The sequence below is a fragment of the Streptomyces violaceus genome (genome assembly GCF_036014075.1).
GTDB classification, from domain to species: domain Bacteria; phylum Actinomycetota; class Actinomycetes; order Streptomycetales; family Streptomycetaceae; genus Streptomyces; species Streptomyces violaceus.
The window spans coordinates 6,842,630-6,900,300 of the sequence record NZ_CP107911.1; the positions used below are offsets into that span (position 1 = coordinate 6,842,630).

Below are 57,671 nucleotides of genomic sequence, written 5' to 3' on the forward strand. Positions count from 1 at the left end.
CACCCTTCGTTGCTCAGGACCTTGAGCGTCCGGCGCTCTATGCCCGGATACAGCTCCGGGTTCTTGATCTCCAGGAGAAGCTTCTGGTGGTGCCGCTCGACGCGGTCCACGAACTGTTCCAGCGTCGGCACGCGCGCGCCCGCGAAGGCGGGGCCGAACCAACTGCCCGCGTCGAGGCGGGCGATCTCGGCGGCGGTGAAGTCCTTCACCTTCCAGGGGGCCCTCCCGGGGAAGACCTCCTCGGCATCGGTGGTGCGCCGCAGGTTGTCGTCGTGGACGACGACGAGCTCTCCGTCCCTGGTCTGCTGGACGTCGTTCTCCACCCAGGGGATGCCCAGCTCGGCCGCCTTGTCCACGGCGGCCAGCGTGTTCTCGGGCGCGTACGCGGAAGCGCCCCGGTGGGCGATGACCAGCGGCACCACCTCGGCGTCGGCGGCCCCGGCGGGGGAGACGGGGACGAGGAGAACGGCGGTCCCCAGGAGTGCGGTGGTGGAGGCGGCAACAGCGCGCGCGTGCATGCGTACTCCTCGCGTGAGCGTTCGGTGGCATCACAGACAGATCAACTGTGACAGCAGAGGGTCAACGCGAGAGGGGTGCAGGATGGCCACAGGTTGAACGCAGATGACCCCACTCCGCTCACTGGTGCCGCACAACTGGGGCAAGGCCGTGTTTCTTTGCCGGAAAGTCGTTCGACCATTCCGGTGGGAGTCATACTCTCTGCGTCAACCCTGACCGCTCGTGCGGTCCTGGGAGGGGGCGCACATCAGGAATTCCGGGACGCACAGGGCGGGAAGGGCAGCCGCGCATGCAGGGCACGGTCGACGGATTCAGCTACGGCCTGGTCACACCCCTGGTGGCCTACCTCATGGCCTGCCTCGGCGGCGCCCTGGGGCTGCGGTGCACCACCAGATCCATGCTCGTCGCCCAGTCGTGGCGCCCCGGCTGGCTCGCCCTCGGCTCGGCCGCCATCGGCTCCGGCATATGGACCATGCACTTCGTCGCGATGATGGGGTTCACGGTCCGCGGGACCCCGATCCACTACGACAAGGCGATGACCTTCGCGAGCCTGGCCGTGGCGATCGTCATGGTGGGCATCGGGGTCTTCATCGTGGGCTACAAGGGCGCCCGGGGAACGGCCCTGTTCACCGGAGGCACCATCACCGGTCTCGGCATCGCGTCGATGCACTACCTCGGCATGGCCAGCATGCGCCTGGACGGCAAGCTGGAGTACAACACCGTCACCGTCGGCATCTCCGTCGCGATCGCCATGTGTGCCGCCACCGCCGCGCTGTGGGCGGCCGGCCAGGTCAGGGGCTTCCTGTGGAGTGTGGGTGCCAGCCTCGTCATGGGGCTCGCCGTCAGCGGCATGCACTACACCGGCATGGCCGCCCTCGACGTCCACCTCCACGGCACCGCCGCCCCCACCTCGGGAGAATCGCCCGCGGCCCTGCTCGCGCCCATGCTGATCGGCCCGCTCGCTTTCCTCCTGCTCGCGGGTGTCGTGGTGATGTTCGACCCGCTGATGGTCATGGGGAAGCCCGCCACCGCCCCCCTCGAGCAGAAGCCCGGCATCCCCGCCCATACCCGCAGCGGCGTCCACCACTCCGCGCACCGACTGCGGTTCCGCCCCCGCCGCCCCGTGGAGCACAGCCGCTCCCGAACCCCGCAGAAGCGCTGATCGGAGCCCGTTGTCAGTGCGGGGTCGTACGGTGGATTCCATGCGGCCCGTTTCCCAGATCGAACGCACGGTGGCGCCCTTCGAGGTCGTCAGCCCCTACCAGCCGAACGGCGACCAGCCGACGGCCATCGCCGATCTCGCCCGGCGCGTCCAGGCAGGCGAGAAGGACGTCGTCCTGCTCGGCGCGACCGGCACCGGCAAGTCCGCCACCACCGCGTGGATGATCGAGAAGCTTCAGCGCCCCACACTGGTGATGGCGCCGAACAAGACGCTGGCCGCCCAGCTGGCGAACGAGTTCCGCGAGCTGCTCCCGAACAACGCCGTCGAGTACTTCGTCTCGTACTACGACTACTACCAGCCCGAGGCGTACGTCCCGCAGTCGGACACCTACATCGAGAAGGACTCCTCGATCAACGAGGAGGTCGAGCGCCTGCGCCACTCCGCGACCAACTCGCTGCTCACCCGCCGCGACGTCGTGGTGGTGGCCTCGGTCTCCTGCATCTACGGCCTCGGTACGCCGCAGGAGTACGTGGACCGCATGGTCCCCCTCAAGGTCGGCGACGAGTTCGACCGGGACGAGCTGCTGCGCCGCTTCGTGGACATCCAGTACACGCGCAACGACATGGCCTTCACCCGCGGCACCTTCCGCGTCCGCGGCGACACCATCGAGATCTTCCCGGTCTACGAGGAGCTGGCCGTCCGCATCGAGATGTTCGGCGACGAGATCGAGGCGCTGTCCACCCTCCATCCGCTCACCGGCGAGATCATCAGCGACGACCAGCAGCTGTACGTCTTCCCGGCGTCCCACTACGTCGCAGGGCCAGAGCGCCTGGAGCGGGCGGTCAACGACATCGAGAAGGAGCTGGGCGAGCGCCTCTCGGAACTGGAGAAGCAGGGCAAGCTCCTGGAGGCCCAGCGCCTCAGGATGCGCACAACGTACGACATCGAGATGCTCCGCCAGATCGGCTCCTGCTCCGGCGTCGAGAACTACTCGATGCACTTCGACGGCCGCCTGCCCGGCTCCCCGCCCAACACCCTGCTGGACTACTTCCCGGACGACTTCCTCCTCGTCATCGACGAGTCGCACGTCACGGTGCCCCAGATCGGCGCCATGTACGAGGGCGACGCCTCCCGCAAGCGCACCCTCGTCGACCACGGCTTCCGGCTGCCCTCCGCCCTGGACAACCGCCCCCTGAAGTGGGAGGAGTTCCAGGAGCGCATCGACCAGACGGTCTACCTGTCGGCGACCCCCGGAAAGTACGAGCTCTCCCGCGGGGACGGCGTCGTCGAGCAGATCATCCGCCCCACCGGCCTGGTCGACCCGGAGGTCGTCGTCAAGCCCACCGAGGGCCAGATCGACGACCTGGTGCACGAGATCCGGACGCGCACCGACAAGGACGAGCGCGTCCTGGTCACCACGCTCACCAAGAAGATGGCCGAGGACCTCACGGACTACTTCCTGGAGCTGGGCATCCAGGTGCGCTATCTGCACAGCGACGTCGACACCCTGCGCCGCGTCGAGCTGCTGCGTGAGCTGCGCGCCGGCGAGTACGACGTGCTCGTCGGCATCAACCTCCTGAGGGAGGGCCTCGACCTGCCCGAGGTGTCCCTGGTGGCGATCCTGGACGCCGACAAGGAGGGCTTCCTGCGCTCCGGCACCTCCCTGATCCAGACCATCGGCCGCGCCGCGCGCAACGTCTCGGGCCAGGTCCACATGTACGCCGACAAGATCACCCCGGCGATGGAGAAGGCCATCGACGAGACCAACCGACGCCGGGAGAAGCAGATCGCGTACAACACGGAACAGGGCATCGACCCCCAGCCCCTCCGCAAGAAGATCAACGACATCGTCGCCCAGATCGCCCGCGAGGACGTCGACACCGAGCAGCTGCTCGGCTCGGGCTACCGCAAGGGGCGCAAGGACGGCGGGGGCGCCAAGGCGCCCGTGCCCTCCCTGGGCGGCAAGGCCGCCGAGGGGGCCAAGCCCGCCAGGGGCAAGGGCAAGGCCAAGGAGACGGTACCGACCGACCGCCCCGCCGCCGAGCTCACCGAGCAGATCGAGGAGCTCACCACGCGCATGCGGACCGCCGCCGCGAACCTCCAGTTCGAGATCGCGGCCCGGCTGCGCGACGAGGTCTCCGAGATGAAGAAGGAACTGCGTCAGATGAAGGAGGCGGGCCTGGCCTGACAGCGGACCGCGTACGCGCTGTGTTGCAAGACCGACACAAAGTGCGGACCGGGCTACGTCGCTGTCAGTGGCCCTGCGTAGGGTTCTGGTCAACCGCGAATATGCGGCAACAGGGGATGTTCGAGAGGGGAATCAGCGCGTGTCCATCAACATGACCAAGGGTCAGGCCATCAGTCTGCAGAAGAACGACGGCGGCAGCCTGACAGCGGTGCGGATGGGTCTCGGCTGGCAGGCGGCTCCCCGGCGCGGCCTGTTCGGCTCGCGCACGCGAGAGATCGACCTCGACGCCTCTGCCGTCCTGTTCGCGGACAAGCAGCCGGTCGACGTCGTCTTCTTCCGCCACCTGGTGAGCGACGACGGCTCGGTGCGCCACACCGGTGACAACCTCGTCGGCGGTGTCGGCCAGGGCGGCGACGACGAGGCCATCCTCGTCGACCTCTCCCGCGTCCCGGTCCACATCGACCAGATCGTCTTCACCGTGAACTCCTTCACGGGCCAGACGTTCCAGGAGGTGCAGAACGCGTTCTGCCGCCTGGTCGACGAGACCAACGGCCAGGAGCTCGCCCGCTACACGCTGGCCGGCGGCGGCCAGTACACGGCCCAGATCATGGCGAAGGTGCACCGAGCGGGCCCGGGCTGGTCGATGACGGCCCTGGGCAACCCGGCCAACGGCCGTACCTTCCAGGACCTCATGCCGACGATTCTGCCCGCCCTCTAAGGCCACAGGGGTAACCGCTCGGGGCGGGCCGGCGAGCGGCACACGACACCACACAACGACACAGGGGGACGAAGGCGATGACGGCCGAGCTGGTGCGGGGGCAGAACCACCCGCTCTCCCAGGCCTGTCTCGAGATCCGGGTCTCGGCCGGCACGCCGATCGTGGCCGCGGCCGCGCTCAGCGACGAGACCGGCAGGATCCACGGCGTGGAATGGGTGGCCCATCCGGGCGATCCCACCCAGCCCGGTCTCGAGGTCTCGCGACAGGCCGCCGCCGACCACCGCCTCGCGGTGGACCTGGACGCCCTGCCGGAGGCCGTCCACCGTGTCGGCGTCCTGCTCGCCCTGCCCGTCGGCGGGGCGGGCCCGGTCCGCTTCGGCGCCGTCGCCGCCCCGTTCGTCGCCGTCACCGGCCTCGACGGCGGCGAGATAGCCAGTTACACCCTCACCGGCCTGGACGCCGAGTCGGCCGTGGTCGCCCTGGAGCTCTATCGCCGGCAGGGCGCCTGGAAGGTGCGCGCCGTCGGCCAGGGTTATGCGGGCGGCCTCGCCGAACTCCTCAGCGATCAGGGCCTGCCCCAGGCCCGGCAGCTCGCGGGCAGCATCGACGAGGCGGTGGCCCAAGGGCTGGCCCGCTCGGTCCAGGCGCCCCCGCCGCGCACCGCGGACGGCGACCGTTCCCGCCAGACAGCGACCCCGGCCCTCGGCCCGGACCAGGGCGGCACCGCTCCCCAGGGCGCTCCCGGCCCGCCCGCGGCCCCGTACGGCGGGCAGCCGCCCGGCGTGCCGGGGCAGCCCACACCGCAAGCGACGTACCCCGGAACGGCACCGGACCCTTCCGCCGTCACGCAGCCGTCCGTGCCCACCGCGGGCAGTCCGATCGACTACAGCCATCCGCACCGCCAGAACACCGCTCCGCCCCCGCCTCCGCCCACCGCACCCCCCGCCGCGCCCGGGCAGCCCGCCCAGCCCGTGGCGGGCGACGCGACCGGCTGGTCCATGGAGGAGCGGCTCTACAACCAGGTGTGGGGCATGTTCGAGGATCTGGCCCGCACCACCGCCGCCTACCGCAGCGCCGTCGACTTCGCCGAGTCCCGCATGGACAAGGAGCTCGAGCAGGTCCTGTCCGACCCGCGCAGCCGGATCGGCGGGCAGGGGGACGCCGCCCGTGAGGCGGCCCGCGCCCGGCACGCACAGCTCGTCGCCCAGGCCAGGGAGGCCCTCGACCGGGACATCGCCCAGCTCACCGCAGAGGCCGACGTCGTCGAACCGGCTCTGCCACCGGCCTACGCCCGCTGGGACAACCCCGTGTGGCATGCCTACCGGCCGCCGATGGAGATCCCCATGGCGCTGCGCCTGGGCGACCTCCATCTCCCCGAAGCCGACCGGATCCGCATCCCGATGCTGGTCCGGCTGCCGCTGGAGCGTGGTCTGTGGATCGACAGCGGCCACACCGGATCGTCCGACGGTTCGTTCACCGACTCGCACGCCATGGGGCGTCTCGCCATGGAGACGGCGGTCGCGCACGCGGCCCGGCTGCTCGCCGTCTATCCGGCGGGCGAGTTCACGGTCCATGTCATCGACCCGGCCGGTTCGGGGGCGCAGCCGCTGGTACCTCTCGCGCGGAGCGGTGTGCTCGCGGCTCCGCCCGCGCTCGGCGCCGCAGGGGTGGCGGACGTGCTGGGGCGGCTCATCCAGCGGGTCGACCTGGTGCAGATGGCGGTGCGGGGAGGCGCCGCCGACTCCCTGCCGCCCGGCTTCGACACCTCGCAGCAGCTGCTGATCGTCAACGACTTTCCGCACGGCTTCGACGACCGTGCCGTGAACCAGCTCCGCTACCTGGCCGACGAGGGCCCCGCCTTCGGCGTCCACCTGATGATGGTGGCCGACCGTGAGGAGTCCTCCGGATACGGGCCTTTGCTCGATCCGCTGTGGCGTTCGCTGCTGCGACTGACACCGGTGTCCGACGACCACCTCGCCGACCCGTGGGTCGGTCATGCCTGGACGTACGAGCCGTCGCTCGTGCCGCCCGGCAGCCAGGTCCTCCAGCAGGTGCTCGCCCGGGTCGCGGCTGCCCGTACCAAGTACTAGTAAAGCCACCCTGAGCAGGGGTTTTGGCCCTTCTTTTGCCAGACGCTTTACCTGTTCTTGGTGATTGGGGTATTGTTGACGGCACGGAGGGGAGTACTCCCTGTCTGCTGCGGCGTACCCGTCAATACGGATCAGGCCAGATCCCGGGGCGTCGGCCCATCCTTGGGTGGAAGAGACCTCCGGCAGCGACGACGCTGACATTTGCCGTTAACGACTGCCGGAGGCGCAGTGGATGTTTCCGTGACCCTATGGGTCCTGACGATCGTGGGCCTCGCCGCCCTGATCGCGGTCGATTTCTTCATCGGCCGCAAACCGCACGACGTGTCGATCAAGGAAGCCGGGATCTGGACGGTCGTCTGGATCGTGCTGGCCGCGCTCTTCGGGCTCGGTCTGCTGGTGTTCGGCGGCGGCCAGCCCGCCGGTGAGTTCTTCGCGGGCTTCATCACCGAGAAGTCGCTGAGCGTCGACAACCTCTTCGTCTTCGTCCTGATCATGGCGAAGTTCGCGGTGCCCTCGCAGTATCAGCAGCGTGTTCTCCTGATCGGTGTCCTCATAGCCCTGGTCCTGCGGGCCATCTTCATCGCCGCCGGCGCGGCGATCCTCGCCAGCTTCGCCTGGGTCTTCTACATCTTCGGCGCCTTCCTCATCTACACCGCCTGGAAGCTCATTCAGGAGGCCCGGGCCGACGAGGAGGACGAGGAGTTCGAGGAGAACAAGCTGCTCAAGGCCGCCGAGCGCCGCTTCGGCGTGTCGGACCGGTACCACGGCACCAAGCTGTGGATCGAGGAGAACGGCAAGCGGGTCATGACCCCGATGCTGGTCGTGATGCTCGCGATCGGCACCACCGACGTGCTGTTCGCCCTCGACTCCATCCCCGCGATCTTCGGTCTGACCCAGGACCCGTACATCGTCTTCACGGCCAACGCGTTCGCCCTGATGGGTCTGCGCCAGCTGTACTTCCTCATCGGCGGCCTGCTGAGGAAGCTGGTCCACCTCAGCTACGGCCTGTCGATCATCCTCGGCTTCATCGGCGTGAAGCTGGTGCTGCACGCGCTGCACGAGTCGGGCGTTCACGTCCCCGAGATCAGCATTCCGGTATCGCTCGGCGTGATCTGTGCCGTCCTGATCGTCACCACGATCACCAGCCTGCGGGCTTCCAAGAAGCAGGCGGCCGCCGAGGCGGCGCAGGGCCAGAGCGGAAGCGCTCCGAAGGACAGCATCGACGTCTGACCGCGTCGGACGTAGGAACAACCATCACCGGGACCGGTGGTCGGCGAATTGCCGACTGCCGGTCCCGGTGCTTGCTTGTTTCCTGAGCGTCTTTCCCGGCCCGGGGGCGCCGTGGTCGGCTGGAGGTGCCATGAAGTTCGTGCAGATCATCGACTTCGAGACCGAGCGCTTGGACGAGATGGAGCAGATTTTCGAGGACGCGGAGCGGCGCTTCGCCGACCGGACGGGCGGCCCCACTCACCGCATCCTCCTGAAGGACCGCGACAACCCCCGCCGCTATCTGGCGCTGATCGAGTTCGATTCGTTCGAGGAAGCCATGCGCAACAGTGAGGACCCCGAGACCGGCAGGATGGCGGAGCGTCTGGGTGCGCTGTGCGTCGGCGAGCGGGTTTACACCAACTGCGACCTCCTGGACGCGAGCGAGCTCAAGTAGCCCCCGCCTCGGGCCCCGCGCGACCGGAGTGCGGGGCCCCTGCAGCTCTGCGACGATCACTGCATGATCGCTCGGCGCAGGCCGCTCACGGCACAGTGGACGACCTTGGTGCCCTTGCTCGCGGCCGTGCTGCTGGCCCTCACCTGGGGGCGCGATCTGCCGGCCGCGGTCGTCGCGCTGGTGACCCTGGTCCTCGCGGGAGCTGTTCTGTCCGCCGTCCACCACGCCGAGGTGGTAGCGCACCGGGTCGGAGAACCGTTCGGCTCCCTCGTCCTCGCCGTCGCCGTCACGATCATCGAGGTCGCCCTCATCGTCACCCTGATGGTCGACGGCGGGGACAAGAGCTCGACACTGGCCCGCGACACGGTCTTCGCGGCCGTGATGATCACCTGCAACGGCATCGTCGGCCTGTGCCTCCTGGTCGCCTCACTGCGGCACGGCACGGCCGTCTTCAACCCCGAGGGAACCGGCGCCGCACTCGCGACCGTCGCGACCCTGACCACGCTCAGCCTGGTCCTGCCGACGTTCACCACGAGCAAGCCGGGCCCGGAGTTCTCCACCGTCCAGCTGACCTTCGCGGCGCTCTCCTCACTGATCCTGTACGGCCTGTTCGTCGCGACGCAGACCGTGCGGCACCGGGACTACTTTCTGCCGATCACCCGGCAGGGCGACGTGATCACCGCCGAGGAGCACGCCGCGGCGCCGACCGCCCGTACCGCCCGGATCAGCCTGGGACTGCTGGGCCTGGCGCTCATCGGCGTGGTCGGCCTGGCCAAGGGCGTGTCGCCCACCATCGAGTCCGGGGTGGAGGCCGCAGGGCTGCCCCAGGCCGTCGTCGGCGTGATCATCGCGCTGCTGGTCCTGCTCCCGGAGACCATCGCCGCACTGCGCTCCGCACGCCGCGACCGCGTGCAGACCAGCCTGAACCTCGCCCTCGGCTCGGCCATGGCCAGCATCGGCCTGACCATCCCCGCCGTCGCGCTCGCGTCCGTGTGGCTGTCCGGCCCGCTGGTACTCGGCCTCGGCGCCACGCACATGGTGCTGCTCGCCCTGACCGTGGTGGTGGCTTCCCTGACGGTGGTCCCGGGCCGCGCCACACCGCTCCAGGGCGGGGTCCATCTGGTGCTGTTCGCGGCGTATCTGGAGCTGGCGATCAACCCGTAGGCGCCTCCGCCTCTGCCTTCGCCCCCGCCCCCGCCTCCACCGGCACCGGACGCGTCTCCGGCAGCAGCGCGAAGCACCCCAGGCTGCACAGCGCGATCGCCGTCAGATACGCGGCCACGCCCCAGGGCACCCGCCCGCCCTGCTCGGCGAGCGCGGTCGCCACGATCGGCGTGAGCGCGCCCCCGAGGACGCCGCCGAGGTTGTAGCCGACGGCGGCGCCGGTGCAGCGCACCCGCGGCTCGTACAGCTCCGGCAGATACGCGGCGACCACGGCGAACATCGTGATGAACGAGAGCATCGCTCCGAGGAAGCCGAGGAACATCGGCAGCGGCGCGCCGGTGGCGAGGAGCGCGACCATCGGGAACATCCACAGGGCGGCTGCCGCGCACCCGGCCAGGCACATGGGGCGTCGGCCGTAGCGGTCCCCGAGCATCGCCACCAGCGGTGTGAGCGCGCCCTTCACGACCACCGCGCCCATGATGCAGGTCAGCATGACGCTGCGGCTCACCCCGAGCCGTTCCGTGCCGTAGGCGAGGGACCAGGTCGTCACGGCGTAGAAGATCGCGTAGCCGATCGCGAGTGCTCCGCCGGTCAGCAGGAGGAGACGCCAGTGGTCGCGCATGACCTCGGCGATCGGCACGCGCGCGTGGTCGTCGAGCTCGAGGAAACTGGGGCTCTCGGCGAGCGACGAACGCAGCCACAGCCCCACGATGGCCAGCACCCCCGCCGCCCAGAACGGCACCCGCCACCCCCACGCGGCGAACTGCGCCTCGGACAGCATCGTCGACAGCCCCAGCACCACACCGTTGGCGAGCAGGAACCCCAGGGCGGGCCCGACCTGCGGGAAGCTCGACCACAGCCCGCGTCGCTCGGCGGGCGCGTGCTCCACCGTCAGCAGCACCGCCCCGCCCCACTCCCCGCCGAGCCCCAGGCCCTGCAGGAAGCGCAGCACCAGGAGCAGCAGGGGAGCGGCCACGCCGATCGTGTCGTAGGTCGGCACGCAGCCGACCGCGACCGTGGAGGCGCCGGTGAGCAGCAGGGAGGCGACGAGGACCGGCCGTCGTCCGCGCCGGTCGCCGATGTGCCCGAACAGCACCGACCCGAGCGGCCGCGCCACGAAGCCCACGCCGAAGGTGGCGAAGGCGGCCAGCGTCCCGGCCACCGGCGAGAAGGTCGGGAAGAACAGCGGCCCGAGGATGAGGGCCGCCGCGGTCCCGTAGACGAAGAAGTCGTAGAACTCGATGGCCGTGCCGGCGAGCGAGGCGGCCGCGAGGCGCGGCATGGAGGGTGCCCTTACGGTGCGTACGTCCTGCATGCCGCGTCAACTACCCACAGTGACGGCCGGTTACGGGGGCGCGTGGAAGTTCGGGGGCCCTCAGTAGGTGACCGTGATGCGCCGGTCCGGCCCGTCCACGCGCACAGCGCCCCCGTAGGGGATCACCAGTTGCGGATCGGTGTGCCCGAAGTCCACGTCGAAGACGATCGTGGTGTCCGGAGCGTAGGCCCGCATGGCGCGCAGGACCGCCTCACGCTGGTCGGACGCGTAACGAGCGGCCTCCTCAGGGCTGTTGGGGTGCTCGAAGGACCAGCTTTTCGGGCGGCCCATCAGAAGGGCCGAGAAGCGCCGGAGAAGTCCGCGCTCGCCCATGTTCCGCAGGGTGCTGAACACCTCCAAGGCGCTCGGCATGTCCTCCGAGGTCTCCAGCAACAGCACACCGCCGTCGTACTCGGACAGATCGTGCGCGATCTCGCGGTCGGCCATCAGCAGCCAGCCGATGATCTCCAGGCAGCCGCCCCAGCTGCGGCCCTCCACCACCCGGTCAGCGTTGACCCAGGTCCAGCCGGTCCCGGGCCGGGTCTCCGGCTCCGCGTCGAAAGTCGCCGGATCAGCCCAGTCCCGGTCGATGTCACGCCACCGCTCGGCGGGCCGCAGCTCGTACGGGCCGGAGGTGAACAGGGCCGCCCGCAGGGAGTCGGCGGTCTGCAGGTGCATGGCACCAGGACGGCCCAGCTCGCACATGACGCTCCCGCCGTGGTAGCCGACGATGCCGCTGTTGCGCAGGAAGGCGAGCAGGTTCGTGTTGTCGCTCATCCCGAAGAACGGCTTCGGGTTCGCCCGGATCAACTCCCGGTCCAGCAGTGGCAGCACGGTGATCTGGTCGTCCCCGCCGATCGACGCGATGACCGCCTTGATGTCCGGGTCGGCGAAGGCGGCGTGGATGTCGTCGGCCCGTTCCCGGGGCGAGGAGCCCATCTTGCGCGTCGCCGGATACTCGACCGGCTCCAGCCCGTACTCCTTGCGCAGCCGCTCCAGCCCCAGCTCGTAGGGGAGCGGGAAGAGCCCCGGCAGGCCGGAGGAGGGGGAGATCACGGCGATACGGTCACCGGGGGACGGCTTGGGCGGGTAGGAGAGGCTCGTCATGCCGGGAGGCTACGGCCCGGCGGGCTGTCGGCGCACCGTGATAAACCGGGTCCGAGCAGCGGTCCGTCACGGGCCGCCCGACCTTGAACGGACCGGAGGAACCGTGCCCCGCACCCTGGCCCACGCCCCGATCATGATCCTCAACGGCCCCAACCTGAACCTGCTCGGCCAGCGTCAGCCGGAGATCTACGGCTCCGACACGCTCGCCGACGTGGAGGCCCTGTGCGCCAAGGCGGCGGCCGCCCACGGTGGCACGGTCGACTTCCGCCAGTCCAACCACGAAGGCGAGCTGGTGGACTGGATCCACGAGGCGCGGCTGAACCACTGCGGCATCGTGATCAACCCGGGCGCATACTCGCACACCTCCGTCGCCATCCTGGACGCCCTCAACACCTGTGACGGCATGCCGGTGTTGGAGGTCCACATCTCCAACATCCACCAGCGCGAGTCGTTCCGGCATCACTCCTACGTCTCGCTGCGCGCCGACGGGGTCATCGCGGGCTGCGGAGTCCAGGGCTACGTGTTCGGGGTGGAGCGCGTCGCGGCGCTGGCGGGGGCGGGACAGGCGGACGCCTAGACCCTGCCCGCGATGTAAGCCCCGACGACCAGGGCGGGCGCCCCTTACACCCGCGTCGCCCCCGACTACAGCCGGCCCGCCTCCACGATCCGCCGCAGGAAGCGCCGTGTGCGCTCCTGCCGTGGTTCCCCGAAGACCTGCTCGGCGGTGCCGTGTTCCAGCACCACGCCGCCCTCCAGGAAGCACAGCTGGTCGGCGACCTCCCGTGCGAAGCCCATCTCGTGCGTGGCCAGCACCATGGTCATGCCCTCGTCCTTCAGGTCGCGGACGACGGTGAGGACCTCGCCCACCAGCTCGGGATCGAGGGCGGCGGTGATCTCGTCCAGCAGAAGCAGCCGGGGGCGTACGGCCAGGGCGCGCACGATCGCCACCCGCTGCTGCTGGCCGCCGCTCAGCCGGTCCGGGTACTCGCCCGCCTTTCCGCCCAGTCCCAGCCGCTCCAGCAGCTCACGCGCGCGTGCCTCGGCCTCGGCGCGGGCCAGGCCGTGCACCCGGCGCGGAGCGAGCGTGATGTTCTCCAGGACCGTCATGTGCGGGAAGAGGTTGTACGACTGGAAGACCACGCCGATCCGGCGGCGCACGGCGTCCTGGTCGACGCGCGGGTCGGTGATCTCGTCGTCGTCCAGCCAGATCGCCCCGTCGTCGATCTCCTCCAGCAGGTTCGCGCACCGCAGCAGCGTGGACTTGCCGGAGCCGGAGGCGCCGATCAGCGCGGTGACCGTGTGCGGGGCCACCTCCAGGTCGACGTCCCGAAGGACGACCGAGCCGCCGAAGGTCTTGCGGACGGACTCCATGCGCAGCACGGGCGTCTCGCTCATGTGGTTCCTCCCTGGGCCCGCCGGCGGTCCATGCGTGCCGTCACCCAGTCCGTGAAGCGGGTCATGGGGATGGTCAGCGCGACGAAGACCAGACCCGCGACGATGTACGGCGTGTAGTTGAGGCTGCGGCCGACGATGATGTCGGCGGCCCGTACGGCGTCCACCGCACCGCCGATCGAGACCAGCCCGGTGTCCTTCTGCAGCGACACCAGGTCGTTCAGCAGCGGCGGGACCTGGCGGCGTACCGCCTGGGGCAGCACCACGTGGCGCAACGCCTGCCGGTTGCTGAGCCCGAGTGAGCGGGCCGCGGCGCGCTGCGAGGGATGCACGGACTCGATGCCGGCGCGGAACACCTCGGCGACGTACGCCGAGTACGTCAGGGTGAGCGCGGTGCCGCCGAGCAGCACCGGGTCCACGGTCACCCCTTGGAGCCGCAGCGCCGGGACGCCGAGGACCACGATCATCAGGTTGATGATGAGCGGCAGGCCCCGGAAGAAGTCCGTGTAGGCGGCGGCCAGGGCGCGCAGCGGGAAGAACACCGGGCCGCGCAGCGTACGCGCGACGGCGATCAGCATGCCGAGGACGAGCACCGCGGCACCGCAGATCAGCAGCAGCCGGACGTTCAGCCACAGCCCTTCGAGAACCTTCGGGAACGCCTCGCGCGCGTACCCCCAGTCGAAGAAGGTCTCCTTGGTGCGCGGCCAGCCCGGGGCGTTGACGATCACCAGGTAGAGGACCGCTCCGGTGACGAGGGTCGAGAGCGCGCCGACCGCGGTGGCACGCCGGGCGCGGGCGCGCTTGTAGCGCTCACGGTCCAGGCGCCGCTGCGACGGGACGTAGCCGTCCGGCGCGTCGTGCTCGCCGGAGCCCTCCGCCGGCTCCGCCTTGTTCAGCGTCACTTGAGCACCGGGGCGTCGGCGGCGTCCGACAGCCACTGCTGCTCGAGCTTCGCGAGCGTGCCGTTCTCGCGCAGCGCGTCGACGGCCCGCGAGACGCAGGGGGTGAGTGCGCTGCCCTTGTCGAGCACGAGGCCGAACTGCTCCGGCGTACCGCCCTGGTTCTCGAACTGGCCGACGATCGTCGCGTCCGTGATCTCGGCCCCGGTGATGTAGAAGGCCGTCGGCAGGTCCACGACGATGGCGCCGACCTGGCCGTTCTTCAGCGCGGACTTGGCCTGGTCGTTCTTGCCGTAGACGGCCGCCGCCTGCTTCGGCTTCACCACGTCGTCGATGTAGTCGAGGCTGGTGGTGCCGACCTGGGCGCCCAGCTTCACGTCCTTCAGGTCGGCGATGCTCTTCGCCTTGGCGGCCTCGGAGCCCTTCAGCGCGACGACGGCCTGGCGTACGTCGTAATAGCCGGACGAGAAGTCCACGGCCCTCTTGCGTTCGGCGCTGACGGACACCTGGTTGATGTCGAAGTCGAAGGTCTTCTCGCCGGGCGCGAAGGCCTTGTTGAACGGGACGGTCTGCCAGGCGACCTTGTCCTTGCCGTACCCGAGCCGCTCGGCGACGGCGTACGCGACCGCCGACTCGAAGCCCTTGCCGCCGGCGGGGTCGCCGTCCTTGAACCACGGTTCGTAGGCGGGTTCGTCGGTGGCGATCGTCAGCTTGCCCGAGGTGCGGGTGGCCAACTCACCCTTCGCGCAGGTGCTTCCGGCCGATGCCGATGGACCGTCCGACGCCTCCGGCTGCGGAGCGCAGCTCACGGCGGCGGCGAGAAGGACGACGGCGGCGGCAGCGCGGCGCAGGGCGCGCGGGGCAGGATGCATGGCGCGAGATTGGCAGCCGACGGGCCCGTTTGTCGAGGTCACGACGGTAAGTGCTCGCATCGTGGGAGCGGGTGTTGCGTTCTTGTGAACACTTCACGCCGCGCGCCGTTTCGGGCGGGTGCCGGGGCCGCCGGCCGAGGGCGGGGATCGACAGGCCGGCGGCCCATCCGCGCAGGAGCCGTCATCCTGCGCGGGGCTCCTACCAGTTGACCGCGCAACTACCTGTGCCGGGAGCGCGCGCACGACACCGGCGTGTGTGAAGCGTTCACACGGGGCGCGTGCGCGCCTCGCGACTCAGCGCGCCTGCGCCCCGGCGCGGCTTCTCGCCACCCCTGGGCCTCACCACCCGCGCGCGTGCCACTCCGGAAGCTGCGGGCGCTCCGTGCCCAGCGTCGTGTCGTTGCCGTGCCCCGGGTAGACCCACGTCTCGTCCGGGAGGACGTCGAAGATCCTGGTCTCGACATCGTGGAGGAGGCTGGCGAACGCCTTGGGATCCTTGTGGGTGTTGCCCACACCGCCGGGGAACAGGCAGTCCCCGGTGAACACATGGGGATGCCCGTGCGGGTCGTCGTAGACGAGGGCGATCGAGCCGGGCGTGTGCCCGACCAGGTGGCGCGCGGTGAGTTCCACGCGCCCGACCCGGATGGTGTCTCCGTCGTCGACCAGCACATCGGTCCGTACGGGGATGCCGTCGGCGTCGTCCCTGCCCGCGTACGTGCGGGCTCCGGTGGCCGCCACGACCTCGGCGAGCGCCTGCCAGTGGTCGCCGTGCTGGTGGGTGGTGACGACGGACGCGATGCCGTCGCCACCGATCATGCCGAGCAGCGTGTGCGCCTCGTTCGCGGCGTCGATCAGCAACTGCTCGTCCGTGGCCCGGCAGCGCAGCAGATAGGCGTTGTTGTTCATCGGACCGACCGCGATCTTGGTGATCATCAGGTCCTTGAGTTCGTGCACGTCGGCGGGCCCGCCGACCGTCACCTCTCCGCTGTACGTCATGTCCGCCAGCCTATAGCGGGGGAGTGGTCCGGGTCCTAGAGCGGGGGCAGCGCCGGAAGCCGGCCGTCGGCAACCTCCAGTGCGGATCCGGCACGGCGGCCGGCGAGCCAGCCCAGCAGATCGGCCGGGGAACCGGTGACGGTCACCTCGGGTCCGTCGCCGGGCTCCCGTCCGGTGCTCCACGCGCGCGTGCCGTCCGTGAGGCGCGTGGGCGGTACGCCGGGATGCCCGGCGAACCGGTCGGCCAGGAAGACGATCTCCCGCTCGGTGAACTCCGCCGGCAGATCCTCCAGCTCGTACCCGATCCCCAGGTCCACGTGATGCAGCTCCACCTCCACCCAGCGCCGGAACGGCACCCGGGACGCGGAGTCCGTGACCCCGTTGCGCAGCTCCACCGTGCGCGACCAGTCCGCCGGGGCGGCCCCGGTCTCCTGGAAGCGGGCCGCGGTCTCGCGCAGATCGGCGAGCTGGACGTCGAGGGCGCGCGGGGCGTCCCGCTCGATGTCGGTGTCCCGGGCCTCGCCGGAGACGTACATGGGACGCCCTTCGAGGACGTTCACGAGGGCGTCCGCGTTGCGGGAGAGGTGGGCGAGGACATGGCCGCGGGTCCAGCCGGGAAGCCGTGACGGCTGCGTCACAGACGCGTTGTCCAGTTTGCCGACTGCGATGAGCAGCCGATCCGTAGCGTCGCGTACAGACGCCAGGTCATGACCGTGATCAATCATGGTGCTGACCCTAGTCCCGCCACACCTTTGGGTGAAGGTGGTGAACGGGTGCCGTAAATCGAATGCACGTGCTATAGGGTCGGACGTGACGTCGGGCATGCTGGAGAGCCGGGGTTTGTTGTCAACCCGTGAACCCGACCGGCGTTGTCAGTGGCTCCCCCTAGTCTGAGAAAGACGGGGGCCCCGCCCCTGTCACTTCTCTCAAGAAAGGTGCGGACCGGCGTGGCCGACCGTCTCATCGTTCGTGGAGCGCGCGAGCACAACCTCAAGAACGTTTCGCTCGACCTCCCGCGCGACTCGCTCATCGTCTTCACGGGCCTGTCGGGGTCGGGCAAGTCCTCGCTGGCCTTCGACACCATCTTCGCCGAGGGGCAGCGGCGCTACGTGGAGTCGCTCTCCTCCTACGCCCGGCAGTTCCTCGGTCAGATGGACAAGCCGGACGTCGACTTCATCGAGGGCCTCTCCCCGGCGGTCTCCATCGACCAGAAGTCGACCTCGCGCAACCCGCGCTCCACGGTCGGCACCATCACCGAGGTCTACGACTACCTGCGTCTGCTCTTCGCGCGCATCGGCAAGCCGCACTGCCCCGAGTGCAGCCGCCCGATCTCCCGCCAGTCGCCGCAGGCCATCGTCGACAAGGTCCTGGAGCTGCCGGAGGGCAGCCGCTTCCAGGTGCTGTCGCCGCTGGTGCGCGAGCGCAAGGGCGAGTTCGTCGATCTCTTCGCCGAGCTCCAGACCAAGGGCTACTCCCGCGCGCGGGTGGACGGCGAGACGATCCAGCTGTCGAACCCGCCCACGCTGAAGAAGCAGGAGAAGCACACCATCGAGGTGGTCGTCGACCGCCTCACGGTCAAGGACGGCGCCAAGCGCCGCCTCACCGACTCCGTGGAGACCGCGCTCGGTCTGTCCGGCGGCATGGTCGTGCTCGACTTCGTCGACCTCCCCGAGGACGACCCCGAGCGCGAGCGCATGTACTCGGAGCACCTGTACTGCCCGTACGACGACCTGTCCTTCGAGGAGCTGGAGCCCCGCTCCTTCTCCTTCAACTCGCCCTTCGGCGCCTGCCCGGACTGCTCCGGCATCGGCACGCGCATGGAGGTCGACGCGGAGCTGATCGTCCCGGACGAGGACAAGAGCCTCGACGAAGGCGCCATCCACCCCTGGTCGCACGGCCACACCAAGGACTACTTCGGCCGCCTCATCGGCGCGCTCGCCGACGCGCTGGGCTTCCGCACGGACATCCCCTTCGCGGGCCTGCCGCAGCGCGCCAGGAAGGCCCTGCTCCACGGCCACAAGACCCAGGTGGAAGTCCGCTACCGCAACCGCTACGGGCGCGAGCGCCGGTACACCACCGCGTTCGAGGGTGCCGTCCCCTTCGTCAAGCGCCGGCACAGCGAGGCCGAGAGCGACTCCAGCCGTGAGCGCTTCGAGGGCTACATGCGCGAGGTGCCCTGCCCCACCTGTGAGGGCACGCGTCTGAAGCCGATCGTCCTCGCGGTCACGATCATGGACAAGTCCATCGCCGAGGTCTCCGCGATGTCGATCAGCGACTGTGCGGACTTCCTGGGCGAGCTGAAGCTCACGGCCCGCGACAAGAAGATCGCCGAGCGCGTGCTGAAGGAGGTCAACGAACGGCTGCGGTTCCTGGTCGACGTCGGCCTGGACTACCTCTCACTGAACCGCGCGGCCGGCACTCTCTCCGGCGGCGAGGCCCAGCGCATCCGCCTGGCCACCCAGATCGGCTCCGGCCTGGTCGGCGTCCTGTACGTCCTCGACGAGCCCTCCATCGGCCTGCACCAGCGCGACAACCACCGGCTGATCGAGACCCTGGTCCGGCTGCGCGACATGGGCAACACGCTCATCGTCGTCGAGCACGACGAGGACACCATCAAGACCGCCGACTGGATCGTCGACATCGGCCCCGGCGCCGGTGAGCACGGCGGCAAGGTCGTGCACAGCGGCTCCCTGAAGGAACTGCTCGCCAACGCCGAGTCGCAGACCGGTCAGTACCTGTCCGGCAAGAAGGCCATCCCGCTGCCCGAGATCCGGCGCCCGCTGGACCCGTCCCGGCAGCTCACGGTGCACGGCGCCAGGGAGAACAACCTCCAGGACATCGACGTGTCCTTCCCGCTCGGCGTGTTCACAGCCGTCACCGGCGTGTCCGGCTCCGGCAAGTCGACCCTGGTCAACGACATCCTGTACACGCACCTGGCCCGCGAACTGAACGGCGCGAGGAACGTGCCCGGGCGGCACACGCGCGTGGACGGCGACGACCTCGTCGACAAGGTCGTGCACGTCGACCAGTCGCCCATCGGCCGCACCCCGCGCTCCAACCCCGCCACGTACACCGGCGTCTTCGACCACGTCCGCAAGCTGTTCGCCGAGACCACCGAGGCGAAGGTCCGCGGCTACATGCCCGGCCGCTTCTCCTTCAACGTCAAGGGCGGCCGCTGCGAGAACTGCTCGGGCGACGGCACCATCAAGATCGAGATGAACTTCCTCCCGGACGTGTACGTCCCGTGCGAGGTCTGCCACGGCGCCCGGTACAACCGGGAGACCCTGGAGGTCCACTACAAGGGCAAGTCCATCGCCGACGTCCTGAACATGCCGATCGAGGAGGCCACGGAGTTCTTCGAGGCGGTCCCCGCGATCTCCCGCCATATGAAGACCCTGAAGGACGTCGGCCTCGGCTACGTCCGGCTCGGCCAGTCCGCGACCACCCTGTCCGGCGGTGAGGCCCAGCGCGTCAAGCTCGCCAGCGAGCTCCAGCGCCGCTCCACCGGCCGCACGGTCTACGTCCTGGACGAGCCGACCACCGGTCTGCACTTCGAGGACATCAGCAAGCTGCTGACGGTCCTGTCCGGACTGGTCGACAAGGGCAACACGGTCATCGTCATCGAGCACAACCTCGACGTGATCAAGACCGCCGACTGGGTCGTCGACATGGGCCCCGAGGGCGGTGCCGGCGGCGGTCTGGTCGTCGCCGAGGGCACCCCGGAGCAGGTCGCCGCGGTCCCGACCAGCCACACTGGCAAGTTCCTCCAGGAGGTCCTCGGCGCCGACCGCATCAGCGATGCGTCATCGGTGCCGGCACAGCGCAGGACGGCGGCGAAGAAGACGGTCGCGGCGCAGACCCCGGCGAAGAAGACCGCCACCAAGAGGGTCAACAGCACCGCCACCAAGAAGGCGGCGACCAAGGCCACCAAGACCACGAAGGCCACCGCGAAGAAGACGACGCGGACGACCAAGGGCTGAGGGCTGTGCCGACGCGCCGTGCTCCACGGGAACACCCCGTGGAGCACGGCGCGTCGGCGTGTTGAACAGTCGTTCTTCGGCTCCACGAACTGCATGTCGAGCTGGATCTTCACCACTTCACCGAGCAGACCGGGAGCGAAGTCGAGCCCGAACTCGCTGCGCCGGATCTCGCCGGTCGCCTCGAACCCGGCATGCCGGCTGCCGTCCATCGGCACCTCGACCAGCCCGCCGAACTCCACGGCGAGCGTCACCGGGCGGGTCACCTCGCCGATGGTCAGCTCGCCCTCCATCGTCCAGTCCTCACCCTCACCCGACACGCGCGTCGAGCGGTACGTCATCGTCGGACGCTTCTCGACGTCGAGCAGGTCGGAGGCGGGGACGTGCGCGTCGCGGTCGGCGTTGCCGGTGTCGATCGAGGCGAGGTCGACGGTCGCGGAGACCCGCGCGTCCTCGGCCCGTTCCCCGACGAAGAGTTCGGCCTCCAACCGCTCGAAACGCCCCCGCACCTTGGCGATGCCCAGGTGACGGATGGTGAAGTTCACGGAGGAGTGGAACGGGTCCAGGGCCCAGTTCCCCGGAGCCAGCGGCAGGGCGGTGGCGGAAGCGGCGGCAGCGATGTCATTCGTCATGTGCTCCACCCTGAGGGCCGAGCGGCCCACGAGGGAGACCGTCCGGAGCCTGGTAGTGGCAGGGCCACGATCCGCGCTCGCGCGCGTTGTACGTTCGGCGGGTGAGCGACAACGAGTTGGGCACGTTCCTGCGTACCTGGCGTGAAGCCGTCAGCCCCGCCGAGGTGGGTCTGCCCACGGGGTCGCGGCGCCGCACCCCTGGCCTGCGGCGCGCCGAGCTGGCCACGCTCGCCGGCATGAGCGTCGAGTACCTCACCCGGCTGGAACAGGGACGCGACCGCAACCCCTCCGCCCAGGTGCTCGGTGCCCTCGCCGACGCCCTGCACCTTTCGCTCAACGACCGGATGCTGCTGCGCCGCCTGACCAAGGAGGCGGACGGCGGCGACCCGCTGGTCTGTGGGGCTGCCCTGTCGCTCGGCCGCACGGCGCGCCCCACCGTCCGGTCCGTGCTGGACCGCCTCGAGCCGGCCCCCGCGCTGGTGATCAACTGGATCGGCGACATCCTCGCCCACACCGCGGGCTACGAGCGGCTGGCCGGTCCCCTCGGCCTGTTCGACGACGAGCGGCCCAACCTGCTCCGGTACCTGTTCACCGACGAGCGGGCCCGCGGCGCCTACCGCGACTGGGACCGGGTGGCCGACGACCTCGCCGCCCGGCTCCGGCACGGGGCCCCTCTCCGGGACCCGTACGTCGCCGAGCTGGCCGACGAGCTGACAGTGACGGCCGGGGCGGACTTCGCCGACCGGTTCGCCGACCTTGCCGTGGTCCCACGCCGGACGGGCTCCCAGCACATCGAGCACCCGGAGGCCGGATCGCTGCGACTGCTGCACGAGACCCTCGTGCTGCCCGACGAGGGCCAGCGCGTGATCATCCACCTGCCCGCCGACGATGCCAGGGCCGCCGCTCTGGACCGCCTGAACGGTCGTCGCCCCGGCGCGCTGCGGGCCGTCGGGGACGTCGGCTGAGCGGCTTCAGCCGTCCAGCTCGTGCGCGTACGGCGGTTCCGCCCCCGCCCGCGAGCAGGTGACCGCCGCCGCGCGGGCCGCGAAGCCCAGCAGTTCCGTCCAGCCGTCGGCTCCCAGTGCCGCCAGTGCCCGCTCGCTGAGGGCGTCGCGTACCGCGAGCCCGTGCAGCAGTGCCGCGTTGACCGTGTCACCCGCGCCGATCGTGTCCACGACCTCCACTCGCTCGCCCGGCACCGCGTACTCGCCGCCGTCGGCGGTGAAGACGGTCAGCCCGTCGCCGCCCCGGGTGATCACGACCGCTGCCGGGCCGGCCGCCAGCCACTCCTGGGGCGTGCCGCCGAGCCACTGGGCGTCCTCGGCGGACAGCTTCAGCAGCGACACCGACGGCAGCCAGCTCTTGAAACGGGCCCGGTAGGCGTCCGCGTCCGGGATCAGCCCGGCCCTGATGTTCGGGTCCAGAGCGGTGAACAGGCCCTGCGCGGCCGCCGAACGCATCAGCTCCTCGTACGCGCTCGCCCCCGGCTCCAGCACCAGCGAGCAGGTGCCGAAGGAGACCGCACGGGTACCCGACGGCAGCGCCGAGGGCGCCGCGAACAGCCGGTCCGCCGTCCCGTCCACGTAGAAGGAGTACGCCGCCGAGCCGTCCACGCCGACCGTGGCGACGGCAAGGGTCGTCGGCTCGGCGCCGCGCTGCACCGACGACACGTCGACCCCGGTCTCGCGCAGCCGGTCCAGCAGCGCCTCCCCGAAGGCGTCGTACGACACCCGGGAGCAGAAGGCGGCGGGGGAGCCGAGGCGGCCCAGCGCCACGGCCGTGTTGTACGGGCCGCCGCCGAGCGCCGGCTGCAGGGCCGCCAGGGCACCCGCGCCCCGCGGTACCAGGTCGATCAGTGCCTCACCGGCGACGACGATCATGCGACGGTTCCTCTCTCGGACTGCGCGGCCCGCGCGGACTGCGCGGATTGCACGGACTGCTGTGGCTGTTGGGCCTGCTGGGACTGTTCGGGATGTTCGGATCGCGTCGGCTCCTCCGGGCAACCGCACGAGGTGCGATGGACGAAGGCGGAGGGGAGCCGCACGGTCCGCGCCGGCCGGCCCGGCTCGGCGAGACGCTCCAGGAGCACGCGTACGGCCTGGGCGCCGATGTCCTTGCTGGGCTGCGCGATCACGGTGAGCCGGGGCGAGAACAGATCCGCCCAGGCGAAGTCGTCGAAGCAGCACAGCGCGATGTCGCCGGGTACGGACAGGCCGCGGGCGCGCAGAGCACGCAGCGCCCCGATGGTCATGGCGTTGTTGCCGGTGACCAGCGCGGTGGGCGGCACTCCGAGGGACAGCAGGGCCGCGGTGGCCTGTTCGCCACCGGCCGACTCCGAGTCGCCATGCACCAGGAGCCGTTCGTCGTACGGCAGTCCGGCGAAGGCGAGACCGCTGCGGTAGCCGGTGATCCGCTCGCTCGTGGTGCTGAGCCCCGGTCGCCCCGCCACCAGCCCGATCCGCCGGTGGCCGAGGCCGGCGAGATGCGTGACCAGCCGGGACGTCGGTTCGGCGTTGTCGGCGCACACCTGGTCGAAACGCGGACCGCCGTCCGCCGCCGGGGCGTCCACCAGCCGGTCGAGGAACACCGCCGGCACGTCGTGCCGCCCCAGGTAGGCGAGCAGCCAGCGCGGATCCGCCGAGGGCGCGACGATCATGCCGTCCACCCGGCGCTCGTGCAGGAGCTGGACGACCTTGCGCTCGTGCTCCGGGTCGTCGTGCGGATCGGCGATCAACAGGCTGTAACCGTGTTCCAGGGCACTGGCCTCGACGCCCTGGAGGATCTCCGTGAAGTACGGGTTGCTGATCGCCGACACCGCCAGCCCGATGGAACGGGTGCGGGACGTCACCAGGGAGCGGGCCAGCGTGTTCGTGGTGTAGCCGAGCTCCTCCACGGCGTCCAGGACCGCCTGGCGGGTGTGCGGCAGCACCGGCCGGGTGCCGTTCAGCACGTGCGAGACGGTCGCCACGGAGACACCGGCGCTCCGTGCGACGTCGGCCATGGTCGCCATGCCGTTCCCTCCTCCGCTTCCGGCGGTCCGTCCGGCGGTCCGGCGGTCCGGCGGGGAACGTATCGCATCCGACGCCGGACGTAAACGCTTGCGTAAGCGTTTACGTCTGCACGAGACCGTCACTACGACCGCAGACCGGACACGGCCCCGCCGTCGTGACGCCTACTCCCAGTCCCAGCCGATCCCCAGAAACCCGGCCCGCACCCGCGGCTCGACCACGTGCACCGACCGGTGCCGACCGCTCAGTGCCAGGTCCTGGCAGCCGCTGCGCGGCGCCGCCGCCGAGTGCTGCGCGAACCGGTGGCAGCGCGCCGGGAGGGCCGCCGCGTCGAAGCGCACCTGGAGCGCGTACTGGCCGCCGGGGGCGTCGAAACCGCGGACGTACTCGCGCGACTCATCCGCCGTCCCGTCCTCGACGCCGTAGCGGAACAGGAACGTGTCCCCGGCCCGCAGCCGGGCGTCGAAGAGCAGCTCGGCGGCGAGCACTCCGGTGTCGCGGTGCCAACGGACGCGTCCCGTACGGCAGTTCTCCAGGGCGTGCACCCTCATGCGCTCGGGCACGGCTCCCCGGTCGCCGTGGTGGACGGCGACGAAGCGGTCGATGCCGTCCCGGTGGGCCCGCACGATGTGGTGCGACTCGCGCTCGGCCAGCTCGCGCCGCGCCCCGATCCGCAGCCGCTCGTGGTGTCCGAGGGTGTGCAGGCCCCCGTCCGGCGGGCAGTCCAGCTCGGCCAGCAACTGATCCAGGACCCCGGAGGCCTCGACGAGGGAGCGATAGGACCGGGCCGCGGACCGCTGCCCGGCCGGTCCGGCGTCGGGCTCGGCGAGCAGCCGGATCAGCGACTCCTCGGGAAGCTCCAGGATCTCTTCCAGCGCGCGGACGGCTCGCAGCGATTCGGGGCGCTGCGGACGCCTGGCCCCCTGCTGCCAGTAACTGAGGCTCGTGACACCGACCTTCACGCCGTGGCGGGACAGATGGTGCTGCACGCGTTGCAGCGGCAGTCCACGGGCTGCGATCGCCGCACGCAGGGCGACGTGGAAGGGGCCGCCTCGCAGGGCCGAGTCCAGGTCCGCGGTGGCGATGTCCGCGTGCTGTGTGGCGTGCGGCATGCAGGGGCCTCTCTATGAGTCGGCAACGGCTGGTCAGACCGTTCGCACGGGCCGCCCGGGGCCGTCCCGCCGGCGCACGGCAGGTCTTCACATGCGTACGTCGTCGTTCAGGGCCCCGAGTTCCACCGCATTGAAGCGCGTTGACCTGGTCCCGACAACACCTGATGCCGGACAGTGATGTACGCCCGCCCGGGACTCGTCCGGACATGCCGAACGCCCGGGGCGTACACCCCGGGCGCTCGTGGCGGACGGTGAGTTTCTAGGAGCGGTCGCTTCCGCCCTGTTCCTCGAGGGCGAGACGCTTGGCCCGCACTATGTCGGGGTCGCGCGGGTCCAGGGCGTCGCGCAGCGCGAACGCCTCGTCCGCGTACCGGCGGGCACGGACCGTCCGCCGGGTTTTCTCGATCCGCATCTGCTTCATCTGCGCAGCCCTCCGACCCGTGGCCCGCCCGCTCCGCAAAGGAAGCGGCCGGTCCGCACTGACAACCTGTGCCTGCACCGACACGGCCTCCGTCCGCCGGACGTCGCCGTGTCCCCGTGGGAAGCCTGCATTCCCGCTACCGGCCCGCCGTAATCCCCGCGGCGGGACATGCCGTTGGAAACTGCCACCCGCCAAGCCCGTGATCGGGCCCCGTGCTCCCGTCGGACTGTCGGTGCTCGCCAGTAGGGTGTGAGACATGGCCGACCCCTCCAGCTACCGCCCCAAACCGGGTGAGATCCCCGACACGCCGGGGGTCTACAGGTTCCGTGACGAGCATCGCCGGGTGATCTACGTCGGAAAGGCGAAGAGCCTGCGCCAGCGCCTGGCGAACTACTTCCAGGACCTGGCGGGAATGCACCCGCGCACCCGGACCATGGTCACCACGGCCGCGTCCGTGGAGTGGACGGTGGTGTCCACGGAGGTCGAGGCGCTCCAGCTGGAGTACTCCTGGATCAAGGAGTACGACCCCCGGTTCAACGTCAAGTACCGCGACGACAAGAGCTACCCGTACCTCGCGGTGACGATGAACGAGGAGTACCCGCGCGTGCAGGTGATGCGCGGTCACAAGAAGAAGGGCGTCCGCTACTTCGGGCCGTACGGGCACGCGTGGGCGATCCGCGACACCGTCGACCTGCTGCTGCGTGTCTTCCCCGTGCGCACGTGCTCGGCCGGCGTCTTCAAGAACGCCGCCCGCACCGGCCGCCCCTGCCTCCTCGGCTACATCGGCAAGTGCTCGGCCCCCTGCGTGGACCGGGTCTCCGCCGAGGAGCACCGCGAACTGGCCGACGAGTTCTGCGACTTCATGGCCGGCCGGACGAACACCTACATCCGGCCGCTGGAGAAGCAGATGGCGGAAGCGGCCGAGGAGATGGAGTACGAGCGGGCGGCCCGGCTGCGCGACGACATCGAGGCCCTGAAGAAGGCCATGGAGAAGAACGCGGTCGTGCTCGCCGACGCCACCGACGCCGACCTGATCGCGGTCGCCGAGGACGAGCTGGAAGCGGCTGTCCAGATCTTCCACGTACGCGGCGGACGCGTGCGCGGCCAGCGCGGCTGGGTCACCGACAAGGTGGAGGAGATCACCACCGGAGCCCTCGTGGAGCACGCCCTGCAGCAGCTCTACGGCGAGGAGACCGGCGACGCCGTCCCCAAGGAGGTCCTGGTCCCGGCCCTGCCCGACCCCGTGGAGCCCGTCCAGGAGTGGCTCACCGGGCGGCGCGGCTCGATCGTCTCCCTGCGCGTCCCGCAGCGCGGCGACAAGAAGGCCCTCATGGAGACGGTGCAGCGCAACGCGCAGCAGGCGCTCGTCCTGCACAAGACCAAGCGCGCCTCCGACCTGACCACGCGCTCGCGTGCCCTGGAGGAGATCGCCGACGCCCTCGACCTGGACAGCGCCCCGCTCAGGATCGAGTGCTACGACATCTCCCACCTCCAGGGCGACGACGTCGTGGCCTCCATGGTCGTCTTCGAGGACGGGCTCGCCCGCAAGAGCGAGTACCGCCGCTTCCAGATCAAGGGCTTCGCGGGGCAGGACGACGTCCGTTCCATGCACGAGGTGATCACCCGCCGCTTCCGGCGCTACCTCGCCGAGAAGGAGAAGACGGGGGAGTGGACCGACGGCGAGAACGCCGAAACCCCTGAGATCGACAGCAACGGCGAGATCGTCGGGACCGGCCTCACCGAGGACGACGGCCGTCCCAGGAAGTTCGCCTACCCGCCCCAGCTCGTGGTCGTCGACGGCGGCGCCCCCCAGGTCGCTGCCGCCCGGCGGGCCCTGGACGAGCTCGGTATCGACGACATCGCCGTGTGCGGCCTCGCCAAGCGCCTGGAGGAGGTCTGGCTGCCCGGCGACGACGACCCGGTGGTCCTGCCCCGCACCAGCGAGGGCCTGTACCTGCTCCAGCGGGTCCGCGACGAGGCCCACCGGTTCGCGATCACCTACCAGCGCTCGAAGCGGGCCAAGCGCTTCCGCTCCAGCCCCCTGGACGACGTGCCGGGACTCGGGGACACGCGGAAGCAGGCACTCCTGAAACACTTCGGTTCGTTGAAGAGATTGCGATCTGCCACCATCGACCAGATCTGCGAGGTTCCCGGCATAGGCCGCAAGACCGCGGAGACCATCGCGGCGGCCCTCGCCCAGGCGGCCCCGGCCGCACCCGCCGTCAACACGGCGACTGGAGAGATCATGGAAGAGGAACCCGGCACGGAACCTGGCACGGAACCCGGCACCATGGGTTCCAGTGGGGAGCCCGTGACGATGGGCGCCCCGGACGAACGACGGGGGCAGGAGACATGAATGTGAACGAGCACGACGGGCAAGAACAGCAAGCCGGAGACGGAGCACAGGTGAGTACGGGCACGCCCAACGACAAGGCCCCGGTCCCGGACGCGGCCATCCCCGAGCTGGTGATCATCTCCGGCATGTCCGGGGCCGGCCGCTCGACGGCCGCGAAGTGCCTGGAGGACCTCGGCTGGTTCGTGGTCGACAACCTGCCGCCCGCGCTGATCCCCACGATGGTGGAGCTCGGCGCCCGCTCCCAGGGCAACGTGGCCCGGATCGCCGTGGTCGTCGACGTCCGCGGTCGCCGCTTCTTCGACAATCTCCGCGAGTCCCTCGCCGACCTGGAGGCGAAGAACGTCACCCGGAGGATCGTCTTCCTGGAGTCCTCCGACGAGGCCCTGGTGCGCCGCTTCGAGTCGGTGCGCCGCCCGCACCCCCTCCAGGGCGACGGCCGGATCGTCGACGGTATCGCCGCCGAGCGCGAACTGCTGCGCGAGCTGCGCGGCGACGCCGACCTGGTGATCGACACCTCCAGCCTGAACGTGCACGAGCTGCGCGCCAAGATGGACGCCCAGTTCGCCGGCGAGGAGGAGCCGGAGCTGCGGGCCACGGTGATGTCCTTCGGCTACAAGTACGGTCTGCCGGTCGACGCCGACCTCGTCGTCGACTGCCGCTTCCTGCCGAACCCGCACTGGGTACCGGAGCTGCGTCCGTACACCGGCCTCAACGACGAGGTCTCCGGGTACGTCTTCAACCAGCCCGGAGCCAAGGAGTTCCTCGACCGGTACACGGAGCTCCTCCAGCTCATCGCCACCGGCTACCGCCGTGAGGGCAAGCGCTACGTGACCATCGCCGTGGGCTGCACGGGCGGCAAGCACCGCTCGGTCGCCATGTCGGAGAAGCTCGCCGCCCGCCTCGCGTCCGAAGGCGTGGAGACGGTGGTCGTACACCGGGACATGGGACGCGAATGACACGACGTACTCCGCGGCTGAGCCGGCTGCGCCGGGTGGTGCCCGACGGCAGCACCGACGCACGGGCCGGCCGGCCCGCCGAGGCCCGGGGCGGCAGACCGCGCCGCCGGGGCACCCAGCCCAAGGTCGTCGCCCTCGGCGGCGGCATGGGTCTGTCCGCCTCGCTGGCCGCACTGCGCCGGATCACCGGCGACCTCACCGCCGTCGTCACCGTGGCCGACGACGGCGGCTCCAGCGGCCGGCTCCGCGACGAGCTGGGCGTGCTGCCGCCCGGCGACCTGCGCAAGGCGCTGGCCGCGCTGTGCGGTGACGACGACTGGGGCCAGACCTGGGCCCGGGTCATCCAGCACCGCTTCCAGTCCCAGGGCGACCTGCACGAGCACGCGGTCGGCAATCTGCTGATCGTCGCACTCTGGGAGCAGCTCGGCGACCACGTGCAGGCCCTCGACCTGGTCGGACGGCTGCTGGGCGCCCAGGGGCGTGTGCTGCCCATGTCCGCCGTCCCGCTGGAGCTCCAGGCCCTGGTCAAGGGCCACGACCCGGAGCGCCCGGAGGAGGTCGACACGGTCCGCGGCCAGGCCACCGTCGCCCTCACCCCCGGCGAGGTGCAGTCCGTGCACGTCGTGCCGCACGACCCGCCCGCCGTGCCCGAGGCGGTCGAGGCCGTCCTGGACGCGGACTGGGTGGTGCTCGGCCCCGGCTCCTGGTTCTCCTCGGTCATCCCGCACCTGCTCGTGCCCGAGCTGCTGGACGCGCTCACGCAGACCAAGGCACGCCGGGTACTCTCCCTGAACCTCGCCCCGCAGCCCGGAGAAACCGAGGGCTTCTCCCCGCAGCGTCATTTGGAGGTTTTGGGACGACACGCCCCTAAACTCGCCCTGGACGTGGTGCTGGCCGACGAGGCCGCCGTGCCCGACCGTGACTCCCTGACCGACGCCGCCAAGCGCTTCGGGGCCGCGGTCGAGCTGGCGCCGGTTGCCAGGCCCGACGGGACCCCGAGGCACGACCCGGAGCTGTTGGCCGCCGCGTACGACCGTATTTTTCGGATGCATGGAAGGATCGGCCCATGGCGATGACGGCAGCGGTGAAGGACGAGATCTCCCGGCTCCCCGTCACCCGGACCTGCTGCAGAAAGGCGGAGGTCTCCGCCATGCTGCGGTTCGCCGGCGGCCTCCACCTGGTGAGCGGTCGGATTGTGATCGAGGCGGAGCTGGACACCGCGATGGCGGCCCGCCGTCTGAAGCGGGACATCCTGGAGATCTTCGGCCACAGCTCCGAACTGATCGTGATGGCACCCGGCGGACTGCGCCGCGGCTCGCGCTACGTCGTGCGCGTCATCGCGGGCGGGGACCAGCTGGCCCGCCAGACCGGCCTGGTCGACGGGCGCGGCCGCCCGATCCGTGGCCTGCCCCCGCAGGTGGTCTCGGGGGCCACCTGCGACGCCGAGGCCGCCTGGCGTGGCGCGTTCCTGGCGCACGGCTCGCTCACCGAGCCCGGCCGCTCCTCCTCCCTCGAGGTGACCTGCCCGGGCCCCGAGGCCGCGCTCGCGCTGGTCGGCGCCGCCCGCCGCCTGTCGATCGGGGCCAAGGCCCGTGAGGTGCGCGGCGTGGACCGGGTCGTCGTCCGTGACGGTGACGCCATCGGTGCCCTGCTGACCCGGCTCGGTGCCCATGAGTCGGTGCTGGCCTGGGAGGAGCGCCGGATGCGCCGCGAGGTGCGCGCCACGGCGAACCGGCTCGCCAACTTCGACGACGCCAACCTCCGTCGCTCGGCCCGCGCGGCCGTCGCCGCCGGTGCCCGTGTGCAGCGCGCCCTGGAGATCCTCGCGGACGACGTCCCCGAGCACCTCGCCGCCGCCGGCCGGCTGCGCATGGAGCACAAGCAGGCCTCCCTGGAGGAGCTGGGCGCGCTCGCCGACCCGCCGCTGACCAAGGACGCCGTCGCCGGCCGGATCCGCCGCCTGCTGGCCATGGCCGACAAGCGCGCCTCCGACCTCGGCATCCCGGGCACGGAGTCCACCCTCGCCGACGAACTCGCCGACAACCTCGTCGGCTGACCTCACAGGCCGTCAATCAGCCGGTGTCTGACGCCCACTTGGGTGGTCGGCACCGGCTTTTGCGTGTCGTTGAGGCGCTCTTGACTCGATCATGGACTGTCATGAGCCTGGCATCTGTTCGCTGCTGTGGCGAACCCACGCTAGGGGGGTTCATGAGACGTAGAGCGAGATCGATCCTCGCTGTCGGCGCGCTCCTGATCGGCGGAGCGAGCATCGCACCCATCGCCCAGGCACAACCGGGAAGTTCAGCCCCGTCCGACTCGGACGAAGTCAAGGTCTTCCGGGCCGATGTCACCCAGAAGCAGGTACCCCTGCTGCTGGCGGCCGGCCAGGACGGCCACGAACTCGGCGAGCAGGTGCCCGAAAAGGGCACGGGCCCCGTCGAGGTCTATCTCACCGACCAGCAGGCGAAGAAGCTTCAAAAGCAGGGCGTCGACCTCGCCGAGCACAAAGTCTCCGCAGGTGCCGAGAAGCGCGTCAAGAACGCCGCCGAGGGCGTGTTCCGCCCGTACAGCGGAGAGGGCGGGCTGAAGGCGGAGATCCTCCGGGCCGCGCAGCAGCACCCCGGCCTCACCAAGGTCGTCTCCATCGGCAAGACGGTGGGCGGCCAGGACATCCTCGCCCTGAAGCTCACCAAGAACGCGAAGAAGACGAAGGACGGCTCCAAGCCCTCCGTCCTCTACATGTCCAACCAGCATGCGCGCGAGTGGATCACGCCAGAGATGACCCGGCGCCTGATGCACCATTACCTGGGCAAGTACAAGACGGACAAGCGCGTCAAGAAGATCGTCGACTCCACCGAGCTGTGGTTCCTCCTGTCGGCCAACCCCGACGGATACGACCACACCTTCAAGAGCGACGACAACCGCATGTGGCGCAAGAACCTGCGGGACGTCAACGGCGACGGCATCATCGGCACCGGAGACGGCGTCGACCTCAACCGCAACTTCACCTACAAGTGGGGCTACGACGACGAGGGCTCGTCCCCCAACCCCACCAGCGAGACCTACCGCGGCGCGAGCCCGGGTTCCGAGCCGGAGACCAAGGCCCTGGACGCCTTCCAGAAGCGGATCGGCTTCACGTACGGCATCAACTACCACTCCGCCGCCGAACTCATCCTCTATGGAGTCGGCTGGCAGGTGGCCACCCCGACCCCGGACGACGTCCTGTACGAGGCGCTCGCCGGCACGCCCGAGAACCCGGCGGTTCCCGGCTACCACCCGCAGGTCTCCTCCGAGCTGTACACGACGAACGGCGAGGCCGACGGCCACGCGGCGAACGTCAACGGCCTGGCGATGTTCACCCCTGAGATGTCGACCTGTGCGACCGCATCGAACGTCGACCCGAACGACGAGTGGAAGGCGCCCGACTGCCGGTCGGTCTTCACCTTCCCGGACGACGAGAAGCTGATCCAGCAGGAGTTCGCGAAGAACGTCCCGTTCGCGCTCTCCGTCGCCGAGTCGGCCGCCCACCCCGACCGGCCGTCCTCCTCGGTCGGCATGAGCGCCGCCGACTTCACCCCGGCCGCCTTCTCCACGTCGTACTCGCGCGGCGCCGACCAGGAGATCTCCGTCGTCGCACGCAAGTCCGTGCGCGACAAGGAGCTCAGGTACCGCGTCAACGGCGGCCGCACCGAGGACATGGCACTCAGGCCCTGGAAGGGCGGCGAGACGTACGGCGGTGAGGACAACCTCTACTTCGACGAGTACCGGGCGAAGGTCAAGGACGGCGACCCGGGCGACAAGGTCGAGGTGTGGTTCACCGGGGAGACGAAGAACGGGAAGCCGGTCTCCAGCAAGCGCTTCACCTACACCGTGGCCGAGCTCCCCAGGGCGAACACCCTGGTGGTCGCCGAGGAAGGCGCCACCGCCACGCAGGCGCGGAGCTATGTCGACGCGCTCCGGGCCAACGGCCGCAAGGCCGTCGTCTGGGACGTCGCCAAGCAGGGCGCGCCCGACGCGCTCGGCGTGCTGAGCCACTTCGACACCGTCGTCCACTACACGGGCGCGGGCGCCCCGGGCGTCGCCACCCAGCTCCAGCTGCGGGCCTTCCTCAACGAGGGCGGCCGTCTGATCGAAGCGGGCGAGCAGGCCGGCGGCAGCGTCGACCTGGGCGGCGGCACCCTGTCGAACGACTTCGGCCAGTACTACCTGGGTGCCTACAGCCGCACCTCGACTCCCGGGGCGACCGGCTTCACCGGCTCCGGCGGGCTCGGCGGCTTCACGGGCACGCTCGCCGGAGCCCCCGGCAACCCGCTGGACAAGGCGGGCACCTACTCGGTCACCTCCGGCGAACTGCCCGCCGACAAGTACCCGCAGTTCGCGAGTGAGGGCGCGGGACAGTTCGCCGGCACGGTGAACCCGTACGGCCCGTACGCGGGCTCCTCCATGGCGGCGGCCGTCCACACCAACGACGGCTACAAGCGCCTCACCAGCACCGTGGACCTCACCGGCACCACGGCGGCCGACAAGACCACGCTGCGCACCCAGCTGCTGTGGGACACCGAACCCGGCTACGACCACGTCCTGGTAGAGGCCCACACCACCGGCGCCGACGACTGGACGACCCTGCCCGAGGCGGGCGGCGCCACCAAGGCCACCGTGCCGGAGGAATGCGCGGCCGGCTACTACGTCAATGAGCACCCCTGGCTGAAGCGCTACCTCACCCCGACGGACGACGGCTGCACCGCGACCGGCAGCACCGGCCAGTGGCACAGCCTCACCGGCGCCTCCAGCGGCTGGCAGCAGGTGAACTTCGACCTGAGCGCCTATGCCGGCAAGACCGTCGAGGTGTCGATCAGCTACGTCACCGACCCGGGCACGGGCGGGCACGGCGTCCTCGCCGACGACGCCTCGCTCGTCTCCGGCGGCACGGCGAAGGAGACCGAGGGCTTCGAGACCTCCCTCGGCGCCTGGAAGGTGGCCGGCCCGCCCCTGGGCAGCCCGGCCGTCCTCAAGGACTGGACGCGCACCGGAGCGCTGTTCCAGACCTACGGCGCGGTCACCACGGACGACACCGTGCTGCTCGGCTTCGGCCTGGAACACGTCGCCGCGGCGGCCGACCGGACGGCACTGATGAGGAAGGCGCTCGCTTCCCTGGACGGGTGACACCCCTTCCCCGAAAGGGTGACGTCCCTGGTCAACAGGGATGCTCTCGGTGTAGCGAAATCGAGTGACCTTGCTCTCAGCGGTGGGCGGTCCGTACCCCTACTGGCGGGTAAGGACCGCCCTGCCGTGTATGGGGCATCTGGATGTCACCACCGGAGCCTCAGGGAGGTAGGGTCGTAGGCGGTCGGGGACATCCCAAACAGAGCTCGCCGGCACTTCATGGCCGGCGCACCAACGAGGAGATCGGTTCGTGACGATCCGCGTAGGCATCAACGGCTTCGGCCGCATCGGACGTAACTACTTCCGCGCGCTGCTGGAGCAGGGTGCTGACATCGAGATCGTGGCTGTCAACGACCTGGGTGACACCGCGACCACCGCTCATCTGCTCAAGTACGACACCATCCTGGGCCGACTCAAGGCCGAGGTGTCGCACACCGCCGACACGATCACCGTGGACGGGCACACCATCAAGGTGCTCTCCGAGCGCAACCCCGCCGACATCCCGTGGGGTGAGCTGGGCGTCGACATCGTCGTCGAGTCCACCGGCATCTTCACGAAGAAGGCCGACGCCGCGAAGCACCTCGCCGGCGGTGCCAAGAAGGTCCTCATCTCGGCTCCGGCCAAGGACGAGGACATCACCATCGTGATGGGTGTCAACCAGGACAAGTACGATTCGGCGAACCACCACGTCATCTCCAACGCCTCCTGCACCACCAACTGTGTGGCGCCGATGGCCAAGGTCCTCGACGAGAACTTCGGCATCGTCAAGGGCCTGATGACGACGGTCCACGCGTACACCAACGACCAGCGCATCCTGGACTTCCCGCACTCGGACCTGCGTCGTGCCCGCGCCGCCGCCGAGAACATCATCCCGACCACCACGGGTGCCGCGAAGGCAACCGCGCTGGTCCTGCCGCAGCTCAAGGGCAAGCTCGACGGCATCGCGATGCGCGTCCCGGTCCCGACCGGCTCGGCCACCGACCTGGTCGTGACGCTCCAGCGCGAGGTCACCAAGGACGAGGTCAACGCCGCGTTCAAGAAGGCGTCCGAGGACGGCGACCTCAAGGGCTACCTGGCGTACACCGAGGACGCGATCGTCTCCTCGGACATCGTCAGCGACCCGGCCTCCTGCACCTTCGACTCCTCCCTGACCATGGTCCAGGAGGGCAACTCGGTGAAGATCCTCGGCTGGTACGACAACGAGTGGGGCTACTCAAACCGTCTCGTCGACCTTACGGTCTTCGTCGGCAACCAGCTCTGATCAATCGAGCAGGCACGACCGTGTGAGAGCAGGGCTCGGGCAGCGCGAGGACGCGCTGCCCGAGCCCTGACTCACGTACAGATCAGAGCTGTTCGATCACGAGCGCTTACGAGCGATCACGAGCTCTTTCAGGAGTCCCCTCATGAAGACGATCGACGAACTCCTCGCCGAAGGGGTCGCGGGCAAGCGGGCTTTCGTCCGCGCCGACCTGAACGTGCCGCTGGACGGCACGGCGATCACCGACGACGGCCGTATCCGCGCCGTGCTGCCCACGGTCAAGGCCCTCGCCGAGGCAGGCGCCCGCGTGGTCGTCGCCTCCCACCTGGGCCGCCCCAAGGGCGCCCCGGACCCGGCCTTCTCCCTCGCCCCCGCCGCCGCACGCCTCGGTGAACTCCTCGGCGCCGACGTGGCCTTCGCGACCGACACGGTCGGCGAGTCCGCCCAGGCAGTCGTCGCCGCCCTCACCGACGGCCAGGTCGCCGTCGTCGAGAACCTGCGCTTCAACGCGGGCGAGACGAGCAAGGACGACGCCGAGCGCGGCGCCTTCGCCGACCGGCTCGCCGCCCTCGCCGACGTCTACGTCGGCGACGGCTTCGGCGCGGTGCACCGCAAGCACGCGTCCGTGTACGACCTCCCGGCCCGGCTGCCGCACTACGCCGGCTACCTCATCGCGAACGAGGTCGGCGTCCTCAAGAAGCTCACCGACGAGGTCGAGCGGCCGTACGTCGTCGCCCTCGGCGGGGCCAAGGTGTCCGACAAGCTCGCCGTCATCGATCAGCTGCTCGGCAAGGCCGACCGCATCCTCATCGGCGGCGGCATGGCCTACACCTTCCTCAAGGCCAAGGGCTACGAGGTCGGCGCCTCCCTCCTCCAGGAGGACCAGCTCCCGGCCGTCACCGAGTACATCGAGCGCGCCGAGAAGACCGGCGTCGAGCTGGTCCTGCCGGTGGACGTCCTCGTCGCGGCCGCGTTCCCGGACCTGAAGACCAAGGCCCCGGCCCACCCCACGACCGTCGCCGCGGACGCCATCCCGGCCGACCAGATGGGCCTCGACAACGGGCCCGAGAGCTGCAAGCTGTACGCGTCCAAGCTCGCCGACGCCGCCACCGTGTTCTGGAACGGACCCATGGGCGTCTTCGAGCACCCCGACTACGCCGAGGGCACCAAGGCGGTCGCCCAGGCACTCGTCGAATCCAAGGGCTTCACCGTGGTCGGCGGTGGCGACTCCGCCGCCGCCGTGCGCACCCTGGGCTTCGACGAGACGGCATTCGGCCACATCTCGACCGGTGGCGGCGCCTCCCTCGAATACCTCGAGGGCAAGACGCTCCCCGGCCTCGCCGCACTGGAGGACTGACCCACATGACCGCGCGCACGCCGCTGATGGCGGGCAACTGGAAGATGAACCTCAACCACCTCGAGGCCATCGCTCACGTCCAGAAGCTCGCCTTCGCCCTGGCCGACAAGGACTACGAGGCCGTCGAGGTCGCCGTCCTGCCGCCCTTCACCGACCTGCGCTCCGTGCAGACCCTGGTCGACGGCGACAAGCTCAAGATCAAGTACGGCGCCCAGGACATCTCGGCGCACGACGGCGGTGCCTTCACCGGCGAGATCTCCGGCCCGATGCTGGCCAAGCTGAAGTGCTCGTACGTCGCGATCGGCCACAGCGAGCGGCGCCAGTACCACGCCGAGACCGACGAGCTGGTGAACGCCAAGGTCAAGGCCGCCTACAAGCACGGCCTGACGCCCATCCTGTGCGTCGGCGAGGAGCTGGAGATCCGCGAGGCGGGCAACCACGTCTCCCACACCCTCGCCCAGGTCGAGGGCGGTCTGAAGGACCTCCCCGCCGAGCAGGCCGAGACCATCGTGATCGCCTACGAGCCCGTCTGGGCCATCGGCACCGGCAAGGTCTGCGGAGCCGGGGACGCCCAGGAGGTCTGCTCGGCGATCCGCGGCAAGATCGCCGAGCTGTACTCGCAGGACCTGGCCGACAAGGTCCGCATCCAGTACGGCGGCTCGGTCAAGGCGGGCAACGTCGCCGAGATCATGGCCCAGGCCGACATCGACGGCGCGCTGGTCGGCGGCGCCTCGCTGGACGCCGACGAGTTCGTCAAGATCGTGCGCTTCCGCGACCAGTGAGTATGCCGTAGCGCCGTTACGTCGTACCCTTGCGGGGTCCAGCATGTGCTGGGCCCCGCGTCGTCCGTCAGAATCCGAGGAAGTTGGTCCAGCCGTGGTTATGGGGTTCTCGATCGCCCTGATCGTCTTCAGCTTGCTGCTGATGCTGCTGGTGCTGATGCACAAGGGGAAGGGCGGCGGCCTCTCCGACATGTTCGGTGGCGGCATGCAGTCCTCCGTCGGCGGCTCCTCGGTCGCCGAGCGCAACCTCGACCGGATCACCGTCGTGGTCGGTCTGGCCTGGTTCGCGTGCATTGTCGTGCTCGGCATCCTGATGAAGGTGAACAACTGACCGAGACGCAAGCCGCACGGAACTTGTACGCGAGGCCCCATGTTCGGTACGCGCAGCTGAGCGCGGCCTATCATGGGGCTTGCGTCTTCGTGTGAGGGTTGTAACTCCAATCACTGGACGCGCGTTGGGCCTTACGTAGACTGAGGCGCTCGCGGCGAAGCGGAACGCCGACTCGCTTCGCGGCACCATCACGCAGGGAGTTACGACCGTGGCAAGTGGCAACGCGATCCGGGGAAGCCGGGTCGGGGCGGGGCCGATGGGCGAGGCCGAGCGCGGCGAGTCCGCGCCGCGGCTGCGCATCTCCTTCTGGTGCTCCAACGGACACGAAACCCAGCCGAGCTTCGCCAGCGACGCGCAGGTGCCCGAAACCTGGGACTGTCCCCGCTGCGGATTCCCGGCCGGCCAGGACCGGGACAACCCGCCGGACCCGCCGCGCACCGAGCCCTACAAGACGCACCTGGCGTATGTACGGGAGCGGCGCAGCGACGCGGACGGCGAGGCGATCCTCGCCGAGGCGCTCGCCAAACTGCGGGGCGAGATCTAGGAGTCGAGACCGGCCGGGCACCAGCAGGTGCCCGGCCGGAGCTGGTTTCCGAGCCCCGCCGCGGTCCGCTCGCGGACCGATTGTCAGTGGTGCCCTCTACGGTTTGTGCATCGGGCGAACCGTGAGGGGGGACAGTGGCGACGGTCGAGGTGGGGAGCGTGCGCGCGCCCGCGTGGCGCGGGGGTTTCGGCCGGCTGTGGAGCGCGGCCGTGCTGTCCAGCTTCGGTGACGCGCTGCGTACCGCCGCGCTGCCCCTGCTGGCCGTCACGCTGACCGACGAGCCACTGCTCATCGCCTCCGTCACGGCCTGCGGCTATCTGCCCTGGATCGTCTTCGGACTGCTCGGCGGGGCCGTCGCCGACCGCGTGGACCAGCGACGCGCCATGTGGATGGCGGACGCGTTACGCGGTCTGCTGGTCGCCGCCTTCGCCGTGGCCGTCGCGCTCGGCCACGCCTCGATCGGCCTGCTCATCGCGCTGGCCGTAGCGCTCACCACCCTCCAGACCCTCTTCGACAACGCCGCGACCGCGCTGCTGCCCGCCCTGGTCGACCGGGACGCGCTCGGCAGTGCCAACGCCCGGCTGATGACCGGCCAGCGCGTCGCGGGCGGCCTGCTGGGCGGGCCGGTCGTGCCACTGCTGCTGGCGGCGGGGGCCGCCGTGCCCTTCGCGGCCGACGCGGTGACCTTCCTGGTGGCCGCCGCGCTGATCGCCACCCTGCCGGCCGACGGGACCGACCGTGAGCCGAGACCGGCGGGCAGCACCCTGCGCCGCGAGATCGCGCAGGGGCTGCGCACCCTGTGGCGCGACCGCGCCCTGCGCGGCCTGTGCGCCGCCACGGCCCTGTGCAACATCGGTATGGGCACCCTGCTCGCCCTGCTGGTCGTCCTCGTCACCGGCTGGCTGGAGGCGGGCCCCGCGGGCTACGCGGCGGCAGGCACCGCCTTCACCCTGGGCAGCCTGGCCGGGGGAGTGGTGAACAGCCGGCTGGTGGCGCGGCTCGGCCGGCTGCGGTCGGTGCTGCTCGCCGGATCGGCGCAGACCGCGGCCCTCGTCGTCATGGGTACCGTGCGCAGCCTGACCGTGCTGGTGGGGGCGCTGGCCGTCTTCGGGCTCATGGGCATGGTGTGGAACGTCAACACGACGACGCTGATGCAGGAGCGCAGCCCCGCCGGGCTCCTGGGCCGGGTCAGCTCGGCCTTCCGCACCCTGGCCTTCGCCGGAGTACCCCTCGGCGCCCTGCTGGGCGGAGCCGTCGCCACCGCCTGGGGCCCGAACACCCCGCCCCTGCTCACCGCCGCCTTCTTCCTCCTGGCCGTCACCGCGCTGATACCCACGCTCCACGCGGACGTATCTGTTGTTGAACCGGACGACGGGGCCACGAACACCGATGCCACGCGCTGATCAATTAGGTTGGGACCGGCAGCGGGGCAAGGTACGCAGGCAGGACAGGAAAGAAGGCTGAAGTCCGAGATGAACGCAGACGGCCGTACCAGGCTCAACCAGACGCCCGAGTGGACGGCACTGGCCAAGCACCGCGAGGAGTTGGGCGAGGTCCGGCTGCGCGAGCTGTTCGCCGCCGAGCCCGGCCGCGGCACCGCGTACGCCCTCCGGGTCGGCGACCTGTACGTCGACTACTCCAAGCACCTCGTCACCGACGACACTCTGCGACTCCTGCGGGAACTGGCCGCCGCCACCGACGTCTTCGGGCTCCGGGACGCCATGTTCCGCGGAGAGAAGATCAACACCACCGAGGACCGGTCCGTGCTGCACACCGCGCTGCGGGCGCCACGGGACGCGGTGATCGAGGTCGACGGTGAGAACGTGGTGCCGGGCGTGCACGCCGTGCTCGACAAGATGGCCGGCTTCGTCGACCGCGTCCGCTCCGGCGCGTGGACCGGCCACACCGGCAAGCGCATCCGCAACGTCGTCAACATCGGCATCGGCGGCTCCGACCTCGGCCCCGCGATGGCGTACGAGGTGCTGCGCGCCTACACGGACCGCTCGATGACGTTCCGCTTCGTGTCGAACGTGGACGGCGCCGACCTGCACGAGGCGATCAGGGATCTGGACCCGGCGGAGACGCTGTTCATCGTCGCCTCCAAGACCTTCACCACCATCGAGACGGTCACCAACGCCACGTCCGCCCGCGGCTGGCTGCTGGCAGCTCTCGGTGAAGAGGCCGCCGTCGCCAAGCACTTCGTCGCCCTGTCGACGAACGCCGAGAAGGTCGCCGGGTTCGGCATCGACACGGCCAATATGTTCGAGTTCTGGGACTGGGTCGGCGGTCGCTACTCGTACGACTCCGCGATCGGCCTGTCGCTGATGATCGCCATCGGCCCGGACCGCTTCCGGGAGATGCTCGACGGGTTCCGGATCGTCGACGAGCACTTCCGGACCGCGCCCGCCGAGTCCAATGTGCCACTGCTGCTTGGCCTGCTGGGCATCTGGTACGGCAACTTCCACGACGCCCAGTCGCACGCGGTGCTGCCGTACAGCCACTACCTGTCGAAGTTCACCGCCTATCTCCAGCAGCTCGACATGGAGTCCAACGGCAAGTACGTGGGCCGGGACGGGCGTGAGGTGGAGTGGCAGACGGGGCCGGTGGTGTGGGGCACGCCGGGCACCAACGGGCAGCACGCCTACTACCAGCTCATCCACCAGGGCACGAAGCTGATCCCGGCGGACTTCATCGGCTTCGCACGGCCGGTCGCCGAGCTGAGCGAGGAGCTCAAGGCGCAGCACGACCTGCTGATGGCCAACTTCTTCGCCCAGACGCAGGCGCTCGCCTTCGGCAAGACGCCTCAGGAGGTGCGGGCCGAGGGTGTGCCGGACGAACTGGTGCCGCACAAGACGTTCCAGGGCAACCACCCGACGACCACGATCCTGGCGCCCGAGCTGACGCCGTCCGTCCTCGGCCAGCTCGTCGCCCTCTACGAGCACAAGGTGTTCGTACAGGGCGCGGTGTGGAACATCGACTCCTTCGACCAGTGGGGCGTCGAGCTGGGCAAGGTCCTAGCCAAGCGCGTCGAGCCCGCGCTGACCGAGGGCGCCGAGGTCGAGGGCCTTGACGCCTCCACCGAGGCGCTGGTCGCGACGTACCGGGAGCTGCGCGGCCGGCAGTGACGACCGCCGGGGCGGAAATGCGGGCGGCGGCGCGCCGTCCGCTTCCCGTAGACTCCCCGACGATCATCGAGGCGAGTGCTCGGGGGAGCGCAAAATGGCACGCACACGCGGTAGTTGGACGGGTGGCACGCTGACGGCCCGGTCCCTCCTGAAGCCCCAGGACGTGGCTCGGGCCGTGTTCCACCCGGCGTGGATACCGGAGCCGCTCGATCCGTCCGTGGAGCAGCTCAAGAAGTTCCGCGTCATCGCCGGGGCGGTCGCGTCCCTCGGCATCTACACCTTCGTCGAGGGCGGCTTCGAGATCACGGAGCTGCTGGAGAACGCGATGACGGCCTCCGTCGTCCTGCTCTTTCTCACTCCGCTGACGGTCGGGGCGATGCTCTACGTCTGGCGGCGCGGCGGTACCGTGCGGCAGTTGCGGGTGTCGCTCCTCAACTCCCTCAAGCTGCTTCTGCTGTTCGTCGGGTGTGTGGCGGCACTGCTGTTGCTGGTGCGGACGACGAACTCGTCGGCGAACCCCGCCGCGATCATAGGGGTCGGCCTGGCGATGATGTGGATGCTCATCTTCACGGCCTACGGAGCGGTGCGGGTCTCCGGCAACTTCTTCGGCACGGCTGCCGTGCATCGCTGTCTGCCGCCGTTGCTCGCCATGGTGACCAGCTGGCTGGTGGCGGTCCCGGACCTCGTCACCGGTGATCTGCACGGGCTCAGCCTCACCCTGGGGATCGTCTTCATCCTGGGCGCACCGGTGACGGTCACCGCGATCGGGCTGCTGGAGATGGGGCGGCTCAAGCGGCGGTACGGGATCCGGCTGAAGGCACACCCGGCGACGCCGGCACCGGCGCCCGCACCCGGGCCGGTGCCGCCGATGCCTCCGGGGATGCCCCCGGCGGGATCGCCGTACCTGCCGCCGCAGGGAAACCCGTACGGCAACCCGTACGCGCCCCACCCGCAGCCGCCCACCGGAGGCGGCAACCCCTACGCACCCCACCCGCAGCGCCCCTACGGCGGCTGACCGGCGAAACCGCCGAAGCCAAGCCGCCGAGGTCAGGCGACCGCGCTCAGCGTGTCCGCGAGCCGGCGGCGTGCCGCGCGGGCCGCGGGCAGGGCGGCCAGCGCGGCCGCGCAGAGCACCGCCGCCGCCCCCAGCGGCAGCATGAGGAGGGCCGACGGGCCCTGCGCGATCCCGGCGCCGATCCCGCTCGATCTGCCCTGGGCGTCGATGAGCCAGTGGGCGAGCGGCAGGCCCAGGGCGGTGGCGGCGAGCACGGCCGCCAGGGCCGTACAGCCGGTGGCCGTGACCGTGATCGCCGTGATCTGGCGGGGGGACAGGCCGATGGCCTTCAGCGCCAGCAGGTCCCGTTCGCCCTCGCGGACGGCGCCGCCGATCGCGGTCAGCAGTTCGATGAGCCCGATGAGGGCGAGCACGGCGATCAGCCCGGCGACGACGGCGCGCAGCGGGGAGAGCCCGTCGGCGGGGTTGGCCACGGTGTGCACGTCCAGATGGCCGCGCCCGGCCGTGGCGAGCCGGTCGGCGACCTCGCCCGGGTCGGCGCCAGGGTCCAGGCGCAGCTCGTAAAGGGTCGGGCCGAGCCCGGGGTCGTTCGCGCGGAGGGTGTCGAGGGACGTGGAGATGACCCGGCCGGCGTTCTCCGGCTCGATGCTGCGGCCCACGATGTGCAGGATCTGCGGCTGGTCGCCGACGGTCATCCGCACCCAGTCGCCGACGCGCACGTCCAGCAGGTCGAGGAGCCCCTGCCCGGCCACCGCCTCGTCGGCACCGCGGGCGGCGCGGCCCTCGGCGAGGGTGTACGGGTACGGGTCCTGGTGGGTGCCGAGGCCGCGCAGGGCGATGGTCGCCGTCTGGCCCGGGACCAGGGCGGCCGTCTCGACGCCGGGGTAGGCGGCGGCGACCTGCGGGTCGCGTTCCAGGAGGGTGCGGGTCTGGCGTTCGCTCAGCCCGGTGTCGGCGCGGACGCTGAGCGTGGTGGGCAGGCCGATCTGCTCCGGCTCGCTGTGGAAGCGGTCGATGGTGGTCCACGCGCTCATCGCCACGACGATCAGCAGCAGCGGCAGCGTGAGGCGGGCGACCGTGGCCAGGGACCGGGGGCGGCGGGTGAACGCCTTGTGCCAGCCCAGCACCAGCGCGGGCGGAATCCGCATGCCGAGTGCCCGGCGGGCCATGCCGGACAGCTGTCCGGTGCGTGGAGCAGCGGGCGGGAGCCTGAGGACGCGGCGCACGCCGCTCGCCAACCGCCCGCCCGGCGAAGCAGAAACAGGCCGCCGCCCTCCGTGGCCGGCGGGCTCCGTCCCACGGCTCCGGCCCGCCGCCCCGGTCAACCGCCCGCCCAGCGCCGCCGCGGGCCTCGGCACCGGCACCGGCGGTACCCGTCCCGCCCGCCACGCGGCCAGGCCGGTGGTCGCGCCGATGAACAGCACCGCGCCCACCGGGACCACCACCAGGGCCACGGTGTGCCCGGGAAGGCCTTGCCACACGCCGACCGCGTCCCCGAGCCGGCCGGGGATCCGGCTGCCCAGGGCCTCGGCGAGCGCCGCGGCGGCCACGGCGCCCAGCAGCGCGTAGGCGAGGTGCTGGAGCAGGAAGACGCGGACCACCTGCCCCGGGGTGAAGCCGATCGCCTTCAGCACGGAGAGATCCCGCAGATGGCCCCGGATACGGGTGCTGATCGCCCCGTGCACGGCGAGCCCGGCGGCGACCAGCGCGCCCAGCCCGAACAGGCCCAGCACCTGACCGAGGAGCCGGTTGTCGCCCTGCGCCTCGGCGCGCGCCTGCTGCCAGGTGGACACCTCGCCGATCGCCCCGGCTCCCAGCACGGTCACGGCACGCTGCACGACGTAGGAGGTGTCGCCGGGGTCCGTCAGGCGCAGCCCGATCACCTGGCCGCCGGGGTCCGGCACGGCCGACGGCAGTGCCCACACCAGGCCCGGCTGCTCACCGGCCCGGTAGCGCGGCTCGGCGCTGTCGGCGAGCCCCACGACGGTCAGCTCGCGGGCGGTGCCGGGCACGGTGAGGGTGTCGCCGGGCTCGGCCAGCAGGGCGCGGGCGAGGCGGCTCTCCAGGACCACGCCGTTCGGCGTCGCGGGGTCGAGCCAGTGGCCCGAGACGAGCGGCGGGCGGCCGACGGTGGGTCGTTCCGGAGTGCCGCGCAGCTCGACCGCGGCGCGGCTGCCCCGTGAGGAGACGGTGGCGGCGGCGCTGGGATAGGGCCCGGCGACGGAGTCGACGCCGTCCAGCCCGGCAAGTCTCCCGGTGTCGGCGGCGGTGTCGGTGTGCAGCCACACATGCGCGCCGTGCGACTGCGTGAACACGCGCTGCCAGGGGTTGGTCGCGTACCCGAACAGGGCCGTGGCCAGCAGCAGTGACGCGACGATGCCCGCGGTGGCGAGGACGAGGAACAGCGCCTCGCCGCGGTGCGTGCGCAGATCGGAGTGCGCCCAGCGCAGGGTGGCTCGCACGGGCCTCAGCCTCTCGGCCCGGACGCCGGGCAGCCGTCGTACACCCGCATGTCAGTCCTTGAGTTCCAGCACACCGGAGATGCCGGACCGGCGCGGGGGTGTGCCGCCGTCGAGTTCCGCGTCGTCGGCGATCCGGCCGTCGAAGAAGCTGATCACCCGGTCCGCGGCGCTCGCCAGCCGCGCGTCATGGGTGACCAGCAGGATCGTCTGGCCGCGCTGGTGGAAGCGGGACAGCAGCCGCATCACCTCGCGGGTGCCCTTGCTGTCGAGACTGCCGGCCGGTTCGTCGGCCAGCAGCAGCGGGGGATGGTTGACCAGGGCCCGGGCCAGGGCGACCCGCTGCTGCTCACCGCCGGACAGCTCGCCCGGCATGCTGCGCTCCTTGCCCGTCAGGCCCAGCTCGCCCAGCAGCTGCTCGCGCTCGGTGCGCGCCCGCTTCGGCGAGCTCCCGGCGAGCAGGGCGGGCAGCTCCACGTTGTCGGCGACGGACAGGTTGGACACGAGGTTGAAGAACTGGAAGACGATCCCGATCCGCTTCCTGCGCTCCACCGCCCAGCGGGCCTCGCTGTAGGTGTCGGTGGACTCGCCGTCGAGCCAGAGGTGGCCCGCGTCAGGCCGCTGGAGCCCGCCGAGCAGATGCAGCAGCGTCGACTTGCCGGCGCCGGACGGGCCGGTGATCGCCACGAACTCGCCCTGCCGTACGCACAGGTCCACCCCGCGCACGGCATGGGCGGGCGCGCCCTCGCCGTGGTGCGTCTTCACCAGCCCCTCGGCGCGCAGCACAGGAGCGGGACGGTCGTCGCTCACTCCAGCTCCTCCAGCTCTTCCTGGCACCGCTCCAGCCAGTCGAGATCGGCCTGCAGGTGCAGCATCGCGCCCTCTATCAGCAGATGCGCGATGCGGTTGTCGCGGTCTTCGGCGGCGGCCAGCTTCGACAGCTGCCGCATGGTGTTCAGATACTGGCGCCGCTGGTGGTTGATCAGGGAGATCTGGTCGGCGAGCCCGGTCTGCGGAGCGAGCGCCAGCTTCATGAAGAAGTCGTCCCGCACCCGCGGCTCGTCCTCGGGCTCCTCGAACCAGGCGCGCAGCGCCTCCCGCCCGGCGTCGGTGAGGTGGTAGACCTTTTTATTGGGCCGGCTGGACTGCGCCACGTCCTCGCCCTCGATCAGTCCCGACTTCTCGAGGCGGCCGAGGGTCACATAGATCTGGCCGACATTCGGCTGAGGGTACGCGGAGCCCAGCAGTTGCTCAAGGTCCTGCTTGAGCTCGTAGCCGTGGGCGGGTCCGCGGGCGAGGAGTGCCAGGAGGTGCAGGCGCACGCGTGCAGTCCTCCTGTCCGGTCAATGTGCTCCAGACCCTAGTATCGCCCATACCTAACAGGTATACATGGCCTCTGATTCCGGGCAAGGGTGCCCGTCGCCGGTGTACAGGGAGGAACCTATGCGGTGGATCCATGCCGCGGGTAGGGGCCTTCTCGTTCTCGTCGTGGTCCTGACCGGTTACGTCGCCGCCGGAGCGCAGGCGGGCGAGCCGCCGGAGGGCGGCCGCGGACCGCTCACCCTGGCCACCGCCGGGGACCTCACCGGCTATCTCGGCCCCCTGCTGGAGGGCTGGAACCGCACCCATCCCGGCGAGAAAGTGACCCTCGTCGAGCTGCCCGACTCGGCCGACGAGACCCAGGCGCAGATGGCCACCGACCTGCGTGACGGCGACCGCAGCCGATTCGACGTGCTCAACATCGACGTCAACTGGACCTCGGAGTTCGCCGCGGCGGGCTGGATCCGGCCGCTGCCACGCGACCGTTTCCCGCTGAAGACCTTCCTCCCGCCGGTCGTGGACACGGCGACCTACGACGGACAGCTGTACGCCGTCCCGTACGTCACCAACGCCGGCCTGCTCCTCTACCGCAAGGACGTCCTCGCCAAGGAGGGCGTCGCGCCGCCGCGCACCTGGGCGGAACTGGAGCGATACGCGAAGACCATCGCCCCGAAGCACGGCCTCGACGGCTACGCCGGGCAGTTCCTCCCCTACGAGGGCCTCACCGTCAACGCGGCCGAGGCCGTCTACTCGGCGGGGGGCTCGATCCTCGGCGACGAGGGCGAGCGCGTCACCGTCGACTCGGCGGCGGCCCGCGAGGGCATCGGGTTCCTGGCCCGCGGAGTGAAAGAGGGCTGGATCCCGAAAGAGGCGCTGGCCTACAAGGAGGAGGAGTCCAAGCAGGCCTTCCAGGACGGCCGGCTGCTCTTCCTGCGGAACTGGCCCTACGCCTACGTCGGCGCCTCCGCCCCGGGCTCCCAGGTCGCCGGGAAGATCGGCGCCGTACCGCTGCCGGGCCGGGACGGGCCGGGGACGAGTGTCCTCGGCGGCTCCAACCTGGCCGTCAGCGCCCACGCCCGGCACCCCGACTCGGCCGCCCGCCTGATCGCGTACCTCACCGGTGAGCGCGTCCAGCGGCAGGTCCTCACCCGCGGCGCGCTGCCGCCCGTACGGGCCGGGCTCTACCAGGACCCGCAGCTCATCCGCAGGTTCCCGTATCTGCCGACCCTGCGCGAGAGCGTGCTCGCGGCCGCGCCGCGCCCCAAGAGCCCGCGCTACGACCAGGTCAGCCTGGTCGTCCAGGCGGTCGTGCACGACGCGATGGCCGGGCACGAGACGCCGACGGCGGCGGTGCGCCGTCTGGCACGGGAGCTCGCCGTCATCTCGCGCGGCTAGCGCTTCTAGTACTTCTAGTTACTTGTTAGGTAACGCGAACGTCTCATCTGGCTGAGAAATGCCCGTTTGATGCGGATTCGCACCACATCAACTCCTCAGTAGCTTGCGCCTTTTCATTGACACCCTCTCGTCACGCCTACTTAACATGCATGCATAACCGCTGCCCTCCTCAGAGACAGGTCGATGGGTTGAACAGGCACCACTGGTGGCGTGACGCAGTGATCTATCAGGTCTACGTCCGCAGCTTCCTCGACAGCACCGGCGACGGCGTCGGCGACCTCGCCGGCGTCCGGGCCGGGCTGCCGTACCTCAAGAAGCTCGGCGTCGACGGGATCTGGCTGAGCCCCTTCTATCCCTCGCCGCAGCACGACCACGGCTACGACGTGGCCGACTACTGCGACGTCGACCCGCTCTTCGGTGACCTCGCCGAGTTCGACCTGCTGGTGGGCGCCGCGCGGCGGCTCGGCGTCAAGGTGCTGCTCGACATCGTCCCGAACCACTGCTCCAGCGAGCACCCCTGGTTCCGCGAGGCTCTCGCCGCGGCTCCCGGCAGCGAGGCCCGCGCCCGCTTCCACTTCGCCGACGGCCGCGGCCCGGACGGCGACGAGCCGCCCAACAACTGGCACGCGATGTTCGGCGGTCCGGCGTGGAGCCGGGTGACCGAGGCGGACGGGCGGCCCGGCCAGTGGTACCTGCACATGTTCACGCCCGAGCAGCCCGACTGGAACTGGCGTGACCCGGAGGTCGCCGCCGAGTTCGACCGGGTGCTGCGCTTCTGGCTGGACCGGGGTGTCGACGGTTTCCGCATCGACGTCGCCGCCGGCCTCTTCAAGCACCCGGAGCTGCCCGACTCGGACGACCCGGAGGCCGACGCCCGCACCCGCGACTCGGTCAACCCGCTCGCCTGGAACCAGCCCGAGGTGCACGAGGTGTGGCGGCGCTGGCGCTCCATATGCGAGGACTACACCGAGCGGGACGGCTGCGAACGCCTCCTCGTCGGAGAGGTCTCCGTCCCGACCGCCCGCGAGCACGCCCAGTACGTCCGACCGGACGAGCTCCACCAGGCCTTCTTCTTCGACCTGCTCAGCGCCCCCTGGGACCCCGAGGCCTTCCAGAAGGTCATCTCCGAGGCCATGCAGGACATCGCCGGGACCGGCTCGACCGTCACCTGGGTCCTCAACAACCACGACCAGGTCCGCACCGTCACCCGCTACGGCGAACCCGCCACGGAAGGCAGCGGCCTCGGAGCCGCCCGGGCCCGCGCCGCCGCGCTGCTGATGCTGGCACTGCCCGGCGCCGCCTACATCTACCAGGGCGAGGAGCTCGGCCTGCCCGAGGTCGTCGACCTGCCCGACGACGTGCTCACCGACCCGATCTTCCACCGCACCGGCAGCCGGGCCCGCATCCGTGACGGTTGCCGGGTACCGCTGCCCTGGTCGGGGCAGGCGTCGCCCTTCGGCTTCACCTCCGGCGAGGAGAGCGCCAAGCCGTGGCTGCCGCAGCCGGAGTACTTCGCCGAGTACGCCACTGACCGCGCTCTCGCCGACACCCGCTCCTTCTGGCACCTGTACCGCGACGGCCTCCAGCTCCGCGGCACCCTGCCCCAGCTGGGCGAGGGCACGCTGCGCTGGCTGGACGCCCCGCCCGGCGTCCTGGCCTTCGCCCGCGGCGACGACCTGGTGTGCGCCGTCAACTTCGGCACGGCCCCCACACCCGCGCCGGTCTCCGGCACCCCACTGCTGGCCAGCGGTCCGTGCCCCACCGGGGTGCTGCCCGGCTCCACGGCCGCCTGGTGGATCAGTTCCTGAACTCCCCGCAAGTCAACTCCCCGAAGGGACATCAACGATGATGCGACGACGTACCACCCTGCTCACCGGTTGCACCGCCCTCGTCCTCGCGCTCGGCGCGACCGCCTGCGGCGGCGGCCCCGTCACGGCCGGCGGCGGCGACAAGGCGCTCAGCGGCCAGACGGTCACCGTGGCCGGCGTCTGGTCCGGCACCGAGCAGAAGAACTTCCAGAAGGTGCTGGACGCCTTCACCGAGAAGACCGGCGCCAAGACGCAGTTCACGTCCACCGGCGACAACGTCTCCACCGTCGTCGGCAGCAAGATCGAGGGCGGCAACGCCCCAGACGTCGTGATGGTCCCGCAGGTCGGCGTGCTCAAGCAGTTCGCCGCCAAGGGCTGGCTGAAGCCGCTGTCGAAGAAGACCGAGCAGTCCGTGGACGCGGGGTACGCCCCCGTGTGGAAGGAGTACGGCAGCGTCGACGGCACCCTCTACGGCCTGTACTTCAAGGCCGCCCACAAGTCGACCGTCTGGTACAGCCCCGATGCCCTCGCCCAGGCCGGCGTGAAGCCGCCGAAGTCGTACGACGAGATGCTGAAGGCCGGGAAGACCGTGTCCGACTCCGGGCTCGCCGCGTTCTCCGTCGCCGGACAGGACGGCTGGACCCTCACCGACTGGTTCGAGAACGTCTACCTCTCCCAGGCCGGACCCGAGAAGTACGACGCCCTCGCCGCGCACAAGCTGAAGTGGACCGACGCGTCGGTCGTCGACGCCCTCACCACACTCGGCAAGCTCTTCAAGGACAAGCAGCTCATCGCCGGTGGCCAGAAGGGCGCCCTGAACACCGACTTCCCCGGTTCCGTGGAGAAGGTCTTCGGGCCGGAGCCCGAGGCCGGCATGGTCTACGAGGGCGACTTCGTCGCCGGCGTCGCCAAGGACCAGTTCGGGAAGACCGTCGGGAAGGACGCGAACTTCTTCCCGTTCCCCGCGGTCGGCGGCGGCGAGGCGCCGGTCGTCAGCGGCGGTGACGCGGCCGCCGTCCTGAAGGACGGCAAGAACCAGAAGGCCGCGCAGGCTCTCACGGAGTTCCTGGCCACGCCGGAGGCCTCGGCGGTGTGGGCCGAGGCGGGCGGCTTCCTCTCCCCGAACAAGGAGCTGGACCTCGCCAAGTACGGCGACGACGTCACCCGCGCCACCGCCAAGTCCCTCGTCCAGGCCGGGGACTCGGTCCGCTTCGACATGTCCGACCAGGCCCCGGCGGCCTTCGGCGGCACGAAGGGCACCGGCGAGTGGAAGCTGCTCCAGGACTTCCTGCGCGACCCGTCCGACCCGAAGGGCACCGCGGCGAAGCTGGAGGCCGCGGCGGCCAAGGCGTACCAGGACTGATACGCCATGACAGCGACCCTCGTGAAAGAGACGAGCCCCCCACCGCCCGCCACGATCGCCGACCGCACGCGGCGCCTGCGCCGGCGCGGCAGGATCATCGCCCTGCTGTTCGTGCTGCCCGCGCTGCTGCTGCTCGGCGCGCTCGTCGTCTACCCCGTGCTGTTCAGCATCGGCCGCAGCTTCTTCGACGCCTCCGGGACGACCTTCGTGGGCGGCGACAACTACGCCGAGATGTTCAGCGACCCGGCGACCCTCAACGCCGTACGCAACACGGCCATCTGGGTCGTCGTGGCACCGGCCCTGCTGACCGGCCTCGGGCTGATCCTGGCCGTCCTGGTGGAGAAGGTCCGCTGGGCCACGGCCTTCAAGCTGCTCCTCTTCATGCCGATGGCGGTCTCCTTCCTCGCCGCCGGCATCATCTTCCGGCTCGCCTACGACGAGGACCCCGACAAGGGCGTCCTCAACGCGGCGGTGGTCTCCGTCCACGACGCGTTCGAGGGCTCCTCGTCCTACCCGACGGCCCGGGCGCGTGACGGGCAGGGCCTGACGAAGGAGAAGGACGGGTCGTACCGCACGAGTGCGAGCGTGTCGCCCGGAGACGCGGTCACGCTGGGTCTCGTCGGTGTGCTGCCCGACGACCTGCCGGGCGGGACCGAGCCCGCGTACGCGGCGGCGGGACAGAAGGCCGCCTCCGACGAACTGCGCGGCGTGGTCTACCTGGACTTCACGCCCGGCGGGGGAGGGGAGCAGGGCAAGGTCGACCGGCGGGAGAGCGGACTGCCCGAGATGAAGGTCGAGGCGGTGCGCGACGGCAAGCCGGTCGCCACGACGACCACCGCGTCCGACGGCTCCTTCCGCTTCGAGGGACTCGAACCGGGCTCCTACGCGGTGCGGTTGCCGTCGTCCAACTTCGCCCCGCCCTACGAGGGCGTCTCCTGGCTCGGACCGGCGCTGGTCACACCGGCGATCATCGGCGCGTACCTGTGGATCTGGACCGGCTTCTCCATGGTGCTGATCGGCGCGGGCCTGGCGACACTGCCGCGGGACACGCTGGAGGCGGCGCGGATGGACGGCGCGAACGAGTGGCAGATCTTCCGGCGGATCACGGTGCCGTTGCTGGCGCCCGTCCTGACGGTCGTCTTCATCACCCTGGTGATCAACGTGATGAAGGTCTTCGACCTCGTCTACATCATCGCGCCCGGGCCGGTGCAGGAGGACGCGACCGTGCTCGCGACGCAGATGTGGCTGGTGTCGTTCGGCGGCGGCAACAACCAGGGGCTCGGCAGCGCGCTCGGTGTGCTGCTCCTGCTGCTGGTGGTTCCGGCCATGGTGTTCAACGTCCGCCGTTTCCGAAGGAGTCAGCGATGAACGCGGTTCGGCGCGGGTTGGGCAACGGGGTCGTCCAGGCCTTCCTCGTGATCGTGGGCCTGGTGTGGATGACGCCCCTGGCCGGGCTGTTCCTGTCCTCGCTGCGGTCCGCCGAGGACACCGCGAAGGGCGGCTGGTGGACGGTGTTCTCCAGCCCCGGGCAGCTGTCCTTCGACAACTACTCGGAGCTGCTGGGGAACGCCGGGATCACGACGGCGTTCTGGAACACGGTGCTGATATCGGTGCCGACGACGCTGCTGGTCGTCGTCATCGCGGCCCTCGCGGGCTATGCCTTCGCATGGCTGGACTTCCCCGGGCGGGAGGCGATCTTCCTGGTCGTGGTCGCGTTGCTGGTGGTGCCCGTGCAGATCGGGCTGCTGCCGGTCGCGAAACTCTTCGGGCAGCTGGGGCTGTTCGGGACGATCCCGGGTGTCGTGCTCTTCCACGTCGCCTACGGCCTGCCGTTCGCGGTGTTCCTGCTGCGGAACTACTTCTCCGAGATACCGAAGGAGATGCTGGAGGCCGCGCGCATGGACGGGGGCAGTGAGTGGCGCATCTTCACGCGGCTCGTGCTGCCCGTGGGACGGCCGGCGATCGCCTCCCTGGCCATCTTCCAGTTCCTGTGGGTGTGGAACGACATGCTGGTGGCGCTGCTGTTCGCGGACAGCGCGTCACAGCCGCTGACCGTGGAACTCCAGTCGCAGATCCGGCAGTTCGGCAGCAACATCGATGTCCTGGCGCCGGGGGCGTTCGTGTCCCTGGTCGTGCCTGTCATCGTGTTCTTCGCGTTCCAGAAGCACTTCGTGCAAGGAGTCATGGCGGGGTCGGTCAAGTAGCCGCTGTACCGCCTGTGCTCACCCACCACCCGAAACTGCCCTTGAATGGGGCAACTCGCGAGTCCAGCCTCCTGGCTGACCGCTTCGGGTGGTGGGTGGGCGCGCAGGCCCGGGGGTCCAGCGGGCGGAGCCCCCTGGGTGTGCCTAAGCCGAAGCCGGCGGATAGAGCGAGCGCGGAAGTTGCGAAGCAGCCGCCCCGTCCAGCAGCCACAGCGTCCGGCTCCGGCCGTACGCCCCCGCCGCCGGCGCCTGGATCTCACCCGCGCCCGAGAGCGCGATCGCCGCCGCCTGGGCCTTGTCCTCGCCCGCGGCCAGGAGCCACACCTCGCGGGCCGCACGGATCGCCGGCAGTGTCAGCGTCACCCGGGTCGGCGGCGGCTTGGGCGCACCGTGGACGCCCACGACCGTACGGTCCGTCTCGCGTACCGCCGGCAACTCCGGGAACAGCGAGGCGACGTGCGTGTCCGGGCCGACGCCGAGCATCAGCACGTCGAACGTCGGCACGGGGCCGTGGTTCTCCGGGCCCGCCGCCCGCTCCAGTTCCTCCGCGTACGCGGCCGCCGCCGCGTCCACGTCGGCGCCGTGGGGGCCGTCCGACGCGGGCATCGCGTGCACCCGCTTCGGATCGAGCGGCACCGCGTCCAGCAGTGCCTCCCTCGCCTGTGTGATGTTGCGCTCCGGGTCGCCCTCGGGCAGGAACCGCTCGTCGCCCCACCAGAGGTCGAGCCGGCTCCAGTCGACGGCGTCCCGGGCGGGCGCCGCGGCCAGTGCGGCCAGCAGGCCGTTGCCGTTGCGGCCGCCCGTCAGGACCACGGACGCCGAACCCCGGGAGGCCTGCGCGTCCACGATCTTCGTGATCAGCCGCGCCGCCGCGGCCTGCGCCATCAGCTCCTTGTCGCGGTGCACGACAAGCTGCGGTGCCGTACTCACTTCGTCGTAGCCCTCACTTCGTCGTCGCCTTCCGTGCCGGTTCCAGCGCGGGCGCTTCCTGCTTCACCGGTGCCTGCGCCGTCGCTTCCGCAGCGGGTGCTTTCGCAGCCGTTTCGACGGGAGCGGGGAGGGCGAGTCGTGCTCGCCCGTCACTTTTGGGCTCTCCGCTCTCCCCTTTGGCCACCGACTCCCCGGAGACCCGCGGCGCCGGAGCCGACCAGGAGGACTTCAGCCGGTCCACCCCGTACCGCAGGGCCGACGCGTACGTGTCGTCCGGGTCCAGCCGCCGCAGCTCCTCCGCTATCAGCTCGGCCGTGTCCCGGCGCTTGAGCGCCACTCCGCGGTCCGGCTGGCCGTCGATGGAGAGCGTGGCGAGGGAACCGTCCGGGCGGTCCAGCTTGATCGGACCGCAGTTGGTGTCCAGGCGGACCGCCGTCAGACCGGGGCCGCCGGACAGCGAGCGCTTCACGGGGACGTCCAGCCGGTCCGCGAGCCACATCGCCAGCAGCTCGCAGCTCGGGTTGAACTCCTCGCCCTCCACCTCGACGGCCCTGACCTCGCAGGTGACCTGGTCGAGGGCCGCCGCCAGCATGGAGCGCCAGGGCGTGATGCGGGTCCAGGACAGGTCCGTGTCGCCGGGGGTGTAGGTCCCGGACCGGGTGGCCAGGTCCCGCACCGGCTGCTCGGAGGCGTAGGTGTCGGTGACACGGCGCTGGCCGAGGGCGCCCAGGGGGTCCTTCGCCGGGTCGAGCGGCGCGTTCACCGGCCACCACACCACCACCGGGGCGTCCGGCAGCAGCAGCGGCAGCACCACCGACTGGGCGTGTTCGGCCACCTCGCCGTACAGGCGGAGCACGACCGTCTCACCCGAGCCGGCGTCCGCGCCCAGCCGGACCTCCGCGTCCAGGCGGGACTGCGTACGGTCGCGGGGCGAGCGGGAGACGCGCCGGATGACCACGAGCGTGCGCGAGGGGTGCTCGTGCGAGGCGTCGTTCGCCGCCTTCAGCGCGTCGTAGGCGTTCTCCTCGTCCGTCACGATGACCAGCGTGAGCACCATGCCGACCGCCGGGGTGCCGATCGCCCGGCGGCCCTGCACCAGCGCCTTGTTGATCTTGCTGGCGGTGGTGTCCGTCAGGTCTGTCTTCATGGCCGACGCCAGCTCCGTCCGTGTCGCTCGAGCATTTCGTCCGCCTCGACGGGCCCCCAGGTACCGGCCGGGTACTGGGCGGGCTTGCCGTTCCGGTCCCAGTACTCCTCGATCGGGTCGAGGATCTTCCAGGACAGCTCGACCTCCTCGGTGCGCGGGAAGAGGTTCGAGTCACCGAGGAGGACGTCCAGGATGAGACGCTCGTACGCCTCCGGGCTGGACTCCGTGAAGGACTCGCCGTACGCGAAGTCCATGGACACGTCCCGGATCTCCATCGACGTGCCGGGGACCTTCGAGCCGAAGCGGACCGTCACGCCCTCGTCCGGCTGGACGCGGATGACGATCGCGTTGGAGCCCAGTTCCTCGGTGGCCGTCGTGTCGAAGGGGGAGTGGGGGGCCCGCTGGAAGACGACCGCGATCTCCGTCACCCGGCGGCCGAGCCGCTTGCCGGTGCGCAGATAGAAGGGGACGCCCGCCCAGCGGCGGTTGTCGATCTCCAGCTTGATCGCGGCGTAGGTGTCGGTCTTCGACGAGGCGTTGATGCCGTCCTCGTCCAGATAGCCGGTCACCTTCTCGCCGCCCTGCCAGCCGGCCGAGTACTGGCCGCGCACGGTGTCCCGGCCCATGTCCTTCGGCAGCCTCACGGCGCCGAGCACCTTGGTCTTCTCGGCGGCCAGCGCGTCCGCGTCGAACGACGCGGGCTCCTCCATGGCGGTGAGCGCCAGCAGCTGGAGCAGATGGTTCTGGATGACGTCACGGGCGGCGCCGATGCCGTCGTAGTACCCGGCCCGGCCGCCGATGCCGATGTCCTCGGCCATGGTGATCTGCACATGGTCCACGAGGGACCGGTTCCAGATCGGCTCGAACATCGTGTTGGCGAAGCGCAGCGCCAGGATGTTCTGGACGGTCTCCTTGCCCAGGTAGTGGTCGATCCGGAAGACCTGCTCCGGAGCGAACACCTCGTGGACGACCTTGTTGAGCTCCTCTGCCGACTTCAGGTCGTGGCCGAAGGGCTTCTCGATGACCGCGCGCCGCCAGGAGCCGCCCTGCTGGTCGGCCAGCTGGTGCTTCTTCAGCTGCTGGATCACCACCGGGAAGGACTTCGGCGGCACGGAGAGGTAGAAGGCGAAGTTGCCGCCCGTGCCCTGCGCCTTGTCCAGCTCCTCGATCGTGGAGCGCAGCCGCTCGAACGCGTCGTCGTCGTCGAACGTGCCCTGCACGAAGCGCATGCCCTGGATGAGCTGCTGCCAGACCTCCTCGCGGAAGGGCGTGCGGGCATGCTCCTTGACCGCGTCGTGGACCTCCTGAGCGAAGTCCTCGTGCGCCCACTCGCGGCGGGCGAAGCCCACCAGCGAGAAGCCCGGCGGCAGCAGACCCCGGTTGGCGAGGTCGTACACGGCGGGCATGAGCTTCTTGCGGGACAGGTCGCCCGTGACGCCGAAGATGACCAGGCCCGACGGCCCCGCGATACGCGGGAGCCGTCGGTCCGCGGGGTCACGCAGCGGATTGCTGCTCGACACCTGTTCAGCCCTCCGAGGGGGCGAGGCGCTGAAGCTCGGCCTCGGTCGACTTCAGCAGGTCGGTCCAGGACGCCTCGAACTTCTCGACGCCCTCTTCCTCCAGCAGCCGGACCACGTCGTCGTACTTGATCCCGAGCTTCTCGACCGCGTCGAGGTCGGCGCGGGCCTGCTCGTACGTGCCGGCGACGGCATTGCCGCGGATCTCGCCCTGCTCCTCCGTGGCGAACAGGGTCGCCTCCGGCATGGTGTTCACCGTGTTGGGCGCGACCAGTTCGTCGACGTACAGGGTCGCCTTGTACGCCTTGTCCTTGACGCCGGTGGACGCCCACAGCGGACGCTGCTTGTTGGCGCCCGCCTTCTCCAGGGCGCTCCAGCGGTCCGAGGAGAAGACCTCCTCGTACGCCTGGTAGGCCAGCCGGGCGTTGGCGACACCGGCCTTGCCGCGCGCGGCCTTGGCCTCGTCGGTGCCCAGCGCGTCGATCCGCTTGTCGATCTCGGTGTCCACGCGGGACACGAAGAACGACGCCACGGAGTGGATCTGCGACAGGTCCAGGCCGCGCTCCTTGGCCTTCTCCAGACCGGTCAGGAACGCGTCCATGACCAGGCGGTAGCGCTCCAGGGAGAAGATCAGCGTGACGTTGACGCTGATGCCGAGGCCGATGGTCTCGGCGATGGCCGGGATGCCCGCCTCGGTCGCCGGGATCTTGATGAGGGTGTTGGGCCGGTCCACCAGCCAGGCGAGCTGCTTGGCCTCGGCGACCGTGGACCGCGTGTTGTGCGCCAGGCGCGGGTCGACCTCGATCGAGACCCGGCCGTCCTGGCCACCGGTGGCGTCGAAGACCGGGCGCAGGATGTCGGCGGCGTCACGGACGTCCGCCGTCGTGATCATGCGGATGGCCTCTTCGACGGTGACCTTGCGGGCGGCGAGGTCGGTCAGCTGCGTGTCGTAGCCGTCGCCCTGCGAGATCGCCTTCTGGAAGATCGACGGGTTGGTGGTGACGCCCACGACGTGCTGCTGGTCGATCAGCTCGGCGAGGTTGCCGGACGTGATCCGCTTGCGCGACAGGTCGTCCAGCCAGATCGCCACGCCTTCCTCGGAGAGGCGCTTGAGTGCGTCTGTCATGGAAATTCCATCTCCTACGTGTCGTATATGAGCGTCAGCGCTGAGCTGCGGCGATCGATTCCCGGGCGGCGGCGGCCACGTTCTCGGCAGTGAAGCCGAACTCGCGGAAAAGGACCTTGCCGTCGGCCGAAGCACCGAAGTGCTCCAGGGAAACGATGCGGCCGGCGTCCCCGACGTACTTGTGCCAGGTCAGTCCGATACCGGCCTCGACCGCGACGCGGGCCTTCACGGCCGGCGGAAGGACGCTGTCCCGGTACCCCTGGTCCTGCTGCTCGAACCACTC

48 protein-coding genes and 1 pseudogene (2 of these 49 running past the window's edge) are annotated in these 57,671 nt (G+C 70.5%); 28 read left to right on the forward strand and 21 right to left on the reverse strand.

Translation table 11 applies throughout. From position 1 onward, the window contains the following. Window positions 1-518: the 5' portion of a glycerophosphodiester phosphodiesterase gene (locus OG542_RS30765; RefSeq protein WP_311125083.1), read on the reverse strand. Its footprint begins 355 nt before the window's first position; only the first 518 of its 873 coding nucleotides appear in the window; the start codon lies at window positions 516-518; its stop codon lies beyond the left edge, outside the window. 287 nt (window positions 519-805) lie between these two features. On the opposite strand from OG542_RS30765, the gene OG542_RS30770 reads away from it, so the two are divergent. The 7 genes from OG542_RS30770 to OG542_RS30800 all read left to right on the forward strand — a co-directional run bounded on the left by OG542_RS30770 (window position 806) and on the right by OG542_RS30800 (window position 9,501). Then, on the forward strand, window positions 806-1,678 hold the full coding sequence (locus OG542_RS30770; protein ID WP_328415053.1) for an MHYT domain-containing protein: 873 nt from the start codon (window positions 806-808) through the stop codon (window positions 1,676-1,678). 40 nt (window positions 1,679-1,718) lie between these two features. Beyond that, complete coding sequence (uvrB, locus tag OG542_RS30775; protein ID WP_328415055.1) at window positions 1,719-3,866, forward strand: excinuclease ABC subunit UvrB; 2,148 nt, start codon at window positions 1,719-1,721, stop codon at window positions 3,864-3,866. Between the two features lie 139 nt (window positions 3,867-4,005). Further along, window positions 4,006-4,584, forward strand: coding sequence for a TerD family protein (locus tag OG542_RS30780; RefSeq protein ID WP_311125080.1), 579 nt, complete (start codon window positions 4,006-4,008; stop codon window positions 4,582-4,584). Between the two features lie 77 nt (window positions 4,585-4,661). Next, window positions 4,662-6,674 carry a TerD family protein gene (locus OG542_RS30785; RefSeq protein WP_328415058.1) on the forward strand — a complete coding sequence of 671 codons (2,013 nt, stop codon included), beginning with the start codon at window positions 4,662-4,664 and terminating at the stop codon, window positions 6,672-6,674. 228 nt (window positions 6,675-6,902) lie between these two features. Beyond that, complete coding sequence (locus OG542_RS30790) at window positions 6,903-7,904, forward strand: TerC/Alx family metal homeostasis membrane protein (RefSeq protein WP_328415060.1); 1,002 nt, start codon at window positions 6,903-6,905, stop codon at window positions 7,902-7,904. Window positions 7,905-8,034: 130 nt separating this feature from the next. Next, window positions 8,035-8,337 (forward strand): hypothetical protein, encoded by a 303-nt coding sequence (locus OG542_RS30795; protein ID WP_328415062.1) that lies wholly within the window; start codon window positions 8,035-8,037, stop codon window positions 8,335-8,337. A gap of 63 nt (window positions 8,338-8,400) precedes the next feature. After that, window positions 8,401-9,501: a calcium:cation antiporter gene (locus OG542_RS30800; RefSeq protein WP_328415064.1), complete on the forward strand. Its 1,101-nt coding sequence runs from the start codon at window positions 8,401-8,403 to the stop codon at window positions 9,499-9,501. Here the strand turns inward: OG542_RS30800 and OG542_RS30805 are convergent. Both OG542_RS30805 and OG542_RS30810 read right to left on the reverse strand, forming a co-directional pair. Continuing rightward, a complete protein-coding gene (locus OG542_RS30805; RefSeq protein WP_328415066.1) occupies window positions 9,491-10,783 on the reverse strand; it encodes an MFS transporter in 1,293 nt (430 codons plus the stop codon). The two genes, OG542_RS30800 and OG542_RS30805, sit on opposite strands and share 11 nt — an antisense overlap. A gap of 93 nt (window positions 10,784-10,876) precedes the next feature. Next, window positions 10,877-11,923, reverse strand: coding sequence for a S66 family peptidase (locus OG542_RS30810; RefSeq protein WP_328415067.1), 1,047 nt, complete (start codon window positions 11,921-11,923; stop codon window positions 10,877-10,879). Window positions 11,924-12,026: 103 nt separating this feature from the next. Between OG542_RS30810 and aroQ the strand changes: the two genes are divergently transcribed. Next, a complete protein-coding gene (gene aroQ, locus OG542_RS30815) occupies window positions 12,027-12,500 on the forward strand; it encodes a type II 3-dehydroquinate dehydratase (RefSeq protein WP_311125074.1) in 474 nt (157 codons plus the stop codon). A 65-nt stretch (window positions 12,501-12,565) separates the two neighbouring features. Here the strand turns inward: aroQ and OG542_RS30820 are convergent, their stop codons facing one another. The 5 genes from OG542_RS30820 to OG542_RS30840 all read right to left on the reverse strand — a co-directional run bounded on the left by OG542_RS30820 (window position 12,566) and on the right by OG542_RS30840 (window position 16,807). Then, complete coding sequence (locus tag OG542_RS30820; protein WP_328415069.1) at window positions 12,566-13,318, reverse strand: amino acid ABC transporter ATP-binding protein; 753 nt, start codon at window positions 13,316-13,318, stop codon at window positions 12,566-12,568. Next, entirely contained in the window at window positions 13,315-14,217 is a 903-nt protein-coding gene (locus OG542_RS30825) for an amino acid ABC transporter permease (RefSeq protein WP_408057804.1), read from the reverse strand. Before OG542_RS30825 ends, OG542_RS30820 begins: the two co-directional genes overlap by 4 nt. After that, complete coding sequence (locus tag OG542_RS30830) at window positions 14,214-15,086, reverse strand: ABC transporter substrate-binding protein (RefSeq protein ID WP_328415071.1); 873 nt, start codon at window positions 15,084-15,086, stop codon at window positions 14,214-14,216. The genes OG542_RS30825 and OG542_RS30830 overlap by 4 nt, the downstream gene beginning before the upstream one ends. Before the next feature lie 339 nt (window positions 15,087-15,425). After that, window positions 15,426-16,082, reverse strand: a complete 657-nt coding sequence (locus OG542_RS30835) for an MBL fold metallo-hydrolase (RefSeq protein ID WP_193480669.1) — start codon at window positions 16,080-16,082, stop codon at window positions 15,426-15,428. A gap of 35 nt (window positions 16,083-16,117) precedes the next feature. Further along, a complete protein-coding gene (locus OG542_RS30840) occupies window positions 16,118-16,807 on the reverse strand; it encodes a maleylpyruvate isomerase family mycothiol-dependent enzyme (RefSeq protein ID WP_328415074.1) in 690 nt (229 codons plus the stop codon). Window positions 16,808-17,029: 222 nt separating this feature from the next. Between OG542_RS30840 and uvrA the strand changes: the two genes are divergently transcribed. Continuing rightward, window positions 17,030-20,062, forward strand: coding sequence for an excinuclease ABC subunit UvrA (gene uvrA, locus OG542_RS30845; protein WP_328415076.1), 3,033 nt, complete (start codon window positions 17,030-17,032; stop codon window positions 20,060-20,062). A 71-nt stretch (window positions 20,063-20,133) separates the two neighbouring features. Here the strand turns inward: uvrA and OG542_RS30850 are convergent. Continuing rightward, window positions 20,134-20,691, reverse strand: a pseudogene (locus tag OG542_RS30850) (YceI family protein); the annotation flags it as partial. Window positions 20,692-20,792: 101 nt separating this feature from the next. Between OG542_RS30850 and OG542_RS30855 the strand changes: the two are divergent. After that, window positions 20,793-21,656, forward strand: coding sequence for a helix-turn-helix domain-containing protein (locus tag OG542_RS30855; RefSeq protein WP_328415078.1), 864 nt, complete (start codon window positions 20,793-20,795; stop codon window positions 21,654-21,656). Window positions 21,657-21,662: 6 nt separating this feature from the next. On the opposite strand, the gene OG542_RS30860 is transcribed toward OG542_RS30855, so the two are convergent. The 4 genes from OG542_RS30860 to OG542_RS30875 form a co-directional block, all read right to left on the reverse strand. Next, entirely contained in the window at window positions 21,663-22,571 is a 909-nt protein-coding gene (locus OG542_RS30860) for a carbohydrate kinase family protein (protein WP_328415080.1), read from the reverse strand. Then, window positions 22,568-23,701 carry a LacI family DNA-binding transcriptional regulator gene (locus OG542_RS30865; protein WP_328415082.1) on the reverse strand — a complete coding sequence of 378 codons (1,134 nt, stop codon included), beginning with the start codon at window positions 23,699-23,701 and terminating at the stop codon, window positions 22,568-22,570. The genes OG542_RS30860 and OG542_RS30865 overlap by 4 nt, the downstream gene beginning before the upstream one ends. Before the next feature lie 162 nt (window positions 23,702-23,863). After that, window positions 23,864-24,811: a hypothetical protein gene (locus OG542_RS30870; RefSeq protein WP_328415084.1), complete on the reverse strand. Its 948-nt coding sequence runs from the start codon at window positions 24,809-24,811 to the stop codon at window positions 23,864-23,866. A gap of 259 nt (window positions 24,812-25,070) precedes the next feature. Next, window positions 25,071-25,232, reverse strand: coding sequence for a hypothetical protein (locus OG542_RS30875; protein ID WP_189730995.1), 162 nt, complete (start codon window positions 25,230-25,232; stop codon window positions 25,071-25,073). A gap of 256 nt (window positions 25,233-25,488) precedes the next feature. On the opposite strand from OG542_RS30875, the gene uvrC reads away from it, so the two are divergent. From uvrC to OG542_RS30940, 13 genes are all read left to right on the forward strand, one after another. Beyond that, window positions 25,489-27,588, forward strand: coding sequence for an excinuclease ABC subunit UvrC (uvrC, locus tag OG542_RS30880; protein WP_311125063.1), 2,100 nt, complete (start codon window positions 25,489-25,491; stop codon window positions 27,586-27,588). Next, window positions 27,585-28,544 (forward strand): RNase adapter RapZ, encoded by a 960-nt coding sequence (gene rapZ, locus OG542_RS30885; RefSeq protein WP_184596841.1) that lies wholly within the window; start codon window positions 27,585-27,587, stop codon window positions 28,542-28,544. The genes uvrC and rapZ overlap by 4 nt, the downstream gene beginning before the upstream one ends. Continuing rightward, entirely contained in the window at window positions 28,541-29,620 is a 1,080-nt protein-coding gene (locus OG542_RS30890; RefSeq protein ID WP_189731002.1) for a gluconeogenesis factor YvcK family protein, read from the forward strand. The genes rapZ and OG542_RS30890 overlap by 4 nt, the downstream gene beginning before the upstream one ends. After that, window positions 29,611-30,600 carry a DNA-binding protein WhiA gene (whiA, locus tag OG542_RS30895; RefSeq protein WP_184596845.1) on the forward strand — a complete coding sequence of 330 codons (990 nt, stop codon included), beginning with the start codon at window positions 29,611-29,613 and terminating at the stop codon, window positions 30,598-30,600. Before OG542_RS30890 ends, whiA begins: the two co-directional genes overlap by 10 nt. A 152-nt stretch (window positions 30,601-30,752) precedes the next feature. Further along, window positions 30,753-33,707 carry a M14 family metallopeptidase gene (locus OG542_RS30900; RefSeq protein WP_328415088.1) on the forward strand — a complete coding sequence of 985 codons (2,955 nt, stop codon included), beginning with the start codon at window positions 30,753-30,755 and terminating at the stop codon, window positions 33,705-33,707. A gap of 250 nt (window positions 33,708-33,957) precedes the next feature. Continuing rightward, on the forward strand, window positions 33,958-34,968 hold the full coding sequence (gene gap, locus OG542_RS30905) for a type I glyceraldehyde-3-phosphate dehydrogenase (RefSeq protein ID WP_193480680.1): 1,011 nt from the start codon (window positions 33,958-33,960) through the stop codon (window positions 34,966-34,968). 142 nt (window positions 34,969-35,110) lie between these two features. Then, complete coding sequence (locus OG542_RS30910; protein ID WP_328415091.1) at window positions 35,111-36,322, forward strand: phosphoglycerate kinase; 1,212 nt, start codon at window positions 35,111-35,113, stop codon at window positions 36,320-36,322. Window positions 36,323-36,327: 5 nt separating this feature from the next. Continuing rightward, entirely contained in the window at window positions 36,328-37,104 is a 777-nt protein-coding gene (gene tpiA, locus OG542_RS30915; protein WP_189731012.1) for a triose-phosphate isomerase, read from the forward strand. Between the two features lie 100 nt (window positions 37,105-37,204). Then, window positions 37,205-37,435, forward strand: a complete 231-nt coding sequence (gene secG, locus OG542_RS30920) for a preprotein translocase subunit SecG (protein ID WP_030852761.1) — start codon at window positions 37,205-37,207, stop codon at window positions 37,433-37,435. Between the two features lie 208 nt (window positions 37,436-37,643). Then, the gene (locus OG542_RS30925) at window positions 37,644-37,979 is read left to right on the forward strand and encodes an RNA polymerase-binding protein RbpA (RefSeq protein WP_003976875.1); all 336 of its coding nucleotides are present in this window, start codon (window positions 37,644-37,646) and stop codon (window positions 37,977-37,979) included. Window positions 37,980-38,113: 134 nt separating this feature from the next. Beyond that, complete coding sequence (locus OG542_RS30930; RefSeq protein ID WP_328415094.1) at window positions 38,114-39,382, forward strand: MFS transporter; 1,269 nt, start codon at window positions 38,114-38,116, stop codon at window positions 39,380-39,382. A 69-nt stretch (window positions 39,383-39,451) separates the two neighbouring features. Continuing rightward, the gene (gene pgi / locus OG542_RS30935) at window positions 39,452-41,104 is read left to right on the forward strand and encodes a glucose-6-phosphate isomerase (protein WP_328415095.1); all 1,653 of its coding nucleotides are present in this window, start codon (window positions 39,452-39,454) and stop codon (window positions 41,102-41,104) included. 94 nt (window positions 41,105-41,198) lie between these two features. Next, window positions 41,199-42,119 (forward strand): DUF3824 domain-containing protein, encoded by a 921-nt coding sequence (locus tag OG542_RS30940; protein WP_311125057.1) that lies wholly within the window; start codon window positions 41,199-41,201, stop codon window positions 42,117-42,119. 32 nt (window positions 42,120-42,151) lie between these two features. Here the strand turns inward: OG542_RS30940 and OG542_RS30945 are convergent, their stop codons facing one another. From OG542_RS30945 to OG542_RS30955, 3 genes are read right to left on the reverse strand one after another with little or no spacing between them, the layout of a single operon-like run. Next, window positions 42,152-44,581, reverse strand: a complete 2,430-nt coding sequence (locus tag OG542_RS30945) for an ABC transporter permease (RefSeq protein ID WP_328415098.1) — start codon at window positions 44,579-44,581, stop codon at window positions 42,152-42,154. A 51-nt stretch (window positions 44,582-44,632) separates the two neighbouring features. After that, the gene (locus OG542_RS30950) at window positions 44,633-45,388 is read right to left on the reverse strand and encodes an ABC transporter ATP-binding protein (protein ID WP_261683401.1); all 756 of its coding nucleotides are present in this window, start codon (window positions 45,386-45,388) and stop codon (window positions 44,633-44,635) included. Further along, window positions 45,385-45,900 carry a PadR family transcriptional regulator gene (locus OG542_RS30955; RefSeq protein ID WP_184596865.1) on the reverse strand — a complete coding sequence of 172 codons (516 nt, stop codon included), beginning with the start codon at window positions 45,898-45,900 and terminating at the stop codon, window positions 45,385-45,387. The genes OG542_RS30950 and OG542_RS30955 overlap by 4 nt, the downstream gene beginning before the upstream one ends. 121 nt (window positions 45,901-46,021) lie before the next feature. Here OG542_RS30955 and OG542_RS30960 point away from each other — a divergent pair, with 121 nt between their 5' ends. The 5 genes from OG542_RS30960 (at window position 46,022) to OG542_RS30980 (ending at window position 52,668) form a co-directional block, all read left to right on the forward strand. Beyond that, complete coding sequence (locus tag OG542_RS30960) at window positions 46,022-47,293, forward strand: ABC transporter substrate-binding protein (protein ID WP_311125054.1); 1,272 nt, start codon at window positions 46,022-46,024, stop codon at window positions 47,291-47,293. A gap of 149 nt (window positions 47,294-47,442) precedes the next feature. After that, complete coding sequence (locus OG542_RS30965; RefSeq protein WP_328415100.1) at window positions 47,443-49,101, forward strand: glycoside hydrolase family 13 protein; 1,659 nt, start codon at window positions 47,443-47,445, stop codon at window positions 49,099-49,101. A 37-nt stretch (window positions 49,102-49,138) separates the two neighbouring features. Further along, window positions 49,139-50,464 carry an ABC transporter substrate-binding protein gene (locus OG542_RS30970; protein WP_261683398.1) on the forward strand — a complete coding sequence of 442 codons (1,326 nt, stop codon included), beginning with the start codon at window positions 49,139-49,141 and terminating at the stop codon, window positions 50,462-50,464. A gap of 6 nt (window positions 50,465-50,470) precedes the next feature. Beyond that, on the forward strand, window positions 50,471-51,832 hold the full coding sequence (locus OG542_RS30975) for an ABC transporter permease (protein ID WP_328415105.1): 1,362 nt from the start codon (window positions 50,471-50,473) through the stop codon (window positions 51,830-51,832). After that, entirely contained in the window at window positions 51,829-52,668 is an 840-nt protein-coding gene (locus OG542_RS30980) for a carbohydrate ABC transporter permease (RefSeq protein ID WP_328415107.1), read from the forward strand. Before OG542_RS30975 ends, OG542_RS30980 begins: the two co-directional genes overlap by 4 nt. A gap of 144 nt (window positions 52,669-52,812) precedes the next feature. Here the strand turns inward: OG542_RS30980 and pgl are convergent, their stop codons facing one another. The 5 genes in view from pgl to tkt are tightly spaced (at most 34 nt apart) and all read right to left on the reverse strand, a layout consistent with a single transcriptional unit that may run on beyond the window. Next, the gene (pgl, locus tag OG542_RS30985) at window positions 52,813-53,598 is read right to left on the reverse strand and encodes a 6-phosphogluconolactonase (RefSeq protein ID WP_261683391.1); all 786 of its coding nucleotides are present in this window, start codon (window positions 53,596-53,598) and stop codon (window positions 52,813-52,815) included. A gap of 13 nt (window positions 53,599-53,611) precedes the next feature. Continuing rightward, complete coding sequence (gene opcA, locus OG542_RS30990; protein WP_328415109.1) at window positions 53,612-54,745, reverse strand: glucose-6-phosphate dehydrogenase assembly protein OpcA; 1,134 nt, start codon at window positions 54,743-54,745, stop codon at window positions 53,612-53,614. Then, the gene (gene zwf / locus OG542_RS30995; RefSeq protein ID WP_193480698.1) at window positions 54,742-56,265 is read right to left on the reverse strand and encodes a glucose-6-phosphate dehydrogenase; all 1,524 of its coding nucleotides are present in this window, start codon (window positions 56,263-56,265) and stop codon (window positions 54,742-54,744) included. Before zwf ends, opcA begins: the two co-directional genes overlap by 4 nt. Window positions 56,266-56,269: 4 nt before the next feature. Then, a complete protein-coding gene (gene tal / locus OG542_RS31000) occupies window positions 56,270-57,388 on the reverse strand; it encodes a transaldolase (RefSeq protein WP_311125051.1) in 1,119 nt (372 codons plus the stop codon). Between the two features lie 34 nt (window positions 57,389-57,422). Beyond that, window positions 57,423-57,671, reverse strand: the 3' end of a protein-coding gene (gene tkt, locus OG542_RS31005; RefSeq protein WP_328415111.1) for a transketolase. Its footprint extends 1,839 nt past the window's final position; 249 of the gene's 2,088 nt are visible here — the last part of the coding sequence; its start codon lies beyond the right edge, outside the window; it ends in the stop codon at window positions 57,423-57,425.

Bases quoted from the DNA above. Each gene is read 5' to 3' on its own strand.
- pgi (WP_328415095.1), top strand. From the start codon at position 39,452: ATGAACGCAGACGGCCGTACCAGGCTCAACCAGACGCCCGAGTGGACG.
- secG (WP_030852761.1), top strand. From the start codon at position 37,205: ATGGGGTTCTCGATCGCCCTGATCGTCTTCAGCTTGCTGCTGATGCTG.
- OG542_RS30820 (WP_328415069.1), bottom strand. From the start codon at position 13,318: ATGAGCGAGACGCCCGTGCTGCGCATGGAGTCCGTCCGCAAGACCTTC.
- OG542_RS30975 (WP_328415105.1), top strand. From the start codon at position 50,471: ATGACAGCGACCCTCGTGAAAGAGACGAGCCCCCCACCGCCCGCCACG.
- OG542_RS30870 (WP_328415084.1), bottom strand. From the start codon at position 24,811: ATGCCGCACGCCACACAGCACGCGGACATCGCCACCGCGGACCTGGAC.
- OG542_RS30810 (WP_328415067.1), bottom strand. From the start codon at position 11,923: ATGACGAGCCTCTCCTACCCGCCCAAGCCGTCCCCCGGTGACCGTATC.
- OG542_RS30785 (WP_328415058.1), top strand. From the start codon at position 4,662: ATGACGGCCGAGCTGGTGCGGGGGCAGAACCACCCGCTCTCCCAGGCC.
- tal (WP_311125051.1), bottom strand. From the start codon at position 57,388: ATGACAGACGCACTCAAGCGCCTCTCCGAGGAAGGCGTGGCGATCTGG.
- OG542_RS30830 (WP_328415071.1), bottom strand. From the start codon at position 15,086: ATGCATCCTGCCCCGCGCGCCCTGCGCCGCGCTGCCGCCGCCGTCGTC.
- OG542_RS30910 (WP_328415091.1), top strand. From the start codon at position 35,111: ATGAAGACGATCGACGAACTCCTCGCCGAAGGGGTCGCGGGCAAGCGG.
- OG542_RS30835 (WP_193480669.1), bottom strand. From the start codon at position 16,082: ATGACGTACAGCGGAGAGGTGACGGTCGGCGGGCCCGCCGACGTGCAC.
- OG542_RS30805 (WP_328415066.1), bottom strand. From the start codon at position 10,783: ATGCCGCGCCTCGCGGCCGCCTCGCTCGCCGGCACGGCCATCGAGTTC.
- OG542_RS30960 (WP_311125054.1), top strand. From the start codon at position 46,022: ATGCGGTGGATCCATGCCGCGGGTAGGGGCCTTCTCGTTCTCGTCGTG.
- whiA (WP_184596845.1), top strand. From the start codon at position 29,611: ATGGCGATGACGGCAGCGGTGAAGGACGAGATCTCCCGGCTCCCCGTC.
- OG542_RS30980 (WP_328415107.1), top strand. From the start codon at position 51,829: ATGAACGCGGTTCGGCGCGGGTTGGGCAACGGGGTCGTCCAGGCCTTC.
- OG542_RS30900 (WP_328415088.1), top strand. From the start codon at position 30,753: ATGAGACGTAGAGCGAGATCGATCCTCGCTGTCGGCGCGCTCCTGATC.
- OG542_RS30940 (WP_311125057.1), top strand. From the start codon at position 41,199: ATGGCACGCACACGCGGTAGTTGGACGGGTGGCACGCTGACGGCCCGG.
- uvrC (WP_311125063.1), top strand. From the start codon at position 25,489: ATGGCCGACCCCTCCAGCTACCGCCCCAAACCGGGTGAGATCCCCGAC.
- OG542_RS30860 (WP_328415080.1), bottom strand. From the start codon at position 22,571: ATGATCGTCGTCGCCGGTGAGGCACTGATCGACCTGGTACCGCGGGGC.
- OG542_RS30795 (WP_328415062.1), top strand. From the start codon at position 8,035: ATGAAGTTCGTGCAGATCATCGACTTCGAGACCGAGCGCTTGGACGAG.
- OG542_RS30865 (WP_328415082.1), bottom strand. From the start codon at position 23,701: ATGGCGACCATGGCCGACGTCGCACGGAGCGCCGGTGTCTCCGTGGCG.
- OG542_RS30970 (WP_261683398.1), top strand. From the start codon at position 49,139: ATGATGCGACGACGTACCACCCTGCTCACCGGTTGCACCGCCCTCGTC.
- OG542_RS30770 (WP_328415053.1), top strand. From the start codon at position 806: ATGCAGGGCACGGTCGACGGATTCAGCTACGGCCTGGTCACACCCCTG.
- OG542_RS30800 (WP_328415064.1), top strand. From the start codon at position 8,401: ATGATCGCTCGGCGCAGGCCGCTCACGGCACAGTGGACGACCTTGGTG.
- OG542_RS30840 (WP_328415074.1), bottom strand. From the start codon at position 16,807: ATGATTGATCACGGTCATGACCTGGCGTCTGTACGCGACGCTACGGAT.
- tpiA (WP_189731012.1), top strand. From the start codon at position 36,328: ATGACCGCGCGCACGCCGCTGATGGCGGGCAACTGGAAGATGAACCTC.
- uvrB (WP_328415055.1), top strand. From the start codon at position 1,719: ATGCGGCCCGTTTCCCAGATCGAACGCACGGTGGCGCCCTTCGAGGTC.
- OG542_RS30875 (WP_189730995.1), bottom strand. From the start codon at position 25,232: ATGAAGCAGATGCGGATCGAGAAAACCCGGCGGACGGTCCGTGCCCGC.
- opcA (WP_328415109.1), bottom strand. From the start codon at position 54,745: ATGAAGACAGACCTGACGGACACCACCGCCAGCAAGATCAACAAGGCG.
- rapZ (WP_184596841.1), top strand. From the start codon at position 27,585: ATGAATGTGAACGAGCACGACGGGCAAGAACAGCAAGCCGGAGACGGA.
- OG542_RS30890 (WP_189731002.1), top strand. From the start codon at position 28,541: ATGACACGACGTACTCCGCGGCTGAGCCGGCTGCGCCGGGTGGTGCCC.
- OG542_RS30965 (WP_328415100.1), top strand. From the start codon at position 47,443: ATGCATAACCGCTGCCCTCCTCAGAGACAGGTCGATGGGTTGAACAGG.